The following is a 57,671-nucleotide window of genomic DNA, read 5'->3' as shown; positions in this document are numbered from 1 at the left end:
GAGTTCAAATTAGACCAAGTAAAAGACGTTCTAATTTCTAAACTTGTAAAACGTAACGTTCCAATTAAAAACTTGGACTATGGAAAAGTTGAAACTGCATCTGGTAATACTGTTCGCCAACGTGCAACTCTGCAACAAGGTATCGATAAAGATAACGCGAAAAAAATTAACAACATCATTAAAGAAATGAAATTAAAAGTAAAAACGCAAGTACAAGATGACCAAGTACGCGTAACAGCGAAAAGCCGTGATGACTTACAAGCAGTAATCGCAGCCGTTCGCAGCGTCGACTTACCAATCGACGTACAGTTCATTAACTACCGCTAAGAAAAAAAGATCCTCTATCTATACAGAGGATCTTTTCTTTTTAACCGCAATTAAAAAAGCAATAAATAATACATTCACACCAACTATTAAGGAGATAAATAACCAGTTCACACCTGTTTCTTCGCTAACTTTATACACATTCGACTCTTCACGCTTTAAAACAAGATAAAACTTTCCGTTTTCTTCTCTTATAATTTCGTCTTCTAACAATCCTCTTAACTCTTGTTTTTCACCAATTGCACTTACAGGTAAGGAAACCTTTTGCGTTTTTTTCGTATTATTAATCGCTACTAGTGTTACTTCATCTTTATACTTTCTTTTTAGTATACTCATTCCATCTTTATCATATAGAAGTTCAAACGTACCACGTCGTAAAGATGGTCTCGTTTGTCTAAGTTCACCTAGCTTCGTTATGTGCTGCATAAACTTTTCATCAGATTTGAAATCCATTAATCGTCTATTATCTGGAGCATCTCCCCCATCTAATGCGATTTCAGTTCCGTAATAAAAATTCGGTATCCCCGGGGATGTTAATAAGTAAGTGATCGCTAGTTTTAAACGAGACGGCGGGTAATACATATTTTCTTTTGCAATACGTGCAAATCGCTTTGTTTCTTGATTATCTAAAAACGTAGCGAATTCCTCTTCTTTTCCACTCACATCATATAAAGGTTTCACAGACATATCTGCTTTTGAAAATGACTCTACTATTTTTTTATAGTACTCATTATCTTCCTTTGTCATAATGTGAAAATCTTTCTTTACCTTCTGCAAATCCTTTTGTACTTCATCCCAAAAAGCACGCGGCTTTTTTTCACTATGTATCACATAACTTCCGTCTAAATCGACTTCTTTTATCCACCATTTCATCGAGTCAATTAATTGTTGTTCATTTTCTTCATACGGAAATTGAAAGACAACTTTCATTCCTTTTTTGTGAGCCTCATTTACAAGTTCTTTCACATCATTTTCTGTTCCGAAATGTTCATTTACTTTTTGAAAGTTTCGAACGCTTAATCCATCATACTTTTCACTTTCAAAAAGCGGCGAAAGCATAACAGTAGTAAATCCCATTTCTTTTATGTAGTCCAATCTTTTTATAATCCCACGTATATCTCCGCCCTGATACCCTTCTAAATTACCAACGTCTAACTGTTTGTCATTTTTCGATTCTCCGTTATTAAAGCGATCAATCATAATGGAATATATAACTTCATCTCGCCATTCCCTTTTTTCTTCCGCAAAAGTATGTACTGGTACAAACAAAATAACAGCTAAACAAAAACAAATGAATAGTTCCTTAGTCCATATTTTTTTCACACGCATCCCCCAAACTTCCAATTGTAAGAATATTATACCAATTTTTAGAGCAAATCGCATACGTTGATTTTATCCCTTCAAAATACATCATGTCAGGTTTTCTAACATTAACTAAAAAGTTTTCTGAATTTTTAGTTGATTTTTCTTTTTATTTCGAATATGATATGAAACATAACATATAGATGTTATTTTTTCTAACATCATAGGAGGAGAGAGAATGAATACGGGGGATACAGTTTTTATTTTTGTAACGACAGTAATGGTCATGTTGATGACACCAGGATTGGCACTTTTTTATGGGGGTATGGTTCGCAGTAAAAACGTACTCAGCACGACAATGCACAGTTATAGCGCAATGGCTATCGTTTCGATTCAATGGATTGTTATCGGTTATTCTTTATCATTCGGACCAGATTGGCACGGACTTATCGGCAATCTCGATTGGTTCGCTCTAAACGGAGTTACCTACGCACCAAACCCAGACTACTCATCTACTATTCCTCACAATTTATTTATGATGTTCCAACTCATGTTCGCTATTTTAACTCCGGCTTTAATTTCAGGTGCATTCGCCGAAAGAATGCGATTTTCTGCCTTTCTTATTTTTATCCTGCTTTGGACAACAATCGTTTACAATCCTGTCGCTCATTGGGTGTGGGGCGTTGGCGGATGGCTGAGAGAACTTGGTGCGCTAGACTTTGCTGGCGGTAACGTCGTTCACATCACATCTGGAGTTGCTGGTCTCGTATTAGCTATTTTCCTAGGAAAACGAAAAAACATAAGCGGTACCTCTCCTCATCATTTACCATTTACAATGTTAGGCGCAGGCTTACTCTGGTTCGGCTGGTTCGGTTTTAACGTCGGTAGTGCATTATCTTTAAATGACGTAGCTTTAACTGCATTTATTAATACAAATATAGCCGCCGCTGCCGCCGCTTTAACTTGGATGCTTTCTGAATGGTTCTTCCAATCGAAGCCGACTGCGATGGGAGCTGCTTGCGGGGTTGTTTCTGGTTTAGTCGCAATTACGCCAGCTTGCGGATTCGTTACACCTTTCTCCGCTCTTCTTATCGGAGCAATTGGCGGTATATTATGTTTCGGTGCTGTCTTCTTCTTAAAAAACAAATTCGGGTACGACGATACACTCGATGCATTTGGATGCCACGGCATCGGAGGAACTTGGGGCGGTATTGCAACTGGACTATTTGCAACTACTACTGTAAACGGTGATGGCGCTAACGGATTATTTTACGGAAACGCATCTCTCCTTTTCAAACAACTTGTAGCAATCGGCGCAACATATGCATTCACAATCATAATGACGTACGCCATCATTAAAGCGATTAACTTCTTCCTCCCTGTTCGCGTCGATGAGCACGAAGAACAAATGGGGCTTGATATTTCGATGCACGGGGAGAAAGCTTATGAGTATACAGAGAGATCTGTGAACTAAAACTTACAAACATACGAAAAAGGTGTACTCCGTTCTAACACGGGGTACACCTTTTTCGTATATTCATAACAACACAAATATTCCAAACTATCGGTATATAAATATCTTTATCTATCTATTCATATAAGTATCTTATCTTTTCAATAGCGAATTTAAAACAAGTTGCACAGCAACAGCGTCATCTAAATAACCGATAGGAAAGATGTAATCTGGAATCACATCGACTGATAATATAAAGTAGATCAACGCACTTCCCATTAAGGCAAGTTCTGCAACTGTCCCCTTCTTCTTCGTAAATCTCTCATACAATTCTTTTAAATCATTAATAAATGGACCAATACTACTTACCTTTTGAATTTTTTCAAGAAACCCCTTTTCAATCGTTTCTTTTCCTTCTTCTGTTTGCGAATATTGCTCGTAATTAGCCAATTGTTGCTCTACATTCGCGATACTAAACTTTTGATCATATAACTGTGAAGATTCAAGTAAATGTTCAATGCTATTAATGGATACTTGAATATCAGATTGTTCTTCCTGCTTTGTTTCAATAGAATAACCTGCCGCCACAAACAAATCTGCGATCGGAACACCGAGGCAATCTGCAAACTTTTGCAAATGCTTTGGATTTGCTTTTCGCTTACCATTTATAATCATTGAAATAGTAGCAGTATCAATTCCAGTAAGCGCGCTCAGTTTTCGCATCGATAAAGATTTTCCCTTCAGTAATTCTTTTAATAACAACCCAAGATTACTTCTTTCAGTTCCTTCAGACATATTCCATTCCCCTCTATTCATGAGAATAATCATAGTTGTCACATGCAAGATAACTACAACTTCTATACAATTATATTAACAAATTTTTTTGCCAAGTTACAAGGTGGGGATTCGTAATATATGTTTACATTTTGTAAACATATATTACGAATCATAAAATAAAGCCATCTTAAAAAATCGAAATTTTTTAAGACGGCTTTTTCTGCGTAGTTTAATAGAGCAACTTATTGCAACCACTTTCTCAATAAAAAAAATATGCTACTACAAACAATATAAGAACTAATAAAAGTGAAAAATGCAACTAGAAATGAATGGTGCAAGGAAAAAGTTAGCACTGTTAATAACGAAGACAAAAAGAATATATCTAATAAAATAAAATACCCTGAACTTAAAACACTTTCTACTAATTGTAATTCAGCCTCAAGTTCAGAGTACTTCAACCTTTTATAAAGTAATCTCACTTCGTTCACCTTCTATTCATCTGATGTTAAAAATATCATTCCTTTCTCTTTCTATAAAGTGAAACTTTAATCAGTGGAGGTTTTGATCATCCCCGCTGATTATGAACCCGCAAATAGCTGGATAACTCAATCAAAAAACGCAGCAAACGCAATAATTAATAGTAAAGTTCCGCTAATCAATGTTCCAAATTGCCCTAAAGTAAATTTCCCAATACGAACGTGAGCTATCTTTCTCCCTAATGCAACTCCGCCCCAAACTGTTATGAAACTACCAATTGCCGCAGCAACACATATCGCTATCGGATTCAAACCGAATAAACCAGCACCTAATCCGTTCGTTAATGCATTAGCAGACAGACCAATGCCAAGAAAGATGGATTCTACAAATCCGATTCCTCCAGATTCACCTATATTTTTCGTTAAACCATTTATTTCTGTAGATGCTACCTTACGAGGAATTGCTAATAATACAATTCGAAGACCAATGACAACTAATAAGAAAGAACCAATGACTACTGGCATAATCCCAGGCAAAATTTTCGAAAGCCATAACCCAAAATAAATCCCGGCCACACTAAACAAAAAGCAAATAACCGAAATGATAAGATTGGAAAAATGACTAATTCGTATGTTGCGAATGCCGTAAGAAATTCCCACTCCTAAGTTATCAATGCTTGATGAAAATGTCAGTGCTAATACCATCATCCATGCTGTCATTTAATTCATTCACTCCTCCGCGCGAAATATATTTCTGAATATTAAGATAATTAACGCGACATGCATAGTATGGAATATGAATAAGGGAGATACAAACTCCCTATATTCCTTCCACTTAATCCCCCTCCTCCCTTAAAAGCGAGGAAGAGTGAACCATTTCATTATATTCATACGATTTGCTTTTCCTTTTTCACGAACAGAGTGAAAAATTTCACCTGTGAAAGATCCCATTTTCGTAGCAACCTCTTTTTGCATCGCTTTATTTTCTGATGCCGCTTTTACACTTAAATCTAACGCCTGCTCAAAATGCTCTAATGCTTTTTCCAAATGATAATCTACATCTTTTTCTAAAGCTTTATGCATCATGCTTAATCTCCTCCTCTTCATCTTGCGCTTGTTCAGCTGCCGCTTCTATAATTTCTTGTTCATCAGTAGTGTCATCTTCCACATAAGAAAGTTCTTTTTCAAATTGCTTTTGCATCCTATCCATTTTCGCTTCCACAATAATATCTTCTACTTCTTCTTTAATTGTTTCAAAAGTAGACTTCACACCTCTTGCTCCTGATTCAACAAGCGGACGAAGTGTATTTCTTACGACAGGTAATAAAGCGGCACTCGCTAACGCTAAAGTAGATCCAATAACAACTTTTCGTATCATTTTCATTGCTCCTTTACACTGTTTTTAATAATGCAGATTCAGAAACTATCGGCTTTACTAGATTATTATTCTTATATGAAACTAAATTAATAATAGGCTTCGAAATTTTAGATACTGTACCCGCTACGAGAAGAACAGGTATCCATTGCGTCAGTGTTAACGGAACGGTATGGAATATACGAGCTAACGGCGGTACATATATAGCTGATAACAATACGAGCCAAGACGTTCCTAACGCTGCAATAAAGAAACGGTCTTTTGACCAATCGCGAATTGTTTCTTCTGATCCCTCTTGTCTCCAGGAGAAAGTTTGAATGAGCTGTCCGGCAACTAAAGCCGCAAACGCTGATGTTTGCGCTACTGGAAGAGGTACTCCAGCCGCTAAACTAATACCAAATACAGCGAGCGAACCTACCCCAAGCAATACTCCTCTTGTCACAACTTTTTTATACAATTCTTTATCAACAATATCTTGGCGTTTCGTTTGCTTCGTTTTGTTTCCAGGGTTTACAGCTAAAATCATCGCTGGTAAAGCATCGGTAATAAGATTCATTAATAAAATTTGAATTGGTACTAACGGAATCGGCATTCCTGCAATAACAGCCGCACTCGTCACTAATACTTCCGCCAAATTGCCCGTTAATAAACAACCAACTGCTTTGCGAATGTTTCCGATGATCGTTCTACCTTCTTTTACCCCTTCAACGATTGAACCGAAATGATCCTTTTTCAAAATTAAATCAGCAACTTCTTTCGTTACTTCTGTTCCGGTTTGCCCCATCGCAATACCAACATTCGCCTTTTTTATAGCCGGTGTATCATTTACACCATCTCCAGTCATAGCGACGATTTGACCGTCAGCTTGGAATGCAGTTACAATTCGTAATTTGTGAGCCGGGGTCACACGAGCAAAAACAGATGTATTTTTTACAACTTCTTTTAATTCCTCATCTGTCATGTTATCAATTTCTAATCCCGTTAAAACACGATCTTCACGATTCCAAATCCCAGTTTGTTTCGCAATAGAAATCGCTGTAGTCGGATGATCTCCCGTAATCATTACTGGCTTCACACCTAACTCAATCGCTTCATGAATACTCTCTTCCACTTCAGGTTTTGGCGGATCAACCATACCGACTAACCCAACAAAAATAAGATCATCATTTTCGTTAGCACTGTACGCAAAACCTAATACTCGTAATGCCTGTTCCGCAAATTTTTCATTTTGTTGTAAAACGACTTCTTTTTCCTTATCACATAACGGATATATTTGACCGTTATCTTGATACCATTTACAACGAGGAAGAATTGCCTCTACAGAACCTTTCGAGAACTTATACAACTCTTCGTCGTTACTCTCTTTACAAACAACACTCATAATTTTCGTCTCAGAATCAAACGGTTCTTCATGATGGCGTTCAAATGACGCCATATCTTCATGCAGCACACCCGCTTTAGAAGCTAAACTTAATAAAGCCCCTTCAGTCGGATCACCTTTCACAACCCATAGGTCATCTTCCTGCTCTAATTTACTATTGTTACAAAGGACACCAATTTGAAGAATGCGAGCTAAATCAGGATTTTCTAGCGGCATACTTTCCGTTTCATGATAAATAGCATCTTCTACATCCATATCTACAGAAGCAGCAACTTTAGATGAAGTTACATCCGCAATTGTCCCTACTGGTTCATACCCATTACCCGTTACACTCCATAAACGATTTGGCGTAGCAATTACTTTAACAGTCATTTCATTTTTCGTAAGAGTTCCCGTTTTATCAGAACAAATAACCGTTGTTCTACCAAGCGTTTCTAAACTTGAAAGCTTCCGAACGAGCGCATTTTGCTTTTGCATACGGAATATACCCGCACTTAAAGCAATCGTAATCATAATTGGCAAGCCTTCTGGAACAGCAGAAGCAGTAAGAGCAACCGACGTTGTAATCATTTGCGCAATTGGCAGTCCCCTAATTAGACCCGCTACAAGCACAAGACCACCAGCTACAAATGCCCCTTTAATAAATGTTTTACTAATAGATGTCACCTTTTGCTGTAATGGCGTAGGCTCTGTTTCCTCCCCTTTCATTAAGGAGATCATATAGCCCATCTCTGTACGCATACCTGTTTCCACTACGATTGCCACCACTTTACCGCGTGTTACGGACGTCCCCATAAAGAGCATATTGTTTCGCTCTGCTAACGAACATTCTTCTAGCATAGTGTCAGCTTTCTTTTCAACTGGAAGTGATTCTCCCGTTAACATCGCTTCATTAATTTCTAAGTTCCAAGAGTTAACAACGCGAAGATCAGCAGGTACACGGTCTCCCGCTTTAAGGCAGACGATATCCCCAGGAACGAGTTCACTACTTGATATTTCTATTTCCGCTTCTTCCCTTATTACTTTACAAATAGGAGCGCGGAATTGATTTAAAGCCTCAACTACCTTTTCCGCCTTCCGTTCTTGAAGCGTCCCAATTATTGCATTTACAACGAGAATTGTCCCCATTGCTAATCCATCAAACCACCCACCAGATATAACAGATAATCCGGCTGCTCCAAGTAAAATAAGCGATGTAAATTCTTTAAATTGGCCCATAAATGATGCAATCCAAGGAACTGACGGTTTCGGTTCAATTTGATTCATTCCGTATTCTTCTTTTCGCATATTCACTTGTGCATCACTTAATCCATATTGTTTCTCAACTTGTAATCTATTCATCACTTTTTCTTGATTAAATGTATACCACGGAATTTGATCTTGTTTAGCAGGAATCACTTTTTGCTGAGAAGAAACCATTTTCGACAATTCTCCATAAGAAAATATCTTCTCGCTCATTCTTTTCGCCCTAGATAAGAACGTTAACGATAAAGCATTTGCAAATAAGGCGATTACAGGTGCTGTGAATATAGACCAAACTGCTAACATCTCTCCCACCACATTCCACACTTTCGCTGCGCGGAAATGCTCATTCACCAACATATTGATTCGGTTTGCATACGCTGTAGATTGAGAGATATTTTTTATTTCTTCAAATGATATAGACGAAAAATCGGTATTTTGATCAGTTGCAAATAATACCTCTTCTCCATTTGAACGAAGCAATTCCACCCGTTTGGTAGCATCACCCTGCTGCCAGCTATCATCCACACCGTATTGAGAAAGAATGTTACGATTTACATGTAAACTATTTTGCAAAACACCTATACTCCACTTATTTTTACGTAACCCATTGACTACTTCTTTGAGTTCAGGAATAATGGTAACCTTCGATCCAACTAATAGACCGCAGCATTTTTTATTTTTAGCGACGAACTGAACTTGAAAACCTTCTTTTTCAAGTCTCTTCGCTTCCAGCTCATACGCACTTATATCTACACCATTTCGCTCGGCAAAATCTTTACTTCCGAAAAAGGAAGTTATCCCTTGAATTTCACCTTTTATCCCTTCATTCTCTACTTGAACTTCAAACGCCTTTCTTAACGTTCTTCCAGTTTTCGCCGCCTGTTGCACGACTTCTTCTTTCCAAACATGCTCACTTTTTTCAATAAGAGAAGCGGCTGTGCACCAAACTTGCCCGTCATTTTCATCTTGTGAAATACAACTCATTCCCTCTGCTGAGACCTGGAATATACGAGATGTATCATCCAATACTATCGTTTTTGTCCGAGATAATTGCGATAACGACCCACCACTCGGAATGACATATCCTCTTTCTCTTGCAACCAGATCACCTTGTCGCCACGCATATTCTGCCGATGAGACAGCTGGTTTGGGATTAGCAGCTAATAAAACTGCCATTCCGCGCAAAGGATTTCTAGTGAAAGCCCAAGTTGCTCCACCAAAAATCATTCCCCATTTTGATTGTTTTTCACTATAGGCTTTAATCTCCGGGGAAAGGAGATTTTCTTTATACGCCTCATTTTCTTCGTTTATGTTTGCTTGACTACGCTTCCAGTTTAAGTAGTTTAATAGACTAAGACCGGCAAGCACGACAATATTCTCCCGTGCGAGCGCAAGTGCAAGTGTTCCTACACCAAGCACAAGATCAGAATTCACCTTTTTGCTAGCAACCATTTTTTTGAATCCTCGCTTCAAGAACGGATAACCCGTCACAACAGATAAAGCTCCGGATACATAAAAAAGACCAGGACTTCTAGCTAAGGCAGATCTCCCCATAAATAATTGTTTTATGCCGAAAGCACCTAACCCAACAACTGAAAGTGCTAACGGTAACGGCACACCTTCATCCTTTTTGCTATGAACCGTGTCATTATTACGAGAAACTACACTAGATGAATAATCTATTAATTCCTTCTTTTCTTCACTGCTATTTGTACTAGTTTTCTTTCGCTTGGTCACTTGTTCTTCTATAAGTTGAATTATTTTGCAAATGTTATGTAGAGAGGTCTTGTTGATATCGTAAGTAATAAGGGCTCTTCCTGTAGAAATTGAGGGACTTACTTGATAAATACCTTCCGCTTGACTAAATCGGTCTAATATCAAGTTCGCCATGTTCTTGTTGTATTTTAGCTTGTAAATTTCAATTCGAATCCTTCCAGGTAACGATCGTATAAATCTCGTTTTTAATGATTTACTTTGCATCATCATCCTCCTTATCGTCTTGAAGGAAGTAAAAAGGGTTATTGCTCATGTGGTACTTAAGGACTGACGGGCAAATTTTCATAATCTATATTTTGCTCAGAATGATACGCATTTACACGAGAAACCCATTTTTCCTGGAATTTAGAAATTGTATTTGGAACAGCTTCTACCGCTCCTAAAATTGGTGATACTGTTCTCACAGCCACTTTACGTGCCGCTTCTTTCACTTTCGGTAAAGCTTCTTCCATTTCTGAACCAGCACTTTGAATTTGTTCTTTCGCACCAAGAAAAGCTGATACTGTCTTTACTGCTAGTTTTCGTAATCCTTTCCTTGCTTTTGGTGATGCCAATATAACCGCTGCTACCCCAATCGCTATACCAATTGGAGATTTCATAAATCGAAACATATTCATTTCTCCTCACTTAAAGTTATTTCGAATCTTTAAAACGAACAATTCATATACAATTAAGTAACCTTGTAAACCATTTCATCACATCCCTTATTTTGTAAAAAGTATATAAAGAGTATATATTTTTGTTTGTGTTATTTCAACAATTTATTAGTTTTTTGTAAATTTTATGTTAATTCTGAAGATTATTTTGTAAATACTTCTATTTCTACGTAATGGGATAAGTAATATATTCCATAAACTTTTCTTACTCAATTGTTGAGATTTTGTTGAGAATTCATTTTGTATTTTTACAAATTATAAACAAGGACATGCACTTTTACGAAACAACTTTTATATACTATAAAAAACACTATAAGGAGTGATTTTCATGAGCTTATCCTACTGGAAATACGCTATCCTCAATCACATCACTGTAAATTTCCGCACCTTCTTATTCAATATTACTGTCGCTATTTTAGGTGAAATCGCACTCTTTCTTGTCCTAAGTTTTATTCCAAAAAGACTTCATAAATTTTTCGCATAAAAAAGCCTGAGTTCCTATTGATGTAGAACTCAGGCCACTTAGTTTTACTAAGTAAAAGGAAATTATTACACTTATCGTTTTTGCTATATAGCGAAATTTATACATATAATTTATTCGCATTTACGCTCATGTATACCCCATCTAGTATTATAGAAAATATATCAACGATTTTTTAAATATACCGATCGTTTCCTTCTATTATATCGACTTTTCGACACAACATATCGATTTATCTGCAAAATTCTACGTAACTCAAACGAGAAATACCTCTGCACAACTTATGAATCACCGTACTTACTTTTGTTCAAGCTTAATATAATAAGAAACGCAATCGCTATTACAGCTAAAAAGCGAACTGGATTAAACGGTGTCCCTACCGTTTCATTAAACCGATGATAAATAAAAGGTATCATCTCAAGTACCATTAACCCCATCGCAATTTGAAACGTCTCAGCCATCGCTTTATTTTTTATAAACGCGGCGCGCTCATCACCCTGTTTCCCGATTGTTATAAACATTTTTACAATAGCAAATACTACGAATAAAAATAGCAACATTCATAAAATACACCTCTTATATGTAAAATTTTTTCGACAAAAGTATAACATCTTTTACACAAAAAAAGACGACCGAAAATTCTTCCAGTCGTCTTTTCCTATTTACTTCGGAACATTCCCTACATACTGCGTAATATCAACATTTAACGCCCCAGCTAAACGCATGCCGTACTCTTGATCTGCACGGAAGAAGTTACAAACAGCTAATAATTTCGTGCGCTCATTTACGTCTTTTAAGTCGTTTGTTAAGTTTGCAATTAAGTTGTCTTGTTCTTCTTTAGAGAATGAACGGTAACGCTCACCTGCTTGTTTAAAGTCATTTGGTTTCTCAATTTTTTCACGAGATACGTAGCCTTCTACTTTCATAGTTGAATCGCGGTAAGCCCGATCTTCAACCGGATTTTCTGTATGACGGCTCGGTTCGTAGTTTACTGTAGATGGGTTTTGATTTACTTGCATTGCACCATCACGTTGTTGGTTATGAACAGCTGCGTATGGGCAGTTTACAGGAATTTGTAAGTAGTTTGCACCAAGGCGATAACGCTGTGTATCTGGGTAAGAGAATAAACGCCCTTGTAATAATTTATCTTCAGATGGTTCGATGCCATTTACAGTTGCACTTGGAGAGAACGCCACTTGCTCTACTTCTGCGAAGAAGTTTTTCGGGTTACGATTTAACGTCATCGTCCCTACTTCAATTAATGGGAAACGATCTTCTGGCCATACTTTCGTTGGATCTAGTGGATCGAAGTCTAAAGAGTCCGTTTCATCTAGTTGCATTACTTGTACGTGTAAATCCCACTTTGGATAATTTCCTTTTTCGATTGCATCGAATAAATCACGAGTTGCATGGTTGAAGTCTTTTCCTTGTACTTGCTCGACTTCTTTTGCACTTAAGTTACGCACACCTTGCTGTGGCTTCCAATGATATTTAATGTAAACAATTTTACCTTCTGCATTAATCCATTTAAATGAATGTACGCCGAAACCTTCCATTTCACGGTAGTTTGCTGGTGTACCATAATCAGAAAATACCCATGTCATCATATGTGTAGATTCTGGAGTTAACGTCATGAAATCCCAGTAACGATCTGGCGTTTGGACATTTGTATCAGGTGCTGGTTTTAAAGAATGCACCATGTCTGGGAATTTAATTGCGTCACGAATGAAGAAAACTGGTAAATGGTTACCTACGATATCGTAGTTTCCTTCTTCTGTATAGAATTTAACAGCGAACCCACGCGGATCACGAGCTGTCTCTGGAGAACCTTGACCATGAATAACCGTTGAGAAACGAACGAATACAGGTGTTTCAGTTCCTTCATTTTGTAAAAACGCTGCTTTCGTATATTGCTTCATGCTGTTTTTCGTTACGAATACACCGTGAGCACCTGCACCACGTGCATGCACAACACGCTCCGGAATACGTTCACGATCAAAGTGAGCAAGTTTTTCTACTAAATGATAGTCTTCTAACAATACCGGTCCACGGCGACCAGCTGTACGAGAGTTTTGGTTATCTCCAACTGGAGCACCTTGGTTTGTTGTTAAGCGATTATTTGGATTCATCAGGGGGATCCTCCTCTTTCTTTCATAGTAATTATTATTTATTTAAAATCATTATAAACTAATTATTATTCAAAATTAAATCCTTGTCAACTATTTCCTTCATTTTTTTGGAAACAATTTCAGCTAAACAATCCATAAATACAGATTGTGAATTGGGCATATTTAGTCTAAAATATGCGGCATTTAATTCATCAGTTACAACTTTATCTTCATAATCGTTGTCATATAAAACTTCTAAATGAATCAATGTGTTTTTAACCTAAGCAACAAACAAATTCATACTCTGTAAACATTTTATTCATTGAATCTGTTAATTTATGCGCCTGCTCTTTCGTTATTTTCGCAAGCGGTGAAATTCCTTCAATTGCTTTATACCGTCCGGTTAAATTTTGAAGCGCTTCTTCAGACGGCTTACGCCCGTGATGAATGTGAGTGTACATCATCTAATGACTCCGGCGTTCCATACGCCATCACAAGCAAACCTATTTTCTTCGTCATCTATATAGCACCTCAATTTTGGAAATGAGAATCTTTTTCAAGAACATTTGTTTCCAATTATAACAAGCAATAATAAGTACGTCAAAATAATAATTCTAAATAAGTATTGTTTCTAATATGTTTTCGAATTTTATATGACAATTCATTTAATAAAAAAGCGACTTACATATGTTTTGTAAGTCGCCCTTTCTCCTATTCTTTAATATTTACCCCATACTCTTTAAACCAAACGTGAATTTGCGCTAAATGAGCTAAAAGCTGAGGCCCAGTCATTAATTGACCGAACCAAGGCGATTGAAATGCACTGCCGCCTGACTTAATCAATCCGCTCAATTGCTCTTTATCAAATAACTCGTGCAAAATTGAGCCTTTATCCGTTAATAAATCTTGGAGCCATACTGTTACTGCTTTCGTATAGTGCGGATTATGCGTTTTCGGATACGGACTTTTCTTTCTATATAATATATCATTTGGAAGTAATCCTTCTAACGCCTTACGCAATAGACCTTTTTCGCGGTTTTTATACATTTTCATTTCCCAAGGAATATTCCACGCATATTCGACAAGTCGGTGGTCTGCAAACGGAACGCGTACTTCTAAGCTTGCCCCCATACTCATACGGTCTTTTCTGTCTAATAATGTTGTCATAAACCATACCATGTTCAAGTAAAATAGTTGTCGTCTCTTCGCTTCAATTGGGCTTTCTCCCTCTAAAATAGGAACTTCTTGAATGGATTCTTCATAACGCTGCTGTACATATTGTTGTAAATTTAATTTATTTCTCCATTCTTTCTTTAGCAGTTGTTCACGTGCTTCTGTAGATCGCATCCACGGAAATGCACTTGATTGTAAATCATCTTCTCTATAAAACCACGGATAACCTCCGAATATTTCATCTGCACATTCTCCAGATAAACCGACGACAAAATCTTGTTTTATTTCACGGCAAAACCATAATAATGAAGAATCAATATCTGCCATACCAGGCAAATCGCGAACGAGTACCGCTTCTGTTAAATACTGTGCTAGTTGTTCATTTGAAATGACGCAGCGATGATGAATTGTTTGAAACGTCTCCGTCATTAAATGAATAAATGGAGCATCTGAATTGGGCTGAAACGCATTCGCTTTAAAGTATTTTTCGTTATCTTCATAGTCAACAGAATACGTGTGTAATTGCCCTTTTCCTGATCTTTCATACTCTTTTGCAGCTATTGCTGTGATAGCACTTGAATCTACACCTCCTGATAAAAAAGTGCATAGTGGTACGTCAGAAACTAATTGTCTCGTAATCGCATCTTGTAATAAAAAACGAGTTTTCTCTACTGTTTCTTCAAATGAATCTTCATGTTTTTCACTTTTTACATTCCAATATCTCCATATACATAAACCGTCTTTTGAGAACGTCATTGCATGACCCGGACGCAGTTCTTGAATACCAGCATATATACCGTGACCAGGTGTTCTAGATGGTCCGAGGCCAAATATTTCTGACAACCCTTCTAACGTTACTTCCGCCTTCACATCTGGATGCGCTAGTATCGCTTTTAACTCTGAACCAAATAATAATCGTCCGCTATCATATTTATAAAAAAGCGGTTTTACACCTAATCGATCTCTGGCAATAAAGACTCTTTCATTTTTCTCATCCCATACTGCAAACGCATATATACCGTTTAAATGATCGACACATTCTTCTTTCCATTCAATATAAGATGCCAATAGTACTTCTGTATCGGAATGCCCTTTAAATGTATAACCTCTTCTTAATAACTCTTTGCGAATATCTTCTGTATTGTAGAGCTCTCCGTTATAGCAAATCGCATAACTCGTTTCGTCTTTTAAACAAGTCATGGGTTGTTTACCACCTTCAGGATCTACAACGATTAACCGTTTATGCCCAAATGCGACGTTCCCTTTAATCCAAACTTTATTATCATCTGGACCGCGTTTCGCTAGCGTTTCCGCCATCTTCGTCACGATGTCCCTTTCCCCTTCTAATGAGCGTTTATAATCCACCCATCCTGTAATCCCGCACATAAGAATCATCCTTCCTAATCTAATATCTGTTTCTGAACGTGCAGTAATCCCCACCCTATGAGTGCGGATACATAAAAACAACAAACTTGACGATAACTAACTATCCATATATGGAATAGCAGTTTCACAGTGTAAAGCGTGTTTTATTGTATGCCCATCTATCTTTAGGTGTGTCTAGTTATAAAGAACGTACGAACTGTCCATAACAAGAATAACTATTTCTATAAAAGGAGAAATGAACTATGATACAACGCAAACATATTTTGTATAACCAACCGCGCGCTCATACAGTCGGTAATGTAGAATATATAAACAAAGAATGGGTATTCTTTGATGATGAAAATGATGAGGCTTTTCTATTAGAAGATATTGCTGAAGATGGTTTTGAAATTTTATATAACAACAATTGGCTACCAGCTCGTTTTTATGAACAAGACATATTACAAATTGCAAATGAACAACATTCTCTCCAAAACGGGGAAATGATACGAATTCGAAAAAAATTACTTCTTAGCTATAATGAATGGCTTGAGGAATTACCTGACTCTGTCTTTACATTATTAACCGAATCATTGCAATCACTTAATTACTCTTTATATGATTGCATGTATTGTCATAATTATTTATCCTTCTTGCCAAAAGAGGAAGCATGCGAAGGAGTAAATATTCTTTTATTCGATAACGACGAAATGATTTGTACATTGCAGCATCATTTTGTACGCCACTCTTCCTCTAATAAAAATATTTTGCGATTTACGAAAGTAAACGGAGAAGAGTTGCATATTGATGCGACATAAAATAAAAACCACCTTATCTCCCAAATATTTGAGATCATAAGGTGGTTTTATTTTTATTTGAATACGTACCAGCCAAGCGGTAATTTTAGTCCTAAGTATAATACCGCTACTAGCGCGACAATAAATAAGCCCCAAACCGCCCCTGTTGGTTTGTTTTTGCTCATTTTCACAAGAACCATTTCCATTCCAGCGATTACTAATATACCAGCTAGCATTTTCATGCCGTACCACATGTGCATGCTACCTGTTGCCGTCTTCACAATACTCATGTACAACATGAAACCTGTCACAATAATGATGATATACATAAGGCGAAGCCCCATATGTACACCTTTACCTTTTCTTCCTGCTGAATAAAGTGAATACGCAACGAAGAATAAAATTAATCCTAACGCCCATGCTGTAATATGCATATGTACCATCGTATCCCTGCCTCCTCTTTTTCACACTTTTTCACTCTATATGATAACATGTTCATATATTTTCAGGAAATGTTTCGCTTTTTTATATTTAAATGCTATAATATTTAGAGTATTTACAAACTTCTTGTAATAACAAAAGGGGGAACAATCATGATTCAAACTAAGGATATTATCGAACTTACAGACACATACGGGGCAAATAACTACCATCCACTTCCAATCGTTATTTCTAAAGCAGAAGGCGTTTGGGTAGAAGATCCTGAAGGAAACCGCTATATGGACTTATTAAGTGCATATTCTGCAGTAAACCAAGGTCATCGTCATCCAAAAATCATTAACGCTTTAATTGACCAAGCTAATCGAGTGACGTTAACTTCTCGTGCTTTCCATAGCGATCAATTAGGTCCTTGGTACGAAAAAGTTGCGAAACTAACAAATAAAAATATGGTACTTCCTATGAATACAGGTGCAGAGGCTGTTGAAACTGCAATTAAAACAGCTCGTCGCTGGGCTTATGATGTGAAAAAGGTAGAAGCAAACCGTGCAGAAATCATCGTTTGTGAAGATAACTTCCACGGACGTACAATGGGTGCTGTTTCTATGTCATCAAACGAAGAGTACAAGCGCGGCTTCGGTCCAATGCTTCCTGGCATTATTGTAATTCCTTATGGTGATTTAGAAGCGTTAAAAGCTGCGATTACACCAAATACAGCTGCATTCATTTTAGAGCCAATCCAAGGTGAAGCAGGAATTAACATTCCACCAGCTGGTTTCTTACAAGAAGCTTTTGAAGTATGTAAAAAAGAAAACGTTTTATTCGTAGCAGATGAAATCCAAACAGGCTTAGGCCGTACGGGTAAAGTATTTGCTTGCGACTGGGACAATGTAACTCCTGACATGTACATACTTGGTAAAGCACTTGGCGGCGGCGTATTCCCAATCTCTTGTGTTGCAGCAAACAGCGACATTTTAGGTGTATTCGAGCCAGGTTCTCACGGTTCTACATTCGGTGGTAACCCACTTGCATGTGCTGTTTCTATTGCAGCTCTTGAAGTATTAGAAGAAGAAAAATTAACAGAGCGTTCTCTTCAATTAGGAGAAAAACTAGTTGGGCAATTAAAAGAAATTGATAATCCAATGATTACTGACATTCGCGGTAAAGGTTTATTCATCGGTATCGAATTAAACGAGCCAGCTCGTCCTTACTGTGAACAACTAAAAGCAGCTGGTCTATTATGTAAAGAAACACACGAAAACGTAATTCGTATTGCACCACCTCTAGTAATCTCTGAAGAAGATTTAGAGTGGGCGTTCCAAAAAATTAAAGCTGTACTATCTTAATCATAGTGAGGTTGTCCTAAATATAGGACAACCTCTTTCTTTTTTTAGTAGTTTATCGTAAAATAAAATTGAATATTCTGTTTTTCGTTAAAAAGGGGGTAACTGTATGCTATTGAAATACGGTAAACACATTAACAATTTAGCTACAATTTTTATTTCTATGACATTCATCGGCTTCATATTATCTACAACTTTACTCAGTCATTATTCAACTCCTAATACATTCACACTACTCAAAACATCATTTTGGGCTGCTGTTTTCCTTACAATTATCGGTTTTGGCCGTGAGAGAAGCGCACTTGCAGTTATGCTAATTGGAATTTGTACTTTAGCATTAATCGGATTGTATATTTTCGCCATCATAGATTACTCCGTTAATCCACGCCCATAGAAAAGAGCTATCTTTTCACAAGATAGCTCTTTTTTCATTTCACTATATTTCTTAACGTACCAATTCCCTCTACTGTAATAACAACTTCATCACCAGCATGTAAAAACTTCGGTGGTGTAAAACCTTTACCAACACCAGCTGGTGTCCCTGTTGCAATGATATCTCCTGGCTCTAATGTCATGCCTTTACTTATAGTTGAAATAATCTCTTCTACTGAAAAAATCATTTCTCTCGTATTTGAAGTTTGCCTTACTTCTCCATTTACCACTGTTTCAATGTGTAATGCATTCGGCGTTCTAACCATCGATTTATGAATTAAATACGGTCCCATCGGACAAAATGTATCGAAACTTTTCCCTAGGAAAAATTGTTTATGTTTTCTTTGAATATCCCGAGCAGTTACATCATTTATAACTGTATATCCAAAAACATGATCAAGAGCTTTTTCTATTTTTATTTGTTTCCCTCGCTTACCGATAACGATTGCTAGTTCACCTTCGTAATCAAGTTCATTCGTCGCGTGAGGGTGACCATTAATTTGCTCATCAATTCCAATCACTGTTGTTGGCGCCTTTGTAAAAATCATTATATTTTCAGGGATAGACTCTACTCCGCCCATTTCTACCGCATGCTCACGATAGTTCTTTCCAACACAAAGAATATTTTTTCTCGGCCTTGGAATCGGTGCTAATATTTTCACCTCTGCTAACGGATAATACGCCGATCCCGCATTTTCCTTCGCCCAATTTACAATATCGTACACTTTCTCAAGACATTCGCTTCCTCTTTCAATACACTCTAACATGGTAATTGGGATAGTAACCTTTTCCCCTTTTTGTCTTTGCGCTTCTCTTAAATGTAATACCTTTTCTTCCTCTTCATCCACAATACCTACAAATACTTTTTCTTCTTTCTTCGCCGTTACAAAACGCAACATTTCCACTCTCCATCCTAAAACTCATACCCTATAATTGTATTCGCATCCTTAAGAAAAAAACCTTCTTACACACGCTAATTTTTACAATATTCAACCATTCTTACATTTGTTCCTCATCCGTTATTTGACATAAAATGTAGAAATTATACTTTTTTTAGCGAAGATGTTTCTTTTTTATGGGATTTTTGTATAATATGTACTACATATATACATAAAATTTATTGAGAGATGGAGCCGATTTCAATGTTTGAGCAAGCTATCGAAAAAAAACGCGAAAAAATGATCTATTTTGCTGAACGCTACGGAATGACTTCTCAAAAAACAGTAGATTGTAGCCAGGAATTGGACAGGCTCTTAAATGTTGTTTGGCCTATACATACAGATTGCACACATACTCAAATGTTCGAAACACATACGCAATAACGTATGTGTTTCTTTTATTTCGAAAAAATACACATTTTATTGAAAATGCCCATACAATAGTAGAAAAGAAAATTTTAAAAACGAAAGGTGTTTTGTATGCCAGCTATGGTCGGACATATTCGTATCGTTAACATTGGATCAAGTGGTATTTTTCATATTGGAGATGTATTTGCGATTAGGCCTATTAGTTATTCACGCGCTTTTGCCGGAGCCGGTTCATTTAATGTTGGGGATAACGTCTCTGTCTACAATTATCAAAGCTCAACGACCGTCAATGATTCAGATGTAATTGATCAAGCAATAATTGGTTCGAACTAAAGGGGGCGATTGCATTGAATTTTTATGTGAACCAAAGTATCATCATTAACAGCATTAAAATCGATAGCATTACGACCTCTTCCGTTTTTCAAATTGGAACTGCAGGTAGTATTAAGGCTCTTTCTAAATTCTCAAATTCTGGCGGATTTACAGAACCGCTTCGCCCTTTACATGCGAAAGGACAAATTATTTCCATCAAACCATCAACTAGTTCTTCTTAAGGTATCCTTGTCATAAATATATAGCAGGAATATATTTCCCCTCCCTATTGAAAAGGAGGTTTCACAAATGAATCAAGATATATATACTTACCTACACCAACTTCAACAAGCTCTCCACATACAGCAGCAAACTATTCTAAACCTTGAAGAGCAAGTTCGCCTACTACAAGAAGAGCTTAATGAGTTAAAAAGTCGTCCCTCCTCTTCTATAGGAAAAGTGGAATATAAATTCGATCAATTAAAAGTAGAAAATTTAAACGGCACTTTAAATATTGGCTTGAATCCATTTTCAACAAAAGGGCAACAAATTGAAGATTTTCAAGTGGATACAGAAACATTAAAAGTAAATCCTGAAACAGAAACAAATCCAGACTTTTATCAAGGTATCCTCCAAGAAATGCATCGCTATTTAGATGAAGAAGCGTATAGTCGAATTCTCCATTTTGAACAAGAAGAGAGAACGCCGCTTGATGAGATGTATCGACAAATGATGGTGGATGACATAAAAAAACAGATGGAACATAGACTTCCATATTATTTATCACAAGTTCAATCGTATGAGGGTATTTCCACAGATCCCGATTATTTACGAGACATCATTATTCAAGCGATGAAACAAGATATTGACAAGGCGTTCCTTTCCTTTATTCAACACATACCGGGCAATTTCCGAAAGGAGTGAGTATGTATGAATTTAAATGTTGTAAACCGCGAGTTAAAAGTAGGCCAGATTAAAATGAACGGGGTTTCTTCTTCCGCATTATTTTTAATTGGAGATGCAAACCTTCTCATCCTTTCTTCTATTCTTGATACGCCATTCGAATCTGTTACAGAGGGACCATTTGTACCATTAGTAACAGATGTCCCTCCGACTCCAGGTTGAGGAGAGGAAAAATTATGCTCCGTCATACTTCAATTGTACAAAATGTTTCTATCATTTCTATGGGGGTTTCAGCCGTCTTCCAGGCCGGGGATTCTAATCAAATAGAATTAAAAAATAGAGCACTTATCGTTCATCGAGAAATCCCTTGTTATATAAAAGGTGAAGGTCGTTTTGATGCGTTTGAAATCTTTACAGATGAGTACATTACAATTCCAAAGCGAACAACAGATGTAAAAATGAATATTGTAAATGAGTGCCCTTTTATTGAAGTAAATGATGTTCACTTGCGAACCCTTTTAAATTCCGCGTGCTTCCAAATCGGCAATGTTGACTATGTTTTTAATAATTCTCGTACGCTACAAATCCGCCAATTTATTACTGATGAACCTTCCTCTAAATAATTCATATAGTAATTAAAAAGCTTAGTAAAGTAGGTGGATGGTATGCCTTCGGTTGTAGGAAATCTCGTCGTTCAAAACAGTAACGGCTCTTTCAACTTAGGAGATTTTTATAATGTGTCTCCGAAAGAAAATACGAAAGCTTATAACGGATCCGGGGCTTCCAATGTCGGATTTGTCGTCAATACTTTTAACGGCGTTAGCGCAACAAATACATTTGATTCTGATGTGGCAGATCAAGATCAGATTGGAACAGCGTAAAAAAGAAACAGCCTTAGCTCTATTTTGTGTAGAGCTAGGGCTGTTTCTTTTAATTTTAACATCTTACATATTTACGTTTGAATCCGAGTCTTCCTCTATCAAGTTCTTTATGAATACTTTCGTAAGCATTTAGAAAACTGCTTTTTTTGTTGTCCCGTTTTAGCTCCACTATGCCTACTTCCTTTGCAGTTTCAACTGCCTTTTCATGTAGCGGCACATATGAAATCCCCACAGTGTTTAGAAAATTATTCATAGCGGATTTCGTTCGTTCTGGCGCATCGTGAATTGTATTTTTCACAACTTCTAGCATACTGGTAATCTTACTTCCGGAAAATTCATGGTCTTTTCGATTCCCTAAAAGCCAGCAGTAGCAACTCCAGCCCGCGGACATTCTTAGTTCGTTACCACTTGCAATCCATTTATCAGCAACGTCTTGTGCAAAATCTGATTCTGATAAAGTTACTGCCACCACATAATCGGACAGCATATAAAAGTACGCCCCATCCATCCAACGATCAAAATCCGATTCATTCATAATTTTTGGGTCTGCAATAATGCCTGCAAAGTACATTGCATCGTAGTTACCTGTGGCATACAGCTCTTCAGCTAAACTTTGATTTATTTTTATTTTCTTTGCGATTGGTTTCATAGCACCTGTAGCTACGCCAAAAAGTGGATCCTTTGCACCATTGGATATGTATATTTTTTTAGTTCGTTCCTTGCCGAGAGTTTCAAGCTCTTGCATTACTGTTTCAAAATCCATAGTGTTGCACTTCCTTCCTTAATATTATAATCAATTCGATTATATAAACTAATCATTAGTTTAAGATGCTACTCCTCACTAATGATTAGTTTTTCTTTATTGAAATGATAATCCCTTATCTTCTAAAGCCGCTCTCAATTTAGGTAAAGATGCTGGTCCTATACCGTGCAGTTTCAAAATTTCTTTTTCACTATACTTTGAAAGTTCTGCTTCAGTCTTTATTCCATGGTGCTCTAACGCTCGCCTTGCTGGTGCTGAAAGAAGAGAAAGAAAGCCTTCTTTTGGCTTTCTCTCTTTCTCACAGGTTGGGCAAGTTGGACAATCGCTACTTTGTAGTACTCGTGTCCTTGATCACAAGTTCTTAACGTCGCCATAGTCCATAACCCCTTTCTAAGCTCTATTCGTCAATATTTACAACATGATTTCCATCAAAGAAATATAAACATTTCTCTTTCACAGGATGTTTTAAGCTTTTCTCGAGTGCTTTTGCATATAGTGAAAGCTGTACTTTGTATCGGTCTTCTAAAATTGGTTTCGCTTGATCAAATCCGCCTGGGAACTTTCCTTCAATCGTATCTGTTTTAAAGTCGATTAAAGTAATTCCGTCTTCCTCTTCGATCATGCAGTCGATAACCCCTTGGACAAGTATTGATTCGCCTTTCTTCCCTTGCCAATCTTGATACGCTTCTTCTGCTGAAAGCATCATCGTAAATGGTACTTCGCGCTCAACACTTTTTGCTGCTAATACCCTTTTACCTAAGTCACTGTCAAAGAATGAAATTACCTTTTCAATCGCTATTTCTTCAGCTTGTTCAAATGTTAATAGCTCTTTATTTACCATTCTTGCAATTTGTTCTTGAAGAACTTCAATCGTAATTGGTTTCTTCAAATCTACATGCTGCATAACGGCATGGACTGCTGTCCCTCGCTCTGCGTATGTTAGCCCTTTTTTCTCCATAAAGCGCGGACGTGTTTTAATTGGTGCACGAAGTTTTTTAATAAAGGCGTTATCGCTACCTTCTTCAGATTGATAATTCCTCTTTATTTCTGTAACAGACTGTTTCGCACGGTGAGATGTCGCGTCCGCATACCCGTATTCCCACATCAATCTGTCGTACACTTCTTCTTTCCGTTCACTTTCTAACGGAACAGCTTTTTTATCACGAAGCGCTTCTAATAACTCTTGTTTCTCTTCTTGAACTGGTTCTGGTGCAAGTAAATCTTTTCCTTCAACAACTTCTACTTTCCAGCTAGCACTATATTCATAAATTTCGCCTGGAATATTTCCTTGTCCTAATTCAAGAAGCATTTCACTATCACGATGTCTATATAATGAAGGTGCAATCCAGTCTAAATAACAAGACGCTCCGGCACGTATATGGTCTGGTAATAACCATTCACTATGCTCCCTTGCATCGAGCCATTTTTCCATTTCTTTATTGGCATCTTTAACCGTTCCAATTAAAATTAACTTCTCTTTCGCACGCGTTAACGCTACGTATAACACGCGCATTTCTTCCGCGATTAATTCCATTTTCATTTTACGCTTAATTGCTAGTTGCGATAATGTCGTATATTTAATTCGTTTACGAGGATCGATAAATTGTGAACCGAAACCGAAGTCTTTATGCAGTAAGAAACGTTTCATTAAATCTTGTGTATTAAAACGACGACCTAGTCCCGCTACAAATACGACTGGGAACTCTAGCCCTTTACTTTTATGAATCGTCATAATACGAACGACATCTTCTTGTTCACCTAAAGCTCTCGCCGTTCCCATATCATCACCGCGTTCTAAAATACGCTCAATAAAGCGCAAGAAGCGGAATAATCCTCTAAACGATGTTGCTTCATATTGTCTTGCGCGATCATATAGTACACGCAGGTTTGCTTGCCTTTGCTTTCCGGCTGGTAAACCGCCGACAAAGTCGTAATAGCCTGTCTCACCGTACACTTTCCAAATTAAATCAGAAAGAGATTGTTGACGCGCAAATTCACGCCACCCTTGCAGTAAGTTATAAAACCACTCTAATTTATCATGCAGTTCTTGTTCTTCTTCAAGCGGCGCTCCCTTTAAGAATGAGCTCATCACTTCATAAAACGAGCCTTTCTTTCCATGAGCACGAAGCGTCGCAAGTTCTTCGTCATTTAGTCCAACGATCGGTGAACGAAGTACAGCTGCAAGCGGAATATCTTGCATCGGGTTATCAATGACGCGGAATACGTTCATCATAATATTTACTTCTGTCGCTTCAAAGTAACCAGTCGCAAGGTCAGCATATACCGGAATTCCTTGTAGTTTTAACTCTTCCATAATTTGCGGCGCCCATGGCATGGAGCGAAGTAAAATAACGAAATCACGATATTGCACTGGGCGCATACTATCGGTTTTACGATCATACACTTCATAGCCTGAATCGACCATTGCTTTAATACGCTGCGCCATAAGACGAGCTTCAAGCTGCGCTTTTTCTACTTCGGCACCTTCTTCACCGTCTTGCACTTCTTCCTCAGTTTGCTGAATACATAATAGCTCTGCCGCTACATCTTCACCTTCTGGATAGCTAGCACCTAGCTTTAATTCAGCGTCAGCATCATAATCGATTTCGCCGACTTCTTCGCCCATAATTTGTTTGAAAATAAAGTTCGTACCTGCTAGCACTTCATGACGGCTACGGAAGTTTTTCGCTAAGTCAATCTTCATTCCGCCGCCCGATCCTTCTTGTGTGAAACGTTTATATTTTCCTAAGAATAAACCAGGCTCTGCTAGTCGGAAACGATAGATTGACTGTTTTACGTCACCAACCATGAACAAGTTTCCTTCACTCTCGGAATCTTTCGTTACAAATTTAATAATTGATTCCTGTACGAAATTCGTATCTTGATATTCATCGACTAGTACTTCAGCAAATTTATTACGATATTGAAGTGCTACTGCTGACGGCTTCATTTCACCGTCTTCACTTTGCTCGCTTAAAATTTGCAAACAGAAATGCTCTAAATCTGTGAAATCGACCATTCCTTTATCTCGCTTAATCGCTTGGAAACGCTCTGTAAATACTTTTACAAGCTTCACGAGTTTTTCTAATACAGGATGCATATCTTGAAAATCTCGTAAGAAACTTTCGGGTCTGCGGCTAAATAGCTCTTCTTGTAATTTCTTCACTTCATCTTTCGCTTTATTACGAAGAGAATCTACTTGTTTTACAACATCTTCGTTGTAATCACTTTTTTTAATACGCTTTAACGTTTGCCACGATACATTTTGCATCGCTTCATAAACGCTTGTCCACGATCCACGCGCTGCTGAGGATAACGTTCCAAGTAAAGCTAAATCCGCTTGTAAAGTTTCAACGCGAGGCGCTGGACCATCAGGAAGCATTGCGAGTTCAGTCGCCTTACGAATATGCTTTTCCGCTGTTTCAAGCTGAAACTTCACATCCTCTAATAAGTAAGAAGCGTACACTAAATCTTCAATCGTCTTTCCTTCAACGTCGTATGCTTCTACTAATTTATCAAGCCACTTCTCCGGGTTTGGATGCGCTCTTGATTCTGTATGAAGCGCTAAAATCATTCGTTGTAAGTCATCGTCACTACGGTCACTCGTATAACGATCAACTAGTTCAAAGAAAATACTATTATCTTCGATTCCATATTCTTCTTCTAATATGTCATCTAGCACTTCTTCTTTTAATAACTCATTTTCTGTTTGGTTCGCAATACGAAAACGAGGATCGACATCAAGCATGTAATAATATCCTCTAATAACTTGTAAACAAAATGAATGAATTGTAGAAATGGAAGCTTTATTTAATAAGCTAAGCTGCTTTCTTATATGCTGTGAACCTGGCCCATCAATTAATACTTTTTCTAACGCTTCCCCAATTCGATTTTTCATTTCTTGCGCTGCTGCATTCGTAAATGTTACAACGAGCAGGCGGTCGACATCGACTGGATTTTCCTCACTTATAATCTTTTTAATAATACGTTCAACTAATACCGCTGTTTTCCCTGATCCAGCTGCCGCTGCGACTAAAATATCACGTCCGTTCGCTACAACCGCTTTCCACTGGTCATCTGTCCATTGACTACCTTCTGGTTTCTGAGGCCAATTTTCTATCATTCTCCGCCAACCTCCTCTCTAATTTTCTCCATCGCTTCGCTATCTTTCATATCTTTTAACGTACGGAATTGGTTATCTTCAAGTGATTCATCAAATTGACAAACAGATTTGAAGTTACAGAACGTACATGCCGCTTTATTCCCCTTTTTGTAAGGAGCAATATCGATAACACCTTCTGTAATGTCTTTTCCGATATTTTCAAACGAGTGGTGTACATATTTTTGAAGTACGTTAAACTCTTGTTCACTTGCAATGCTAGAACGCGCACTAAAACTACCATCTTTTTTCAGACCAGCAGAAATAATATCAGAGCTTCCTGTTGAAAGTTTATTATCCATTAAACGCACAACGTCAGCATCTCCTAGTACGAGACCTTTCATTTTAAATTTCTTTAAAATTTCTTTCTCAATTTCTTCTTCAGATGCATCGCCTTTCATCTCAACAATCGGGTTATGAATATGGAAATACAATACACCCGCCGGTGATGCAGTACTGCCCTTTTTCATCCACGTATGTGCATTTGAAGTAACAACATCTAAATACGTTAACATTTGAAGTGCGAGTCCGTAATACACTTCTGTTAAATCTAACGCTTTCGAACTTGATTTATAATCAATAATACGAAGGAACGTACCACTCTCATCTTCCGCCTTATCAACACGGTCAATACGGCCAACTACTTCCATCTTCACACCATTTGGCAACGCAAATTCCATTGGTGGAAGAGATCCAGTCCCGCCCATACCGAACGGTACTTCTAAATCAACTGGTACAAATCCACTCGACTTCGCATGTTCACGAAGAATAAGTGACGTACGGAAAATGATTTGTTGTAGTTTTTGCTTTAAATAGAAATGACGGTTCGAACTTAATAAAATTTGTCTTTGTAATAACGGTGCAATTTCTTCTATTACTAAAGCAGAAAGGTGTTCACACTCTTTTATTGATAAATCCGCCCAAGTCCGATTTTCACGTAATAACTTGTCTGCAATTCTCTTCAGCGCCGCATGGAATAACTCACCGATATCTGGCGCATCAAGTTTGAAAATATCACGCTCTCTTAGCGATAAACCGTGCTGAGCAAAATGAGCGTACGCACAGCGATTAAATAGCTCCATACGAGAAACGCTTCCCTTAATTGTATCTCCATATAAATCCCTACTTACATCTGTACTTAGTTTCTGTGCACGATTTCGGTAGAATAAACTTGATAACACACGGCTACTTTTTTGCTTCCATTCATCTGAAGTAACGTAGAAGTTATATACGTCCCACCAAAAGTCTAAATTGCCTTCAAATCCGTAACGCTTCCACGTTTGCAATTGCTGCATGACATAAGACAACGTTACTTCTGGCGTTGCTACATATGAGATTTGTTCCGAACGCGATAAGTCATTTACATCATTCGTAATAAACGATTCTTTCACATCAGGGAACATTCTTTTTATTTTTTTAATAAAACTAGAAGCAAGTAACGTCTTTCCTTCTTCATCCGCAAGCGGACAGGAAATGTATAACTTCTCAGATGCTCTCGTCACCATTTGATACATAACGAACTGTTCTTCTAATAAAGTTTGTCTCGTCGTTGGTGCTAATTCGATACCTGCAGCGGTGAGAACATTTCTTTCCTCATCAGAAAGCATACCTTCATCCATAGGCGCTGCTGGAATCACTCCTTCATTTACTCCAATAATGAACGTCGCTTTAATATCTGATAATCTAGAATGATCAATATTAGCAACTAACACTTGATCTAGTGACGGCGGAATGTTCGCAAATTGAAGTGCCTCAAGACCTGTCGACATAACCTCCGTAAACATTGAAAGGGACATCTTCTCTTCGCCAAGCATCTCAACGAACGTATCAAGAAGATTCATCACTTCTTCCCATACTTGCTCATGGTCTGTCGCAAATAAGAAATCTCCATTTTCTTCTGCACGAACACGTAATTCTTCTAGTTTTTTCGGAACGTCAAGCTCCTCTAAAAATAAATATACCGCTTCGCACATTTGCATAACTGTTCCAGCACGCTTCAGTCTTTTTTGCATACGAATAACTGGCGTTCTTACAACGTCGCGAAGTCGATTTATTTTCTCTTCCATTTCACGCTCACTGTCTGTTATCATTTCGCTCGCATCATCAAGAGAACGATAACGACGATACATCCACGGATCTTCAGAAGTCCATCTCTTCCCTTGTACACCGTACGCTAAACAGTAGTTTTCAAACTCATCCATCTCTTCGCGCATCGCTTCTTTTCTTACATCTAATGGATATAAAAGCTCTGTTTTCACGCAGCGAAATACTGCATCATAACGCCAATTCCCGCTAATAATCTCGAGTGCAGAACGAATACATTCTACTAGCGGATGATGTGACATTGGGCGTTTTTCATCGATGAAATGCGGGATATTATAATCCGTAAATAACGTTCGCATTACGTCGTAATAACTTTCTCCGTTACGAAGAAGGACTGCGATATCTCGGTAACGATAGTCTTCATCCGCCACAAGTCTTCTAATTTCACGAGCTACCCCTTCTACTTCAGCTCGTAAATTAGCTGCTGTACTAATTGTCACACTCGCTTCACCGTGATACTTTTCATTCGGACGCGCTTCATAATGCGTTTCTAAATGAGCTAATGCTGGAGAATGAAAACGCGGTTGTTCCATAAGTGGAATTGTTTTTTCAATTTCTATTTTCTCTTCACGCGCTACTTGTTTTATTTTTTCATACGTTAACGTCGTTTCATAAAATAAATCTAGTTCATTCACTGGCTGCGCTAACGTTTTTTCATCTATCGTTAATGTTATTGTTACTCTTGTTCCTAATTTCATTAGCCCTCTAACGATTTCTAGCTCTTGAGGAGAAAATGAATGGAATCCATCTATATAAATTTCCGCGCCTTTTACATACTCAGAGTCTGAAAGCTTCTCAATTAATAATTGTAAGTAGTCTTCTGAATCTAAATACTTTCCGATTAAAGCACGTTCAAAATCATCATATAATAACTGTAAATCATACACTTTATTCGCTAGTAGCTTTTGCTCTGCACTACTGCTATGTGTGTCTAATTGTTGCCACATTTCATATACGTTAGACGGCGTCACATTGTAACGTTTAAACTCAGCAATCATACTACCAAGATGTTCAAAGAAACCGTTTTGCTCCGCTGCTTTTTGAAACACAGATAGTCCATCTTTACGAGACTCTACAATTTTACGAAGCAACATATGTACACCAGCTTCATCAATATGAAGACGACTCGCTCCGCCAACTTCTTGCAGCACCTTCCACGCTAATCGCGAAAAACTAAAAACTTGTGCCCGAATAGAACCTCTTACATCTTCACTCCCAATTAACGCCTGCTGCGTTTGGAATGTCATCTGTTCTGGCACAAGATATAATATTGTTTTCCCTCTTGGGCGCTGTTTTAACTCTTCTTGCACTTCGTGTAAACAAAGTGTACTTTTTCCACTTCCAGCTCTACCAATCACAAATCGAAGTGACATGTAACCCCACCTTTCACTTACATAACGAACGTTAGTTTGCTATCACAATTGTATTATAGGACGATAAAAAAGACAAACATACTCGTTTGTCTTTTCCTTATACTTCATTTTATTATATCAGCCTTTTGAAAAATTCGTTTGTACCTCTTGAATCGGCCAATATCGTAAATCAACTTTACCGACAACTGTATCAGCTTTCACAAAGCCGAAGTGCCTACTATCCCAACTACCAAGGCGGTTGTCACCAACTACAAAAATAGAACCGGGTGGTACAAACTTTTCTTTCGTTAATTCTTCTAATTTAAAATCACCTGTTAATTGCCGTCCATTCGTCTCTTTCTTATACGTCTCTAAATAAGGTTCCTCCACGAATTGTCCGTTTATATATAATTTATCATGCTTATATTCGATATGATCCCCAGGTAAACCGATAATTCGCTTTACATAGTCCTCTTTTTTATTCGCATGAAAAACGACGACATCAAATCGATTCAAGTCCCCTACTTGATAACTCACCTTATTCACAACGAGCATATTTCCATCTTGCAATGTCGGCATCATTGACTTCCCCTCTACAACGTACGTTGAAAAGAAAAACGTTCGAAAAAATACAGCTAATAGTACACCAATTAAAATTGTTCTTATCCACTCTAGCCCTTCTTTTTTCAAAGTTTTCTTCATTCGCTTCTCCCCTCGCCCTTTAATAATTAAGCTTGCATTTATAAAGTGAAACTTAATCGGTAGGGGTTTTGTTCATCCCCCACCGATTATTAGCCCGCACCAATCGGGCATTTACGGGCAGTTTGATCTCCCACCTAACTTCTTTGCTTCAGTCGAATTTTTTGGTGGGAGTTTTATTGCCCCCAAATAGCGGGACAAAGAAGAATTTTCCTACTGTAGTTCTAACTTTACTTCAATTTTTTTACCGACATACCATAAACTAAAAATAACAACGCCCACAATAACCGATTTCACCGGCTTATGAATAAATGACACTAAATCATGACCGATATACGTTAAAATAAAGATCATAACAAGCTTTCCGAATGCTAATGCTAGTCCAAACTGTTTTACGCTAATGCGAGATAAACCAGCTACAACGTTTATAAGCGCAGATGGTGTGAACGGAAAACAAAATATAACAAAGATTGGCGCGAACCCTTTTCTTTCAATCCATCCCATCGCTTTTCGCACTCTCTCATGCTTATTTACAAAAGAAAAGAAACGACTTCTTCCAAAGCTACGAATAATGAAAAATACAAGCATTGCACCAATTACTGACCCAATCCATGAATAAAGAAAACCGAACCAAAAACCAAATGCAACAGCATTCGCCAACACAAACACAATGAGTGGCAATGCCGGAATAAGCGCCTCTATCATCGGTAAGCCAATACCGAGAAGCGGTCCGAACGCACGATAACTTTCAACAATATGATCCATATTTTCTGGTGAAAAATACTCTTTGATTGTTTGAAAATCCATTCTACACTTTACCCCTTTACTCTAATTACTACCTCTACTGTATCATCGCTTAAATGAAAGAGGAAATGGTAGATACGACATATGGAGATGTATTTATTAAAGTTTCCATATCATTCGCTAGAATTCCTTCATTATTATGCTATGATAATCTTTCAATATTCGACAAGGTTTGTTGTATGTTTGGTTGTTTGAGGAACAATATTTTTTGATGATTTTTTCGGTAAATGAAATTACACCGGTGATTTTCTGAATACATCGATCACAATTTGATTTTTATCGACTTTCCGACAAAAACAGACAAATAAAAAGGATGAGTCTCCCCATCTTTTCCCTCTCACACTTCGCCTTCCTTCACAAAATACACTTTCTCATATGCTGGTGTTAATTTAGATTCTTCATTTTTATCAATCTCTTTAAAGCAAGGATTTCCTTGTTTTTTCTTACGATCTTCATACTCTGTCCGTAATTTCGCTGTACGATTTTGCTGATTTTCAAAGCTACTTTTTGACATTTCTAGTTTCACAGCGAAACCATTTATAAATCTAATAATAAGATTTCCATCTTTTAATTCTTTATTATCTTCAATATGAAAATGAGATAACCACGCACACTCTTTTCGAGAATAAGAATACGTAGGGAAAAAATAAAGTTGATCTGTCGGACTAATTGCGATAGGAGCTTTATGTGTAATACGAGTTAACTCCTTCGTTCCTTCTTTTCTTCCAAAGAAACTAGAACCATGTTTCCGGCAACTTCTCTCTATAATATCAAGAGGCTTTTGAAATACGAAAAAAGAATCTTCCATTTCAACAATTCGCGTAACAACTTTCTTTTCTCCTAGAACAACAGGAAGTAAGGCCATTGTATTTTTGCTTACAACATAGTTTTCGACATAACGTTCTACTTTACTTTCCATAGTCTACTGTCTGCTACTACAAATATAGGCAAATGTATATCCTTAGAGTATGTAGTTTTTGCACGCTAAGAATACTTTTATCTATACTCGCTCTTTTGTTAGTAACAGATTTTTCACCTCTCTTTTTTTAATTTTCGATTGCTATTTAATTTCCCTTCTTCATTTCCCTTTTATAGTAGCACCTACGAAAAGGAAATGGTTTACATTCTGCGATTCTTTACAAATACTTATAATAAATCAAATATAATACAAATCTGTTAATGATAATATATGGATACCAAAAGAATAATCTGTATAAAAAGAGGATTCTATATACGAAAAAAGAATTTATATCATTTGTAATATGTTTAACACATTCCCCTTTTCATATAATTACAGCAATTAATTTTGCTATAATTAAAATATAAATCAAATATACGGAGGTCTCTCATGGAAGAAAATCAAGATCATCCAACAATTCAAATGAAAAATAGTAACATTGTTATCGTAAAAAATTCAGCGAGTATTATATTCGGTTTATTTTTTATTTTACTGTTCTTCGCGAAGCCTTTTCGTAAATCTAAATGTCCAGAATGCAAGAAACGTGAAAAGAAAAAAGCTGTGAAAGAACACTAAAAGGCCTTCCTTTACGGGAAAGCCTTTTTACATACTGATTACCATTTCCTTCATTCTTCTTCATCCTCAAAAAAACCTACTATTTTTTCTTCCAAGATTCTCTGTATCTCTTTCAACCTGTACTATGATTATATATGGTTCTTGATCTAAATAACGAGAATGAGACTTCCTCAAATCAATTACCGTCACTTTATCATTTTCATAAGTTTTCGAGTACGCCTTTATTTCTTCAATCGCACTTTTTAGGCTGTCTTTATTACTAATATAAATATCGTATATCTCAACAACAAAAAAAAGGATGGCATAAGCCATCCTTTTTTCTATAATAAACTATAAAATTATAGTTTGATTACGTTTTTAGCTTGAGGTCCACGGTTGCCATCTTCGATTTCGAAGCTAACTTTTTGGCCTTCTTCTAAAGATTTGAAACCATCAGTTTCGATTGCAGAGAAATGTACGAATACATCGTTTTCGCCTGGAACTTCGATGAAACCGAAGCCTTTTTCGTTGTTAAACCATTTTACTTGTCCTGTAACTGTCATAATTATTTCCTCCTAAGAAAATACATTTTATTATTTAGTCTTCATGTATAAAAAAAGAATCCACACATTATCAAATTCGAAACATAAACTAGTTCTCACATACTTTTCCCCGTTTGTTTTCGGCACTTGATAATATATGGATTGCTTAATTTAATTATTCAACTGGTATTATCATAGCATACTTAAAATAGAATGTACAATCCTTTTTAAAAATAAAGTTTCTAAATTTTAGTATTTTTTATAAAATATAACCACACCTATTCTAATAAGGAGGCGTGTATGACAGAAATAATCCCTAAAAAAACATTAAAGAGAATTGAAAAAGATATTGAAAATAACAACCTTGGAAAAGCAAGAGATAGATTACACGGATTAATCGCTACTTATCCGAATGAATTAGAAATTAGGAAAAAACTCGGTGACATTTACTTTACATTACAATACCCAGAAATGGCTGGACGGTATTGGTATCTTGAAAAAGAGAAAACAGATGTTATGCACGCGGCATGTCTACAATTTGAAAAATCGATGGGAAACGACTCTTATCATATTGTACGTGCTTTAAAATTCAAAGGAGATCGTAACATTATTACAGGACTACACACCGAACGTCCCTTACAGCCATTGCAGAAAAAAGTGATAGAGAAACTAATTGATGATTATGAAGAAACATGGAAAGACAAACTATTTACATGGGGCTGTCTATCATTATTCGCATTCCTTCTTTTCACTGCTATTATTGGTATATTCACTATATTGGATTGGATATTTTAAATAGAAGTGAACGTCCCACAATACGACGACAAATAAAATCACATCCACTTTCCGACAAAGTTTAACAATGTCAGCGACGTAATAATAAATAAGAAAAGTGCCCCCAAATTTTTTTGGGGGGCACCTACTTATACCTTTATTTCGTAAACTGTTCTTCTTCTGTGGATCCTTTTAGAGCAGTCGTTGATGAAGTACCGCCTGTAATCACTTGTGCTACTTCATCAAAGTATCCTGTTCCTACTTCGCGTTGATGGCGCGTTGCTGAGTAACCGTATTTCTCTGCTGCGAACTCTGCTTGTTGTAATTCAGAGTACGCTGCCATGCCGCGCTCTTTATAACCACGCGCTAATTCAAACATGCCGTAATTTAACGAATGGAATCCAGCAAGCGTTACGAACTGGAATTTATAACCGTACGATGCAATTTCTTTTTGGAAGCTTGCAATCGTTTTTTCATCTAATTTTTGTTTCCAGTTAAAAGAAGGGGAACAGTTGTAAGCAAGTAGCTTCCCTGGATATTTCTTATGAATTGCGTCCGCAAAGCGTTTTGCATCTTCTAAATTTGGCTCCGACGTTTCACACCAAACGAGATCTGCATACGGCGCATACGCTAAACCACGTGCAATTGCTTGATCAAGACCTGCTTTCGTATGATAAAACCCTTCTGGCGTTCTTTCACCTGTAATAAACTCTTGATCAACTGGATCGATATCGCTCGTAATTAAATCTGCTGCATCTGCATCTGTTCTTGCAACGATAATTGTTGGTACACCCATTACATCCGCAGCAAGACGTGCCGAAATTAAATTACGCACCGCTGTTTGCGTCGGTAATAATACTTTTCCGCCTAAATGCCCGCATTTTTTCTCTGAAGATAATTGGTCTTCAAAGTGCACGCCAGATGCACCCGCTTCAATCATCCCTTTCATTAATTCAAATACGTTTAACTGTCCACCAAACCCAGCTTCAGCATCCGCCACAATTGGGACGAAATAATCTGTATCACCGCTACCTTCCATATGCTGAATTTGATCAGCACGTTGAAGTGTTTGGTTAATTCGTTTTACAACAGCTGGCACACTGTTCGCCGGGTATAAGCTTTGGTCAGGATACATATGTCCAGAAAGATTCGCATCTGCCGCTACTTGCCAACCGCTTAAATAAATTGCTTTTAATCCAGCCTTCACTTGTTGCATCGCTTGGTTTCCTGTTAATGCCCCAAGTGCATTAATATAATCTTCTGTATGAAGTGATTTCCAAAGCTTCTCTGCACCGCAGCGCGCTAACGTATGTTCAATATCAATCGATCCGCGCAGACGAATTACATCTTCAGCTGTATATGGACGTGTGATCCCTTTCCAGCGCGTATCTAATTCCCAGCTTTCCTGCAATTTATCAATTCTTTCTTTTTTCATATGTTCCATCCCCTTTTCTTGTTTCTTATAAAATTTCATAACCCGGTAATGTTAAAAACGGCATGAACTCGTTATTACGAACAAGGTTTGTAAACAGTTTTGTAGCCTCTTCAAATCTCCCCTTATTAAATGCTTCCTTACCAATCTCTCTTTCTATTTTTGCTAGTTCTTCTTCTTTCAATTCTTCCATCAATTTAAAAGTGATATTACGGCCATCACTTAGCTTTCCACCCTCATGACGAATCCACTGCCATACTTGTGCTCTTGATATTTCCGCTGTTGCCGCATCTTCCATTAAGTTATAAATTGGAGCTGCTCCTCTCCCGCTTAACCAAGATGCAATATATTGAATACCGACGTTAATATTCGTGCGAAGACCACCTTCTGTAATCGTTCCCATCGGTACTTCTAATAAATCCTTTTCTGTTACACGTATTTCTTCACGCTTTCTAAAAATTTGATTTGACGTTTTCATTATGTGATTAAATACTTCCATTGCAACCGGTACAAGTCCCGGGTGGGCAACCCAAGTCCCATCATGACCGTCTAAAGCTTCGCGCTCTTTATCAGCACGCACTTTCTCGAAAGCTGCCTCATTTGCTTCTGGATCATTTTTAATTGGGATTTGCGCCGCCATCCCTCCGATTGCTGGCGCGTTACGACGATGACACGTTTGAATAACTTTCAAAGAATACGCGCGCATAAACGGCGCTGTCATCGTGACTTGCGCTCTATCCGGAAGTAAAAATTCATTATGATTACGGAAGCTCTTTAAGAAACTAAATATATAATCCCATCGTCCGCAGTTTAAACCAGCAGAATGATCTCTTAGTTCATACAAAATTTCATCCATTTCAAATGAAGCGTGAATCGTTTCTATTAACACAGTCGCTTTAATCGTTCCATTCGGAATACCGATATACTTTTGAGCGAATATGAAAACGTCATTCCATAATCTTGCCTCTAAGTAACTTTCCATTTTCGGTAAGTAAAAGTATGGGCCACTTCCTTTTGCTAAAAGCGTCTTCGCATTATGGAAAAAGTACAATCCAAAATCCACCAAACTGCCAGACATGTTCTTGCCGTCAACTTGCATATGCTTTTCTTCTAAATGCCACCCTCTCGGACGCACAATTAATACAGCTGTTTTACTATTTAAACGATATTCTTTTCCGTTTTCATTTTTATGTGAGATCGTTCTCACAGCAGCATCTCGTAAGTTAATTTGACCTTCGACAGCATTTCTCCAAGTTGGTGCATTCGAATCTTCAAAGTCTGCCATAAAAAGATGTGCTCCTGAATTTAAAGCGTTAATGACCATCTTTCTATCCACCGGACCAGTAATCTCCACGCGGCGATCCTCTAAATCTTTCGGAAGCTGGGCGATTGTCCAATCCCCTTCACGTATATGCTTTGTCTCTTCTAAAAACGTAGGAAACTCCCCCGCATCAATTCTTTTTTGTTTCTCCACACGCTTTTGTAAAAGTTCCGTGCGGCGTTCATTAAAATTTTCATGCAGTTCCTTTAAAAAACTAAGCGCCTCAGGTGTCAATATTTCGTTGTACGCTGGTAACATTTCTCCGGCCAGTGTAACCCGTGAAGTTTGCGTCGACATATTAGCATCCCCTTTTTAAACTGTCTTATAACAGATTTGATTTTATGTTTTATATTATATAACAAATCTTCAGAAAAGGAAGTTTTTTTTGAAAATTTAATGTTTTTTTACAAAACTGTGTTTATCCATTATGATTTCAAGCAAAAAAAGAGTCAGTGTTATATAACACTGACTCTTTTTTATTATTTATTCAAAAATTGTTTTAAATAAGAACTGCGCATATTGTTCACGTGTTACTTTCATGTTTGGAGCAAAGTTTCCAGTTCCATCTCCTACAGAAATACCATTTGAACCTACTGCATTAATCGCATTGTATGCCCAATGTCCTTTCGGTACATCTTTAAATCCTTGTGTTCCTTTTACTTCTAATTCATATGCTACTGTAAGCACTTGAGCCATTTCTGCACGTGTTAGTGTATCTTTCGGTCTAAAGTTTCCAGTTCCATCACCGTTAAAGATACCTACCTCTGTTAATACTAAAATTTCTTCTAAGAACATTGTTGATTTTTCATTAATATCTTTGTATGGATTCTCAAGGATATCGCCTTCCTCGAATACTTCACTGAAATCGATAGTACGATAAATTAAAGCAGCTACTTGTTCACGAGTTATGTTATGTCCAAAACCGAACACGCCATTTCCATAACCAAGCATAATTTCTTCTTGTGCTAAAGTTTGAATTGCTTCGTAAGACCAATGTCCTGCTGGTACATCTTTAAAGATAGCCTGACTTGCTTGTTGTGGCTTAGGCTTAGCAGCTACTTCAGCATTCGCTGTAGCGCCTTCAGCACTAAATGCAATTCCACCCATAATTGTTAAAGCTGTTGCTACTTTTAATATCTTTTTCTTCACTGTATTCTCTCCCTAAAAAAAACATATTTTTTTCTAATATAAAGAATTTATGGAAAAGTAACAATACACTTACCCATATAATGTTTGTCTAATTTGTGAACTGTATTTCACATACTTATCTTTATACTTAATTAACAATAAAGTTACTAAATCGTACTTTTTTTCAATAAAAAGTAACTATAATTAACCTGTTTTTTCCATAAATACTAACCATGGAACTATGAACAGCAGAATAAATATACAGATAAACAATTTAAAATAAGAAAAAAGCGCGTAATTCCCGCGCTTTTTTTAAAGAAATATGATATATTAATATAATTTTATTTTTCTTGTACTATTTTTTAAAAAACTTCCGTTTCATGTTATTCATCTTTCAAATGAAAATTAATAATAGCTTTATATAAAAATGTTGCATATTGCTCACGTGTTACAACTTTATTCGGTTCAAACTTTCCATTTCCTGTCCCTACTATGACATTATTTGATTGCAGAGCACTAATTGAATTTTTTGCCCAGTAATTATTCGGTACATCTTTAAATGTATGCTGTTGCTTCACTTCAAATGAAAATGCCTGTGTAAGAACTTGCGCTACTTCTGCACGTGTAATTGTTTCCCTAGGTCTAAAGTTCCCCTTCTCATCACCTTTAAAAATACCGCGCTCTGTTAATGCTAAAATTTCATCTGGAAACATTGTTGATCTTTCAGAAATATCCTTATAAGGATTTTTTAATGGGCCTTCATGTTTTATATTAAGTGCGCGATACAGTACTGCCGCCACTTGTTCACGTGTTACGTTATCACCTACACCAAACTTTCCATTTCCATAACCTAGCATAATTTTATTATATGCCGCATCTAGAATATAATCATATGCCCAATGGTTTACTGGGACATCGTCAAATACAATCATTTCAGGATATTCTTCTGCTTTTATGTTAGGAACATTTGCACTTACCAATAATCCACCCATAATAGTCGCTGCCGCCATTATACGGAACATTTTTTTCTTCATAGTCCTCGCTCCTTCATTTCCACTTTATTAAAAGTGGAACATAATAGACTAAATTCTTTCCCCATATTACATATGCTGTATTTGCAAGCCCTATGTAATATATTGCATTTTTAACATCTATTATTTTGAAGATTACTAGGAGAGCCAATTCGCTCTCAATTCCAATTGGTATTCTGAATTGCATGCAAATCATTTGAAGAAATATTCTTATCTTTGCGCTCTAGTTTCTCTGTTTGATTTTCAAAAAGGATAAACAAAAGCTTTTGCAAAGATGTTATATATACAATATTCTACTATCTACTAATCAAGTCCTTCACTTATAAAAATTTCACTTTATAGACAAAAAAAGCGCAAATATCATATTTGCGCTTTTTTCGATCTTCATAGATTAATCGTTTGCTTAGAATCTTTGAATTGTATTATTTAAGAACTTCGCATACTGTTCACGGGTTACAAGTTTTTCTGGTTCAAATAAACCATTACCCGTTCCAACTATAGCTTTATTTGCTGAAACAATATCACCGCTAACAAATATCCACCCTATTAAACTTAATGATGTAGCTACCTTTAATAACTTTTTCATCCTTCTCATCCGCATCTTCCTTTATTTTCCTACTCTTATATTGTATAAAAAATAAGGGGATTCTCAATACGATAGGAGGTAATTTTTCACACTTCATAATACGTATTTTCTTTTACCACCACTTTTTCATCCTTCGTTTTTCGAAAAGTAAATGCCATTCCTACAAATATAAGAATAATCCCTACAATTTGCATACTAGTCGGTCTAAAACCGGTAAAAATCGTATCTAACAAAATTGCAACAGCAGGATCTAAAAACACTAATACAGAAATAAGTCTCGTCGGTAAATCCCTTAAACTGTCAAAAAACAAGTAATATACAAACCCAGTATGTATAAGTCCTGTCGCAGTAATCATCATCCAGTTCATCTCTGTTAATCCTTGAAAATGTCCGAAATCTACGAATGGCAGCAATAAAAATATGCCTAAAAACGTTTGTAAAAAGGTCATCGCATATGCGCTCGTATGCTGAATCCCCTTTCCTAGTAACGTGGTAAAAGCATAAAATAAAGCCGCAAGAAGTGCCCATACCATTCCAGATGACATTAATTTCTCAAGTGACATACTACCGTCCACTCCAGCTACTAACACTGTGCCGATAAAACAAATAACAATGGACATAACAGCAAATACTGTAAGTCTCTCTTTAAATACGATACTACCGATCATTAATACGATAATTGGCGCGAGATGATACACTGAAATCGCAATTGTAATCGACATGAGTTCAAACGCTTTAAATAAAAACACCCAGTTAAAAACGAGAAATACGCCACACGCTAATATTTGCACAATTTCTTTTTTATTCCATTTCTCATTTTTATATTGTCCTGTTGCAAACCAACATAGCGTTAAAAATAAAGTCGCACAAATACAACGAATAAATACTAATTCAAAAGATGGTAAACCCGTTTGGACAGAAAAAAATCCAATCGATCCGAAAATAGACATCGAAAGGATCATTTTTATAGTCGGCATTGATTTTGAATGAAACAATTTTCTCCTCCCCCTACAATCATCTTTTTATAAACTAAAAATTCTAAAAACATTACATATCATTATATATCACAATTGAAAAACTGTAAAAAAATAGAATGTAAAAAGTAGAATTCACACCAAATCTTCATAATAAAAAAATCATCCTTTATTTCTTATAAAGGATGATTTTTTTGCTATTTATTCAGAGGAATTTCACTATATATAAACTTAAATATACTATTTTTGAAGAGTAAATTGTGAAACAATCTGCTTTAATCCTCCTGCTACGCTATGCAGATGCTCAATTGAAACTGAGATTTCTTGAACTGATTTTTCTTGCTGTTGAATAGACTCTTTTACCCTATCAGTTCGATCAGATGACCTTTGAGAAATTTGCGCCATGTCTTCTGTAGAAGCAGAAATCTCCTCACTACTCGCTGCAATTTCATCTGTAGACATAGATACCGTTTGAATTTGCTCAGATACTTGCTGCACTTTTTCTGTAATTGTTCCAAATACTTTTTCTGTATGCATTACTACTTGAGTACCTGCCTGCACCTCATTATCTACTTTCCCCATCATATGTACCGTATGGTTCGTTGTTCCCATAACTTGAATAATAAGTTTCTCAATTTGTTTTGCAGAATCACTAGATTGTTCTGCTAATTTTCTTACTTCATCTGCCACAATTGCAAATCCTCTACCACTTTCTCCAGCACGTGCAGCCTCAATTGCGGCATTTAATGCTAATAAGTTAATCTGAGAGGTAATACCTTGCATAACATCAATGATTTTAACAATCTCTTCTGATTGTTCCTTCATAGTCTCAACTTGTTTGACACCGCTATGTACTGAATTTTGGATTGTATCCATCTGTTGAATCATTTGTTTCATTAATTTGTTACCACTCTCTGCATCTAATGCTGATTGAGCAGACAATTCATTCACAGAGGATGATGTATTCACTATACTCTGCATTCCTTGTGTCAACTCTTCCATCGCACCCGCAGTTTGCTCCATTGCTTGCATTTGACTCTCTGCACCATTTGCAACTTCTTCAATATCTATAGTGATTTTCTTCGCTGCACCACTAGATACTTCCGATGCAGATACTACTCCGTCTGCATGTTGGAATAAAAGCTGAATATTATTATCTACTTCTTGCATATTTGCTCTTAGCCCTGCAATCATCTCGTTAAAATCACTTACTAATAAGCCCAATTCATCTTTAGCATTATAATCACCATATACAGTTAGATCCCCTTCTTTTGCTCTTTCCATCATACGACTAACCGTTTGTAAAGGAGCAACTATAAGCTTGCTAATAATATAACTTACTATACATATAACGATTGTAGTAACTACTGCAAGAATGATAAAAGTAATAACGGACTGATCTATCATTTTTTGAGAATCTTTAAATACTTGATCAGCTAAGTTTGAAACATATGCTTCTAGATCTACCGCATAACTAGCTAACTCTACTCCCTTTGGTTTTAATTCCTTATGAAATTCGTTTACCAGCTGGGGTTCGTTTGTCACCTTCGCTTTTTCAAACAACTTTTTATATGTATCCATATAACTTGGCAAAGATTTCTTCATCTTCTGAAACAGTTCATCCTCTTGCTTACTTAAATTAACGCCATCATCATATTCTTTTAATAAAGAATCATATTTCTTTAGATCCTTTTCAACATTACCAATAATCCCCTCTTTATTTGTCCCCTCATTTTGTGACACTGTAATTAATTCTAGTAAGTTATATTCTAGTGAATTTTGTGTACGAAGCATCCCTTCTAATAAAATTGCTGAATTTTGATAATCATCTACGACAATTTCCGTATCATACTTAATCTGATTAATTGAATTAACTGCTACACAACTCATAATTACCATGCCCAAAACTGCTAATGAGATAAGCGAGAGTAATTTATGTTTCACTTTTAAATTTTGTAAAAAATACATATTTCACCTTTATTCCTTTATATATAGATTTTTAGAATTTTATAGCTTATTATTTACAAAATCACAATAAAAAGCAATGATAAATATTCCCATTCTCAAACTTATATTTTTATAGAAAGAAAGAAGTAGCATAATCGCTACTTCTTTCTTTCTTTTTTCTGTTTTTCATATTGTTCAAACGTATGAATTCTTTCGAAAATTGGTGGATGTGTATATAAGAAAAACTTCACTAACGCAGGCGGATTCACTTGGCTTAAACTTGTTTTTGATAAATATTGAAAAGTTTTCACACCTGATTTTCCATCTTTCGTCATGTCTAGAGCGTATTGATCTGCCGCCCGTTCCTCTATACGAGAAACGTAGTTTGTTGCTGGTTGTGCTGCAAAAGATAATAAAGAGGAAATTAAGAAAAATAAAGGTAAAATTGAGAAACATGCTAATTTTGGAATTTGCAGTGTATCTCCCCATTTTCGAATACACATATTTATAATACGACTAATTAAATACATACCTATAAACGATAGCAACACATAGCTCGCAACGCCCCAATATATATGTTTCATTACGTAATGTCCCATTTCATGAGCCATTATAAATAAAATCTCTTTATCTTTTAATTGCTTAAGCGTCGTATCCCACATTACAATGCGAGAGTTAAGGCCAATTCCCGTTACGTACGCATTTAACGAATTCGTTTTTTCCGACATATTTACTTCATATACGTGCTTAGCTGGAATATCAGCTTTATCTGCCATTGTCAAAATTTTCGTTTCTAATTCTTTATTTTTTAGCGTCGAGAAATCATTGTAAAGTGGATCAATAATAACAGGTTGCACGAACGTTAAAAAGATTGTAAATGGTACAGAGAGCGCCCATCCTGCTAACCACCATCTCTTCGGGAATTTACGGATAAGCCATAAAAGAACTGTAACAATGAGTAACATAGTCGCATAATTCACCCAAAAATCGATAACATGATCTTTTATCCAGCTTTGTGTACTTTGCGTGGAAATGCCATAATCAACGGACACTTTACGCCCGATCCACTGCATCGGTAATGCAAGAACTGTTGTTAGTAGTGATAAATAAAAGAAATAAATCGCAACTTGTAAGACATTTATTTTGGTCGTTTCCTTCGACCATTTCTCAAACTTTTTTGAAATACCGAGCACGAGTACAAATAATAAAATAATCCATTCAAGAGGCGTCGCTAAAAAGAACAGTAAATTTTTCACACGCGAATAATCTTGACTTAGCGTAAGCTCCCTCGCATTCATAAAAGTTTCTGGATCTGCACTCGTTCCTTTATACATGTCCGGAATGAGTTCATGATTCCATCCAAATAAATACCAATATATAAGTAATGCAAACCCAACGTACAAAAAAAGCGACCACCCAATAACTTTCCTCACGCTATTCCCTCCTCTATGCTGCCTGTCTATTATTATTGTAAGTTCGTACTTTCAAAATTAGAACAAGCTAATCGTGATAATTGTTCTAGCTCGTTCAATTTACATAAAAAAACTCTTCCATTACAAGAAGAGTTTCACCTATTTTCTTCGGCTCATAATCTAGTATAAGAAATGTACTTTCAAACAAGCTCCTTTTACATATCCTATATATTCATAACCCTTAAAATCCGCCTTAAGGAAGTACATCTATTAACAAACTAAAATCTTGCAAAGAAAATGAACTATATTTCATAATACCTTGCACAGCTAAAAGTAAAATAAGACCGGTCACACACATATAATTAACGCTTTCTTCACTCTTTTTTTCAGCAACTACTCCGCCCGTTATGCATAGAACCCCTAATAAATGGAGCGCTAAATACATAAAGAAATACGCTTCCTCCCAGCGAAGAATAACATTGACTGTCGTTATCAGCACTATACTAAGCACAATCAAATAAAAAAACTTATTTGATGATATTGTTTCATTCATATAATTTTATACATCCCTTTCAAATTTCGAATTAATGATGTTTCAAAGCTATAAAGTAAATGATTGTTTTCATGCCATAAAACAAAAGGAAAGCCACCATTACTTTCTCGAATACTTTATGAACCCACATATACTTCTCTTCATTTTTTTTGAAGATGCGCTTCATCATTTCTTCTACAATTAGACCAAATATTAGTAAAACCCCTAACACAATAAGAAGAGAAATAATATTTTCTTTTAAATGAGTACTAGAAAATAAGTAATACTCTGGAAACGCAATTGTATCTACTACAGGTTGTAACCAATGACAAACGCTTTTATCACACATATCTGTAAGAGACGTAGACTCTATAATGTCTTTCAATATTTTTTCAAACGTTTTCTTCATCTTACTTACCGCCCACTACATCTGAAAAACTCTTTTCCTGCTCTACATATATAGCCGGCATTTCTTTATTCCAATATTTGCGGTTAACAAATAAAAAGATGAGTACTAAGTTTAATCCCGTTATAAAAATAATAAGTCCTGGAAAGAACGTCGTATAGTGCGAAAAATCGGCAAAACTCATTATCTTTTCTCTACTTACTAAAAAAGAAGAACTAAGCACAAGGGCATTGTTTAACATATGAATAGCAATTGGCATGAGCAAGCTTTTCGTACGAATATATACGATTGATAGTACGACGCTAAACACAACTGCACCAAGGAAATCAACATGTAAGCAAGCAAATAAAAGTGCTACAACGACCATTGCTATACTAGTACCCCATTTCGCTGCAAAACGCTGTAGTAAAAATCCTCGAAAAACAAATTCTCCGACAATAGGCGCGATAAATACAACCCTAATAAATTGAAATACATATCCCCCGGTACTATCTATAATCGGTTCATGCAAGGCATTCATAATAAAATCTGGTGTAATCCATGCAAAGCTGTACATATATAAAATAAGATAGCCGTAACTAAACATACAAAGCATAATCGCGATGTACAAAACTTGCACTAGGTTAAATGTTTCGTTTCTATTAATAAATAATGAAAATGAAACACGATGCTTTCTATATCCGTAAAAAATCCATATTATTGGAAGGATATAAAATATAAGCATATTTATAAAAGATGAATTTTGTATATGAAATGTACTTTCTAGCAATTCATTACTACTTCGTACTATTAAAATTAATAGTGCAAATACAATTAAAAAATATCTAGCTCGCATCGTTTGAAACGGATTCACATTCATCTCCTCCCCATGTTACTTTTATCATATCATTTGAATCTTAATTTTTTGTGAAAGAAAACCTTAAAATTTCCTTAAAAATTCCATAAGTTACAAAAAGATGATATGATATTCGAGGAAATTAGGAGGGATTCATATGTATCACGCAAATATTCTACTCATTGATGATGAAACAGCAATTTTACAATTACTAACTACCATTCTTGAAAAAGAAGGTTTTTCTCATATTACAACTGCAACATCAGCTGAATTAGCTTTATCTCTCACCGAAAAAAACAATTACGATTTAATTATTTTAGATGTCATGCTTCCTGGACAATCTGGTTTTGATATTTGTCCGATTATTCGCCAACAAACAGATTGTCCGATTTTCTTCCTATCAGCGAAGGCATCTGATTTAGATAAAATATCTGGATTTTCATACGGTGCAGATGATTATATTACGAAGCCATTTAATCCATTAGAAGTCGTAGCTCGTATGAAAGCACAACTTCGAAGACATATGAAACAAACAGTACTACACGAACAAAACGCACACTCCATTTCATTTGGGAGATTTGAAATTGATCAACATTCTGCGGAACTAACAGTAGATGGAAACGTTGTCGAATGTTCCGCTCAACTCTTTCAACTACTACTATTCTTTTGTGAGAATCCGAACTACGTATTTTCGAAGGAAGAATTATATGAAAAAGTTTGGGGAGCACCTGCCTATAATGGAGATGATAATACTGTTATGGTTCACATTCGAAAACTACGTGAAAAAATTGAACAAGATCCAAGTAAACCAGAATACATAAAAACGGTTCGTGGACTTGGCTATAAGTTCATTACAAAGTAGGTTAAAGATATGAATTTTAATAAACGACTTATAATCCAGTTTATTTTACAACACGTTTTTGTCTTAGTTACGTTACTTATCGCAGTAATTGCTTCTTTTTCTTATTTAATTTTTCTTCTTAATAGTACTTTATATGAACCTAATATTTCTGATTATGATACCTTTACAATCTCCGAATATATTTCTTCTGAAGACAATAACATTACTTTAAAATCTGAGGTAAAAGATTTAATAACAGAAAAGAGTGATTGGCTTCAAATTGTAGATGAAGATGGAAAGGTCCTTTACAACTTTAATACGCCTAACGATGTTCCGACCTCTTACACAAAGACATCCTTACTTACGTATTTACAGAATAGTAACAACAATATTTATAAATTTAACTATTGGGAAATTAAATTAGAAAAGAAACCAGTGATCGTTATTTACGGTGCCAAACTAAAAAGTAATGCATTACTAAAAACGATACAACAAGGACACCCTTCTTTATCATTAAGTGAATTTGCATTAACTGAACAAGAAAAACAATTACTTTCTAAAGAAAAAGCAACACTGCAAATATTTAATAACAATGGCGAAGAAGTTTTTTCCTATCCAACTGGGAAGAAAAAAACATTTTCGGCTATAAAAACGGCTATTAATGAAAAAGAACCGTGGAATTATAAAGAAAATATATCTAGTTTTTACGATTCAAATAGCGGTCATCTCGTCGTTGTATCCGCCCCAAACGCTCATTATTATCCAGATGATGAATTAGATGATATATTTACCAAGAAACTTCTAATCGGATGCAGCTTAATCCTCCTTATTGTGTTTGTTTATTTAGTCATTCTTTCAATTTGGTATGGAAATAAGTTTGGAAAGCCTTTATTACACACGATGCGCTGGCTTAAAAACATAGCCGGAGGAAAATATGAAGAACCTGTTAGTAAAAAAGGCAAACCTGTTCGGTTTCGGCGCTCCGGTAAAGAAAAATGGTCGTTCCGTATATTCAAAGACGTTACAAACTCACTAGAGCACCTTTCTATTACTTTGAAAAAGAACGATGCAATGAGAAAAGTACTGCAACAAACACGTGAAGAGTGGATTACGGGCCTGACGCATGATCTAAAAACACCGCTTAGCTCTATATACGGCTATGCATTATTACTAGAATCGAAGCAATATAATTGGACGGATCAAGACATTCAACAATTTGGCCATGTAATGAAAGAAAAATCTCAATATATGACTACATTAATTGACGACTTAAGCTTAACATATCAATTAAAAAATGATACTCTTCCTGCGCAACACGTAAATGTTGAAATTAATCAGTTCGTCCGAAAAGTACTATTACAATTTATTAATAACCCGACACTACAAAATCAAAACATTGAATTTGTGCCAAGTTCAAGCAAAATCCAATATTTTATTGAAGAAAAATGGTTCCAACGTATTATCGAAAACCTACTCGCAAACGCTGTAAAACATAATAATGAAACGACAAACGTAATCGTAAAACTTTCGCAAAATGCAAATTCATTTACACTATCTATTTCAGATAATGGAAAAGGTATGGATGATAAAACGAAAGAACTTCTATTCGAGCGATATTACAGAGGAACGAATACAGAAGAAAGCAACATCGGAACTGGACTTGGTCTCGCCATTACAAAACAGCTCGTTCATGCCCATAATGGAACGATTTTCATTGATAGTGAACTTGGAAAAGGAACGACGATTATACTTGTGTTTCCGTTTAGTTCGTAGAAAAGGCGCTATATGGCGCCTTTTTTCTTTTCTGGGGGAGTTCCACGGTAAATGAAATTATATCGGCGGTTTTTTAAATATATCGGCGCAACTCAAAATATATCAGCGATTTTTCAAATATATCGACCGTAACTCGAAATATATCAGCGATTTTCAAGATATATCGATTTGTCGACAAAAATCGTCAAATGTAGCAATCTATATTATAAGAGGATCTGTGTTTCATACTCCTTACAAAAAACAATTCAATATTCCCCCCCGTATTACGGATAAAAAAGCGAACCTCTCTGGCTCGCTTTTCCTCCTATTATTTCTTCTTCACTGGTATCCAAAGCTCAACTTGAGCGAACTCACTTTTATCTGCATGGCAACGCTCATCGTATTGTTCAAACTCTGTAACTCCGCAATGTTCATATCCTGAATGCGGAAACCATTCTGAGAATACTGCATTCCACGTTTGGTGAATAGACGATACCATTTCTTCATGAGGAACTTTTGGCGTTGTAAATACTGCATACGTTGCGGATGGGAATGTACGCTTTGCAACTGCATTTGGTACATTTTCAAAGTCTGTAACTTCCATTCCGATAATATAAGTGAAGTCCCCTGTTTCTAAATTAAAATCAGTACATAATCCTAGCTCTACCCATTGGCTCGTATCTTTACGATTCGGAATCGTCGTTCCAAGATCTTTTTGTAAATATTCTTGCCAAAATAATGGGATATCTTGATGGTTTTTTCCTTCTTTACTTGTCGTCTTCAGCTCATAACCCGCCATTAAAAATTCTGGTTTATTTACAATACGATATTCCATTTGTATGCCCCCTAAATATGGATTTAATTTTCTTTGTTTTACATTCACTCTATAATACATTGGTGTTTCAATTTCTTGTTTTCGATATTCACTTGGTGTCATTTGAAATAATTTTTTAAAGGCTCTCGTGAACGTTTCGTGAGATTGAAAGCCATGCTCAAATGCGATATCAATAACTTTTTCATCCGTATGAGAAAGTTGATAAGCTGCCCGGGCTAACCTCCTCTTTCGAACATACTCCATTACTGTATCGCCTACTAACGCCTGGAATACACGATGAAAATGCGACTCAGAAAAACCTGCAACACGTGCTAAATTACGCAGCGTTTGTTTTTCCATTACATCTTCCTCAATATAATCAATTGACCTTTGAATTTGTGTTTCATAGCTTTCCATCTCTGTTCACCCGCCTTATATGTATTATGATAAAAGAGAATCCTATCCAATTCTTGACGTTTTTTACTATAATTTCGTAAAAATTGTAACTTTTTTATATGTATTTCGTTGTTATGTATGAAGGGAGGGAAATGTAGTGAAACGTAAACAATCATTAGAAGAAATTTACTCAGAGCATATGCAAGATTTATTTCGCTATCTTCTCTCCCTAACCGGAGATTCTCATAGTGCTGAAGATCTCATGCAAGAAACATTTTACCGGATGCTCGTCCATATTGACTATTATAAAGGAGAAGAAATTAGGCCGTGGTTATTTACAATCGCCTACAACGCCTTTATCGATTGGTACCGAAAAGAAAAGAAGTATAAAACAACGCAAATTGAAGAATTCCATTTACCAAACGTGCCAAGTACAGAGCACTCTTATTTCGTAAAACATGAGATTACGAGTTGGTTACAAAGTATATCCTCTCTTCCGCTCGAAAGACGAAATGTGTTACTACTACGAGATTACTACGGATTCTCTTATAAGGAAATAGCAGAAATGACTGGTCTCTCGTTAGCAAAAGTAAAAATTGAGTTACACCGAGGAAGAAAAGAAACGAAAAGCATAAAGGAGTGATACAGATGGGTTGTGCAGAGTTTAAAAAACTGTGGACGAAATACGAAAAAGGAACGCTCACACATGACGAACAAGAACAGTTAGAAAGTCATATAGAAACTTGTGCAGAATGTGAAGCTCATTTAGATGAATTGCTTGCGAAGAGTGAACCCGTAAAGAAAAAATTACCGCCAAAAGATCTTAAAGTTCCTTTTTGGAGAATTAAGTGGAAACATCGGTTACAAACGTTTGGTTTTATATTATCCATTTGCATCGTTATATATATAATCGGCGGGGTATTATCAGCCTTTTATTTTCAAGCTAATAATGATAAAAGGCTAGAAGAAATTAGAGAAGTTCCTTCGCTTGCACTTGAAGCAACTATCCCAAATAGCCGTGTTATGGGGGGCGGAACAAGTGTAGAAGCTTTTTTCCGTACGAACAGCAGCTTCGATTTAGTAAGAACCGTCGGTAAAAAAGAAATGCCACTCGGTACAGTAGAAACAAAAAGCTTCTTATCATCTGTAGATGTCACGAAACAAACTTGGATGAATCCGTTCTATCAACCAAAGCTCTTCTTTGTTCATCCCAAAACAAAGCAGGGTGATTATTTAAAGGATTCCTCAAAAAAAGTATGGGATACACTTGCAAAAGTACATGATGGAACCGTTGCAGAAGTAGCAATTTCTTTTGATAAAACTTACACTTTAAAAGAATTAGAACCGCTTTTATATAGCATATTCGAAGCACAAGAACTCCCTCCAACTCCTGTATGGTACGCTTTAGATACGGGACAAGAAAAAACAAATGTAGAAGATTACATCCTACATGGCGGGGAAGCTATAGGATTTCCAGAACATGTAAGATTTCTAGGTAGTAACGCAGACAAGTACAAAACGCCAGAAGATCAAGTAATCGAAATGATGCGCGTCCTTTCTATCCATAAAAAAACGGTAAGTAAAATAGCAGCACTTCCTGAGAAAGAACTAAACTTAGATAAACGTTATAAATATGTAAAAGATAACGGCGTAAAAGTATACGGCATTGTCATTACTGGGCCGTCGAAAGAATTATTAAAATTACAAAACTCCCCGCACGTACGTTATGCGACTCTTGGAGATATTGAGGTTTGGAATTGGTTTGATTAGTGAAAATGAAAAAGTTGTGTAGAAAATAGCTGCTATTTTCTACACAACCTTTTTAATAATTTAAAACCTATATTTCACTAACAGAATCCGTGAATAAAGCGTGGAATACGTTAACTTCCCCCATACGTAAACATTCCGTTTCTATATCAGGAATTGTAGTTCTAGCAACCTCTCGTTCTACTCTTACAAATCCTTTTGTATTCATTAGTTTTTCAAATTTACAAATGGTATCCATTTCTATATCAATGATTTCAAAAGCCCACTCTCTTAACTCTTCATCATATGTTGTTTTTAATACGTAGTAATAATAATATTTATCAAGTAAGCTAACAAAAACCCCTAAATCAAGGCGCTCGCCTCTTGATTTTCTTATCCAATCAATATCATCATTTAACATCGGTTCTTTTCCGTTTAGTAACACATTATATTCTAGACAATTATATAGGTTTAAATCTGTATAGTCTGACACGTGATAATCACAAAATGTTGACTCGATTAAAGACAAAATTTCCTTTTGAGAGCTTTCGTTTTTTATAAAACTCTCTTTTAAGGCTACAAACTTTTTATGCTCTTTGGACTCCTCGTACAATCCTTCTTCTTTCACGATATTTTTCGGAAAAAATTTGTAAACTGTTTCTTTTAATTCATTCATCATTTCAGGTTTTGCCGTTTTAACCATTCTGTAAATCCTCCTATGTTAAAAAGAATTCTCACCGCAATAAAGAATCACACCCTAAATATGTTATTAATTAACAAATAAATTATATTAAAATAAGCAATATGATTCAATTCTGTTTTTTTAAAATTTTTCTGTTATAATGGCTGATTCCGAACATTTTCTTTATCATAATATGAAAATTACAACAAAAAACGACAAAAAACTTTAAATTACCTTAAAAAATATAACAATCCCTATATAAAGAACGAAAGATCCTAAAGCGATTATTGAAAAATATATTATTTTTGTCACATTAAAAATTAGTGCTTTTTTCACAAATTATTTTTGGTGGAAAACTTTATAAAATTTATTTTTCACTATAAAAGGTATTTCTCTGGTAAAATATTATAGTCTCGTAAAAATGTAACACATTTCCATACGAACAACCCTTTAAAGCGAAAAGGTGTCATCATAATTGATGACACCTTTTCCTATTACAAATAAACTAATTAGAAATCACTTTCACATACATCCCTCTTATCGCCTTTTCATAAGCGATATCGCTCATCTGTCTTATTTTTTCCGATATAACAGACGATCGAACAACTTCACCTTCACGAAGTAATGGAGGATCAATAAGACGCACTTTATTTTTCTGATGTAGATCATACTCATCTCTATCTTCTTTTACTTCTATACTTGGATGAACTTTTCTTAATAAAGCATCTACTTCATGATCTTTACATAGCTGTAATTTCGTAATAAGCTCATGATCTTCAAGAAGAAAATCATCTGGATGGATTATCTTTTTATGAAGAGCTAATTTTAACGTTTTAGCTAACATATCGTTTCCATAAATATTCATTGGTTTCATAAAGAAATCAATTACTTCTTTGTAATACGTCTTCGTAAACCACTCTGCCATTTCGATACTTTGAAGAACCATTTTCCCATCTACTTCGATTAAGTCCTCTAAAAAACTATGAACTTCTTCTAAAGAAATATATCCATATGTAAACATATCCCGTAATGTGTAATCCACTCGGTCTGCACATAATTCTGGCGCAGATCTTTCAAGTAATGTCCACTTCGAATCATCTAACAAAATATCTTCATAGTTATAACCATGTTTTGAAAGAATCGCCGGAATTTCCGAGTTTTTCACGACAGCACTAAATATTTCTTCATGATAACTTTCATTTTCGTTATCAAAAACATAATCAATCACATGAGAAAAAGCAGTATGCGATACGTCATGCAGTAAACCAGCAATCTGTTCTTCTACTGAACCACCAAGCTTTTTAATTAACAACATAGCACCAACTGAATGATCAAAACGTGTTACATTCCATTTCTCATTCATTAAGTAACTTGCCCCGGCTTGATGAACCCCTTTCAGCCTTTGCACAGGTTTACTTAAAATTAATTCTTCTAACACTTTATCTACTTTAAACTCACCGTATATGACATCTGATATGATCACTTAAAATCCCCCTTTTCGAGCAGAGTCTTCTTATAGTATCTCTTTTTCCAAGTAGAGTAAATACGGACATTCCACCCTTATATATCTATAATTAAAAATATATTGATTTTACGTTTATTTTTAATTATATTATAAATGTCTGTTATTTGTTTTAATTCATTTATTATACTTTTATTGAGCGCTCCTTATATGGAGCCTTTTTTTATTGAAAAATGTGGGGACTTTCATTTCTATCAAGCTAAGATATTAAAGTATCCCAAAAAGAAAATTTTATCTCTTCATAGTTGTCCATGGGAATTCAGTTCGTTTTTTTATTTCGCGAAACAATGTACTTCTTAACTTGATGGCGATGTGGCGAGTTCCTTTTCTTCCTCCACTCCGATTATACCTATTGAATTTTCTTCTCTCTTATCTCATGCCAGCCACACTCTCTCCAAATAATTTTTAAATAAAAACATGGATAAACTAATAAATATAAATTAGGAATCCACCAAGAAATATCGAAATCTAAACGGATTGTCCAAAATGCTAGAGCTTGTAATCCTGAACAAAAAGTTAAAATTAATGATACGAACGCAAAATGGCTCCAAATAGGATTTTGTTTAAAGTGCAAATACAAACTTAAGAATCCCGTCAACGAGATTAATAAATCTAAAGGTAGGAAAGACCAATTCCATGCCACTAAAATAGGATTTTGATAATCTTTAAACAAATATTCTTGTGGAATCATATGAAAAATTGTTATGAACCAATACATAACGAACCCAATATCAGTAATAAGGAAAAAATATTTTAAACGGTTCAATGTACATGCTCCTCCACCACTTCTTTTTTCTTCTCTTCATGTGCTGCACTATTAAAATTTAAGATTACAACTCCAATTAAAATAAAAAGAATCGCTAGTATCTTAATTACATTGATACTTTCTCCAAAATAAACAAAACCAATTATTGTAATCGTTACAATTCCCATACCTGACCAAACTGCATATGCAACGGACATCTCCATCCCCTTTAATGTAAATGACAGAAATGAAAAACTTACTACATAAAATACAAAAATAAGAATACTTGGGACAAGTTTCGTTAATCCATCAGATAGTTTCATCGCAGTTGTACCAGCTACTTCAAATAAAATTGCGAAGCATAAATAAATCCACTGCATTATTCTCCCACCTTCTATTTCGAATTGGAAATTCCATACAACAACATGTCCATAATTGATTCAAGCATACTTCCTAATGTATATTCACTCTTTTCAATAAACATAGGATCATATATGCGATTCAGTGCTCCTAAATATACTTCAATAAAAAACGGAACTTGAATTTGTCTAATACTCCCTTCCCTCATTCCCTCCTCTATTAACCGTATTACAGTAGACCAACCTTCACGTAAAAATTGATCTAATTTCAACCATTGATTATAATGGTTCTTTTTTAGTTCTACTAATAAACGTGCATCCATGAATTTAAATTGTTGTGGAGTGCAAATTAAAATGCTTCTTATTTTTTCAACTGTTTGTAACGTATCATCTTCAGCGATATTTTTTTCCTTTTCTTGAATACTTTCTATAACATTGAGAATAACTTCATCTACTATCTCATCTTTTGAAGAGTAGTGCTCATAGATTGTCCTCTTACTCACAGCTAATTGTTTTGCTAAGTCACTAATTGTAAATGTAAATCCCTTCGTTTGAATTTGATAAATTGTTTCTGTTAATATTCTTTGTTTCATAATCCGCCCCCTAAACCCTTGGTACCCATTCAGTTTTATTGGTACCATTTTATTTTACAATATTTAACACTACCTACACAACTAGTATTTCACAAACTCTCTTTTATTTAACGAATTAAAATCGCGTCTGTTAGTTCTCCTAGTTCAGCTATTTAATATCTCAATCGTTGTTTCAGCAAACCAAAAACTGGTAAAATATAAGATTACTGAGGACGATAAAGGTGCATTTATAGTATCTTGATCACATAAATTTAAGAAATTAGATGCGGAAAGTAAAAAACTACATGCACAGTTACAATTTGTTTATGCAGAGGTTTATGAAAAATAAGGGGCCATACCTGACTGTTCAACAATCGGGTTAATTTGCAGGGTAATACTGATACATGAAGCTCTAGATAAAGTTAAACGCAACTCTATAGTTTTTAGGAATTACGTCGCATACTGTTAGAAATTTGATAACATAAGTATATTATTGAATTTCATCAAAAAATATTACCTAAATAATGATAGGTACAATGCAGCGAACGAAGCCACTTGGAAACTAATTTATAATTATAGTATGAAAGGTCGGATAACTATGAGTAGTTATTTTCCAAAAGCGGGGAAGTTAATTGGTGGGATAATTATGCTTATTATTTTTCTTTCATCTCTTTGGCTTATATGGACTGGAGAAACAAACATTCGTTATAGTGGAGATCATAAGGGCACGATGCCTTTTTGGAACAAGTGGATCCCTGTTATTGTCGGTATACTCTTTGTCCGTTTCTTACCATTTCATCATAAAAACTATAATCCCCTTCAACAGTCTGAACCAAGGCGCATCATGATTCAAGCTATTGTCTTATTCTTGAGTGGATCCCTCTTCACGATTAGTCTTCTCACCACGAACTTTGAAGAGATGGCATTACAATTGTGGTTTATGATATTTAAAATTATTTTATTATTATTCACCCCATTAATGCTTCTTTTGTTTTATAAAAGTAACCCTAAAAAAGAGCGACCAAGATCTGTAAAATCAATAGAGAATAATAGATGGTATCGTTTTACACCACTTATTGTCATTATAATCTGGGGTTACTTCAACTTCTTTTCTACATTCTCTACACCATTTGTTTCAGCGAGAATGGAACCCACGGTTTTAATCTTAATTTTACTCGTAGGGTTTCTTATAAATAGTGTACTTGAAGAGCTTTTTTATAGGGTTTGGTTGCAAACACGTTTGGAATTATTACTAGGTATTTGGCCGGCTATTCTTCTTACTTCATTGTTATGGGCGAGCTGGCATATCGCATTACACGGCTCTGGTCATTGGGATGTTGATACAGCTACGGTCATTGCAAACCATGGTATCGTAGGTCTATTCTTAGGATGTTTGTGGGCACGTTATCGCAAGGTATGGGCAATTATTATTGTCCATGGACTAATTAATGCACATCCACAACAACTAATTGAGATTATATTCAAGTAAAGGGCGCGATTGCGAAATAAAAACTAAAATGGGCTATACATGATATTATCCCCTTTAGGTAGACAGTGTAAAAAGACCATGTACATACATGGATGTTACACTATTACTTGGAGGGGATTTTTCATGACTAAAAAA

The 57,671-nt window shown here is 35.9% G+C and carries 56 protein-coding genes and 5 pseudogenes (1 of these 61 running past the window's edge); 19 read left to right on the top strand and 42 right to left on the bottom strand.

Annotated features, from left to right (window positions below; translation table 11 throughout):
• Positions 1-327, top strand: the 3' portion of a protein-coding gene (locus DET63_RS20200) for a YajQ family cyclic di-GMP-binding protein (RefSeq protein WP_002030284.1). 165 nt of this gene lie to the left of the window's left edge; the window shows 327 of its 492 coding nt (coding positions 166-492); its start codon lies beyond the left edge, outside the window; the stop codon is at positions 325-327.
• 18 nt (positions 328-345) lie between these two features.
• On the opposite strand, the gene DET63_RS20195 is transcribed toward DET63_RS20200, so the two are convergent.
• Positions 346-1,707, bottom strand: coding sequence for an alpha-amylase family glycosyl hydrolase (locus DET63_RS20195; protein ID WP_113937663.1), 1,362 nt, complete (start codon positions 1,705-1,707; stop codon positions 346-348).
• Positions 1,708-1,864: 157 nt separating this feature from the next.
• Between DET63_RS20195 and DET63_RS20190 the strand changes: the two genes are divergently transcribed.
• A complete protein-coding gene (locus DET63_RS20190) occupies positions 1,865-3,100 on the top strand; it encodes an ammonium transporter (RefSeq protein WP_113937662.1) in 1,236 nt (411 codons plus the stop codon).
• 132 nt (positions 3,101-3,232) lie between these two features.
• Here the strand turns inward: DET63_RS20190 and DET63_RS20185 are convergent, their stop codons facing one another.
• The 11 genes and pseudogenes from DET63_RS20185 to asnB form a co-directional block, all read right to left on the bottom strand.
• Positions 3,233-3,874 carry a helix-turn-helix domain-containing protein gene (locus DET63_RS20185; protein ID WP_113937661.1) on the bottom strand — a complete coding sequence of 214 codons (642 nt, stop codon included), beginning with the start codon at positions 3,872-3,874 and terminating at the stop codon, positions 3,233-3,235.
• Between the two features lie 224 nt (positions 3,875-4,098).
• Complete coding sequence (locus DET63_RS30975; protein WP_002134945.1) at positions 4,099-4,335, bottom strand: hypothetical protein; 237 nt, start codon at positions 4,333-4,335, stop codon at positions 4,099-4,101.
• 126 nt (positions 4,336-4,461) lie between these two features.
• Complete coding sequence (locus tag DET63_RS20175) at positions 4,462-5,052, bottom strand: MntP/YtaF family protein (RefSeq protein ID WP_113937660.1); 591 nt, start codon at positions 5,050-5,052, stop codon at positions 4,462-4,464.
• 132 nt (positions 5,053-5,184) lie between these two features.
• Positions 5,185-5,418 (bottom strand): hypothetical protein, encoded by a 234-nt coding sequence (locus DET63_RS20170; RefSeq protein WP_113937659.1) that lies wholly within the window; start codon positions 5,416-5,418, stop codon positions 5,185-5,187.
• Entirely contained in the window at positions 5,408-5,710 is a 303-nt protein-coding gene (locus DET63_RS20165) for a hypothetical protein (RefSeq protein WP_002087012.1), read from the bottom strand. The genes DET63_RS20170 and DET63_RS20165 overlap by 11 nt, the downstream gene beginning before the upstream one ends.
• A gap of 13 nt (positions 5,711-5,723) precedes the next feature.
• Positions 5,724-10,313, bottom strand: coding sequence for a cation-translocating P-type ATPase (locus tag DET63_RS20160; RefSeq protein ID WP_113937658.1), 4,590 nt, complete (start codon positions 10,311-10,313; stop codon positions 5,724-5,726).
• A 56-nt stretch (positions 10,314-10,369) separates the two neighbouring features.
• On the bottom strand, positions 10,370-10,720 hold the full coding sequence (locus DET63_RS20155) for a YtxH domain-containing protein (RefSeq protein WP_002087015.1): 351 nt from the start codon (positions 10,718-10,720) through the stop codon (positions 10,370-10,372).
• 807 nt (positions 10,721-11,527) lie between these two features.
• Positions 11,528-11,806: a hypothetical protein gene (locus tag DET63_RS20150; protein WP_113937657.1), complete on the bottom strand. Its 279-nt coding sequence runs from the start codon at positions 11,804-11,806 to the stop codon at positions 11,528-11,530.
• A 102-nt stretch (positions 11,807-11,908) separates the two neighbouring features.
• Positions 11,909-13,375, bottom strand: coding sequence for a catalase KatB (gene katB / locus DET63_RS20145; protein ID WP_113937656.1), 1,467 nt, complete (start codon positions 13,373-13,375; stop codon positions 11,909-11,911).
• A gap of 58 nt (positions 13,376-13,433) precedes the next feature.
• Positions 13,434-13,873, bottom strand: a pseudogene (locus DET63_RS20140) (ferrochelatase).
• 192 nt (positions 13,874-14,065) lie between these two features.
• Positions 14,066-15,913 (bottom strand): asparagine synthase (glutamine-hydrolyzing), encoded by a 1,848-nt coding sequence (gene asnB, locus DET63_RS20135; RefSeq protein ID WP_113937655.1) that lies wholly within the window; start codon positions 15,911-15,913, stop codon positions 14,066-14,068.
• A 242-nt stretch (positions 15,914-16,155) separates the two neighbouring features.
• On the opposite strand from asnB, the gene DET63_RS20130 reads away from it, so the two are divergent.
• Positions 16,156-16,710, top strand: a complete 555-nt coding sequence (locus tag DET63_RS20130) for a DUF2777 domain-containing protein (RefSeq protein ID WP_002140810.1) — start codon at positions 16,156-16,158, stop codon at positions 16,708-16,710.
• 53 nt (positions 16,711-16,763) lie between these two features.
• Here the strand turns inward: DET63_RS20130 and DET63_RS20125 are convergent, their stop codons facing one another.
• Complete coding sequence (locus tag DET63_RS20125; protein ID WP_002011256.1) at positions 16,764-17,132, bottom strand: YisL family protein; 369 nt, start codon at positions 17,130-17,132, stop codon at positions 16,764-16,766.
• A 150-nt stretch (positions 17,133-17,282) separates the two neighbouring features.
• Here DET63_RS20125 and rocD point away from each other — a divergent pair, with 150 nt between their 5' ends.
• Together rocD and DET63_RS20115 are read left to right on the top strand one after the other, a co-directional pair.
• A complete protein-coding gene (rocD, locus tag DET63_RS20120) occupies positions 17,283-18,473 on the top strand; it encodes an ornithine aminotransferase (RefSeq protein ID WP_000616665.1) in 1,191 nt (396 codons plus the stop codon).
• A gap of 106 nt (positions 18,474-18,579) precedes the next feature.
• Positions 18,580-18,864 (top strand): hypothetical protein, encoded by a 285-nt coding sequence (locus DET63_RS20115; protein WP_000925332.1) that lies wholly within the window; start codon positions 18,580-18,582, stop codon positions 18,862-18,864.
• Positions 18,865-18,898: 34 nt separating this feature from the next.
• Here DET63_RS20115 and DET63_RS20110 read toward each other — a convergent pair whose 3' ends face one another.
• Entirely contained in the window at positions 18,899-19,801 is a 903-nt protein-coding gene (locus tag DET63_RS20110) for a fumarylacetoacetate hydrolase family protein (RefSeq protein WP_002125896.1), read from the bottom strand.
• 243 nt (positions 19,802-20,044) lie between these two features.
• On the opposite strand from DET63_RS20110, the gene DET63_RS20105 reads away from it, so the two are divergent.
• From DET63_RS20105 to gerPF, 7 genes are all read left to right on the top strand, one after another.
• Positions 20,045-20,224 (top strand): aspartyl-phosphate phosphatase Spo0E family protein, encoded by a 180-nt coding sequence (locus DET63_RS20105; RefSeq protein ID WP_002087032.1) that lies wholly within the window; start codon positions 20,045-20,047, stop codon positions 20,222-20,224.
• Positions 20,225-20,320: 96 nt separating this feature from the next.
• Positions 20,321-20,542: a spore germination protein GerPA gene (gene gerPA, locus DET63_RS20100; protein WP_001111190.1), complete on the top strand. Its 222-nt coding sequence runs from the start codon at positions 20,321-20,323 to the stop codon at positions 20,540-20,542.
• A gap of 14 nt (positions 20,543-20,556) precedes the next feature.
• On the top strand, positions 20,557-20,763 hold the full coding sequence (gerPB, locus tag DET63_RS20095; RefSeq protein ID WP_001012505.1) for a spore germination protein GerPB: 207 nt from the start codon (positions 20,557-20,559) through the stop codon (positions 20,761-20,763).
• A 67-nt stretch (positions 20,764-20,830) separates the two neighbouring features.
• Positions 20,831-21,445 (top strand): spore germination protein GerPC, encoded by a 615-nt coding sequence (gene gerPC, locus DET63_RS20090; RefSeq protein ID WP_113937654.1) that lies wholly within the window; start codon positions 20,831-20,833, stop codon positions 21,443-21,445.
• 6 nt (positions 21,446-21,451) lie between these two features.
• Positions 21,452-21,646 carry a spore germination protein GerPD gene (gerPD, locus tag DET63_RS20085; protein ID WP_001052805.1) on the top strand — a complete coding sequence of 65 codons (195 nt, stop codon included), beginning with the start codon at positions 21,452-21,454 and terminating at the stop codon, positions 21,644-21,646.
• A 14-nt stretch (positions 21,647-21,660) separates the two neighbouring features.
• Positions 21,661-22,047 carry a spore germination protein GerPE gene (locus DET63_RS20080; RefSeq protein WP_113937653.1) on the top strand — a complete coding sequence of 129 codons (387 nt, stop codon included), beginning with the start codon at positions 21,661-21,663 and terminating at the stop codon, positions 22,045-22,047.
• A 42-nt stretch (positions 22,048-22,089) separates the two neighbouring features.
• Positions 22,090-22,305 carry a spore germination protein GerPF gene (gene gerPF, locus DET63_RS20075; RefSeq protein WP_001141566.1) on the top strand — a complete coding sequence of 72 codons (216 nt, stop codon included), beginning with the start codon at positions 22,090-22,092 and terminating at the stop codon, positions 22,303-22,305.
• A 55-nt stretch (positions 22,306-22,360) separates the two neighbouring features.
• On the opposite strand, the gene DET63_RS20070 is transcribed toward gerPF, so the two are convergent.
• The 8 genes and pseudogenes from DET63_RS20070 to DET63_RS20035 all read right to left on the bottom strand — a co-directional run.
• A complete protein-coding gene (locus tag DET63_RS20070; protein ID WP_113937652.1) occupies positions 22,361-23,068 on the bottom strand; it encodes a DNA alkylation repair protein in 708 nt (235 codons plus the stop codon).
• 96 nt (positions 23,069-23,164) lie between these two features.
• Positions 23,165-23,442: pseudogene (locus tag DET63_RS20065) on the bottom strand (RNA polymerase alpha subunit C-terminal domain-containing protein).
• A 23-nt stretch (positions 23,443-23,465) separates the two neighbouring features.
• Positions 23,466-27,191 (bottom strand): helicase-exonuclease AddAB subunit AddA, encoded by a 3,726-nt coding sequence (addA, locus tag DET63_RS20060; protein WP_113937651.1) that lies wholly within the window; start codon positions 27,189-27,191, stop codon positions 23,466-23,468.
• Positions 27,188-30,703 (bottom strand): helicase-exonuclease AddAB subunit AddB, encoded by a 3,516-nt coding sequence (gene addB / locus DET63_RS20055; RefSeq protein ID WP_113937650.1) that lies wholly within the window; start codon positions 30,701-30,703, stop codon positions 27,188-27,190. The genes addA and addB overlap by 4 nt, the downstream gene beginning before the upstream one ends.
• A gap of 117 nt (positions 30,704-30,820) precedes the next feature.
• A complete protein-coding gene (gene lepB / locus DET63_RS20050) occupies positions 30,821-31,384 on the bottom strand; it encodes a signal peptidase I (RefSeq protein WP_113937649.1) in 564 nt (187 codons plus the stop codon).
• A 210-nt stretch (positions 31,385-31,594) separates the two neighbouring features.
• Positions 31,595-32,188, bottom strand: coding sequence for a TVP38/TMEM64 family protein (locus tag DET63_RS20045; protein WP_113937648.1), 594 nt, complete (start codon positions 32,186-32,188; stop codon positions 31,595-31,597).
• 334 nt (positions 32,189-32,522) lie between these two features.
• On the bottom strand, positions 32,523-33,104 hold the full coding sequence (locus tag DET63_RS20040; protein WP_002011279.1) for a competence protein ComK: 582 nt from the start codon (positions 33,102-33,104) through the stop codon (positions 32,523-32,525).
• A 49-nt stretch (positions 33,105-33,153) separates the two neighbouring features.
• Positions 33,154-33,231, bottom strand: a pseudogene (locus DET63_RS20035) (RNA-guided endonuclease TnpB family protein); the annotation flags it as partial.
• A 302-nt stretch (positions 33,232-33,533) separates the two neighbouring features.
• Here DET63_RS20035 and DET63_RS20030 point away from each other — a divergent pair.
• Positions 33,534-33,719, top strand: coding sequence for a hypothetical protein (locus DET63_RS20030; RefSeq protein WP_113937647.1), 186 nt, complete (start codon positions 33,534-33,536; stop codon positions 33,717-33,719).
• A gap of 50 nt (positions 33,720-33,769) precedes the next feature.
• Here the strand turns inward: DET63_RS20030 and DET63_RS30970 are convergent.
• Positions 33,770-34,031 (bottom strand): annotated as a pseudogene (locus DET63_RS30970) (hypothetical protein).
• 26 nt (positions 34,032-34,057) lie between these two features.
• A complete protein-coding gene (gene cspA / locus DET63_RS20020; protein ID WP_002011282.1) occupies positions 34,058-34,261 on the bottom strand; it encodes an RNA chaperone/antiterminator CspA in 204 nt (67 codons plus the stop codon).
• 279 nt (positions 34,262-34,540) lie between these two features.
• On the opposite strand from cspA, the gene DET63_RS20015 reads away from it, so the two are divergent.
• Entirely contained in the window at positions 34,541-35,035 is a 495-nt protein-coding gene (locus DET63_RS20015; RefSeq protein ID WP_113937645.1) for a DUF6584 family protein, read from the top strand.
• Between the two features lie 136 nt (positions 35,036-35,171).
• Here the strand turns inward: DET63_RS20015 and aceA are convergent, their stop codons facing one another.
• The 12 genes and pseudogenes from aceA to DET63_RS19955 form a co-directional block, all read right to left on the bottom strand.
• Complete coding sequence (aceA, locus tag DET63_RS20010; protein WP_113937644.1) at positions 35,172-36,449, bottom strand: isocitrate lyase; 1,278 nt, start codon at positions 36,447-36,449, stop codon at positions 35,172-35,174.
• 25 nt (positions 36,450-36,474) lie between these two features.
• On the bottom strand, positions 36,475-38,064 hold the full coding sequence (gene aceB / locus DET63_RS20005; protein WP_113937643.1) for a malate synthase A: 1,590 nt from the start codon (positions 38,062-38,064) through the stop codon (positions 36,475-36,477).
• Positions 38,065-38,250: 186 nt separating this feature from the next.
• Positions 38,251-38,916: an S-layer homology domain-containing protein gene (locus DET63_RS20000; protein WP_113937642.1), complete on the bottom strand. Its 666-nt coding sequence runs from the start codon at positions 38,914-38,916 to the stop codon at positions 38,251-38,253.
• Positions 38,917-39,278: 362 nt separating this feature from the next.
• Entirely contained in the window at positions 39,279-39,929 is a 651-nt protein-coding gene (locus tag DET63_RS19995; protein ID WP_113937641.1) for an S-layer homology domain-containing protein, read from the bottom strand.
• 400 nt (positions 39,930-40,329) lie between these two features.
• Positions 40,330-40,521, bottom strand: a complete 192-nt coding sequence (locus tag DET63_RS31065) for an S-layer homology domain-containing protein (RefSeq protein ID WP_395922792.1) — start codon at positions 40,519-40,521, stop codon at positions 40,330-40,332.
• A gap of 77 nt (positions 40,522-40,598) precedes the next feature.
• Positions 40,599-41,507 carry a DMT family transporter gene (locus DET63_RS19980; protein ID WP_113937640.1) on the bottom strand — a complete coding sequence of 303 codons (909 nt, stop codon included), beginning with the start codon at positions 41,505-41,507 and terminating at the stop codon, positions 40,599-40,601.
• 219 nt (positions 41,508-41,726) lie between these two features.
• The gene (locus tag DET63_RS31130; RefSeq protein WP_415750039.1) at positions 41,727-42,518 is read right to left on the bottom strand and encodes a methyl-accepting chemotaxis protein; all 792 of its coding nucleotides are present in this window, start codon (positions 42,516-42,518) and stop codon (positions 41,727-41,729) included.
• A 156-nt stretch (positions 42,519-42,674) separates the two neighbouring features.
• Positions 42,675-43,454 (bottom strand): annotated as a pseudogene (locus tag DET63_RS31125) (MCP four helix bundle domain-containing protein); the annotation flags it as partial.
• Positions 43,455-43,591: 137 nt separating this feature from the next.
• Positions 43,592-44,866 (bottom strand): M48 family metallopeptidase, encoded by a 1,275-nt coding sequence (locus DET63_RS19970; protein WP_113937638.1) that lies wholly within the window; start codon positions 44,864-44,866, stop codon positions 43,592-43,594.
• Positions 44,867-45,098: 232 nt separating this feature from the next.
• Positions 45,099-45,398, bottom strand: coding sequence for a hypothetical protein (locus tag DET63_RS19965; RefSeq protein WP_113937637.1), 300 nt, complete (start codon positions 45,396-45,398; stop codon positions 45,099-45,101).
• 31 nt (positions 45,399-45,429) lie between these two features.
• Complete coding sequence (locus DET63_RS19960; protein WP_113937636.1) at positions 45,430-45,786, bottom strand: hypothetical protein; 357 nt, start codon at positions 45,784-45,786, stop codon at positions 45,430-45,432.
• Position 45,787: 1 nt separating this feature from the next.
• On the bottom strand, positions 45,788-46,636 hold the full coding sequence (locus tag DET63_RS19955; protein WP_113937635.1) for a CPBP family intramembrane glutamic endopeptidase: 849 nt from the start codon (positions 46,634-46,636) through the stop codon (positions 45,788-45,790).
• Positions 46,637-46,775: 139 nt separating this feature from the next.
• Here DET63_RS19955 and DET63_RS19950 point away from each other — a divergent pair, with 139 nt between their 5' ends.
• Together DET63_RS19950 and DET63_RS19945 are read left to right on the top strand one after the other, a co-directional pair.
• Positions 46,776-47,480 (top strand): response regulator transcription factor, encoded by a 705-nt coding sequence (locus tag DET63_RS19950; RefSeq protein ID WP_113937634.1) that lies wholly within the window; start codon positions 46,776-46,778, stop codon positions 47,478-47,480.
• Positions 47,481-47,489: 9 nt separating this feature from the next.
• Positions 47,490-49,232, top strand: a complete 1,743-nt coding sequence (locus DET63_RS19945) for an ATP-binding response regulator (protein WP_113937633.1) — start codon at positions 47,490-47,492, stop codon at positions 49,230-49,232.
• 307 nt (positions 49,233-49,539) lie between these two features.
• Here the strand turns inward: DET63_RS19945 and DET63_RS19940 are convergent, their stop codons facing one another.
• Positions 49,540-50,442, bottom strand: a complete 903-nt coding sequence (locus tag DET63_RS19940; protein ID WP_113937632.1) for an AraC family transcriptional regulator — start codon at positions 50,440-50,442, stop codon at positions 49,540-49,542.
• 136 nt (positions 50,443-50,578) lie between these two features.
• Between DET63_RS19940 and DET63_RS19930 the strand changes: the two genes are divergently transcribed.
• Positions 50,579-51,064: an RNA polymerase sigma factor gene (locus DET63_RS19930; RefSeq protein ID WP_002168921.1), complete on the top strand. Its 486-nt coding sequence runs from the start codon at positions 50,579-50,581 to the stop codon at positions 51,062-51,064.
• 5 nt (positions 51,065-51,069) lie between these two features.
• Positions 51,070-52,191 (top strand): anti-sigma factor, encoded by a 1,122-nt coding sequence (locus DET63_RS19925; RefSeq protein ID WP_113937631.1) that lies wholly within the window; start codon positions 51,070-51,072, stop codon positions 52,189-52,191.
• Positions 52,192-52,258: 67 nt separating this feature from the next.
• On the opposite strand, the gene DET63_RS19920 is transcribed toward DET63_RS19925, so the two are convergent.
• The 5 genes from DET63_RS19920 to DET63_RS19900 form a co-directional block, all read right to left on the bottom strand.
• Complete coding sequence (locus DET63_RS19920; protein WP_113937630.1) at positions 52,259-52,870, bottom strand: hypothetical protein; 612 nt, start codon at positions 52,868-52,870, stop codon at positions 52,259-52,261.
• A gap of 484 nt (positions 52,871-53,354) precedes the next feature.
• Positions 53,355-54,332, bottom strand: a complete 978-nt coding sequence (locus DET63_RS19915) for an HD domain-containing protein (RefSeq protein WP_113937629.1) — start codon at positions 54,330-54,332, stop codon at positions 53,355-53,357.
• A 388-nt stretch (positions 54,333-54,720) separates the two neighbouring features.
• Complete coding sequence (locus DET63_RS19910; protein ID WP_016093106.1) at positions 54,721-55,137, bottom strand: YvaD family protein; 417 nt, start codon at positions 55,135-55,137, stop codon at positions 54,721-54,723.
• Entirely contained in the window at positions 55,134-55,496 is a 363-nt protein-coding gene (locus DET63_RS19905; RefSeq protein WP_016093107.1) for a DMT family transporter, read from the bottom strand. Before DET63_RS19905 ends, DET63_RS19910 begins: the two co-directional genes overlap by 4 nt.
• A 14-nt stretch (positions 55,497-55,510) precedes the next feature.
• A complete protein-coding gene (locus DET63_RS19900) occupies positions 55,511-56,068 on the bottom strand; it encodes a TetR/AcrR family transcriptional regulator (protein WP_002087086.1) in 558 nt (185 codons plus the stop codon).
• Positions 56,069-56,645: 577 nt separating this feature from the next.
• Between DET63_RS19900 and DET63_RS19895 the strand changes: the two genes are divergently transcribed.
• Positions 56,646-57,536 (top strand): CPBP family intramembrane glutamic endopeptidase, encoded by an 891-nt coding sequence (locus tag DET63_RS19895; protein WP_113937628.1) that lies wholly within the window; start codon positions 56,646-56,648, stop codon positions 57,534-57,536.
• Positions 57,537-57,671: the final 135 nt, after the last annotated feature.

The organism is Bacillus sp. DB-2 (assembly GCF_003315125.1).
GTDB classification, from domain to species: Bacteria; Bacillota; Bacilli; order Bacillales; family Bacillaceae_G; genus Bacillus_A; species Bacillus_A mycoides.
Note: the sequence above shows the minus strand (reverse complement) of the source record. Positions and strands in the feature narration are given on the sequence as shown.

Bases quoted from the DNA above. Each gene is read 5' to 3' on its own strand.
- DET63_RS20195 (WP_113937663.1), bottom strand. From the start codon at position 1,707: ATGCGATTTGCTCTAAAAATTGGTATAATATTCTTACAATTGGAAGTT.
- DET63_RS20190 (WP_113937662.1), top strand. From the start codon at position 1,865: ATGAATACGGGGGATACAGTTTTTATTTTTGTAACGACAGTAATGGTC.
- DET63_RS20185 (WP_113937661.1), bottom strand. From the start codon at position 3,874: ATGTCTGAAGGAACTGAAAGAAGTAATCTTGGGTTGTTATTAAAAGAA.
- DET63_RS20175 (WP_113937660.1), bottom strand. From the start codon at position 5,052: ATGACAGCATGGATGATGGTATTAGCACTGACATTTTCATCAAGCATT.
- DET63_RS20170 (WP_113937659.1), bottom strand. From the start codon at position 5,418: ATGATGCATAAAGCTTTAGAAAAAGATGTAGATTATCATTTGGAAAAA.
- DET63_RS20165 (WP_002087012.1), bottom strand. From the start codon at position 5,710: ATGATACGAAAAGTTGTTATTGGATCTACTTTAGCGTTAGCGAGTGCC.
- DET63_RS20160 (WP_113937658.1), bottom strand. From the start codon at position 10,313: ATGCAAAGTAAATCATTAAAAACGAGATTTATACGATCGTTACCTGGA.
- DET63_RS20155 (WP_002087015.1), bottom strand. From the start codon at position 10,720: ATGTTTCGATTTATGAAATCTCCAATTGGTATAGCGATTGGGGTAGCA.
- DET63_RS20150 (WP_113937657.1), bottom strand. From the start codon at position 11,806: ATGTTGCTATTTTTATTCGTAGTATTTGCTATTGTAAAAATGTTTATA.
- katB (WP_113937656.1), bottom strand. From the start codon at position 13,375: ATGAATCCAAATAATCGCTTAACAACAAACCAAGGTGCTCCAGTTGGA.
- asnB (WP_113937655.1), bottom strand. From the start codon at position 15,913: ATGTGCGGGATTACAGGATGGGTGGATTATAAACGCTCATTAGAAGGG.
- DET63_RS20130 (WP_002140810.1), top strand. From the start codon at position 16,156: ATGATACAACGCAAACATATTTTGTATAACCAACCGCGCGCTCATACA.
- DET63_RS20125 (WP_002011256.1), bottom strand. From the start codon at position 17,132: ATGGTACATATGCATATTACAGCATGGGCGTTAGGATTAATTTTATTC.
- rocD (WP_000616665.1), top strand. From the start codon at position 17,283: ATGATTCAAACTAAGGATATTATCGAACTTACAGACACATACGGGGCA.
- DET63_RS20115 (WP_000925332.1), top strand. From the start codon at position 18,580: ATGCTATTGAAATACGGTAAACACATTAACAATTTAGCTACAATTTTT.
- DET63_RS20110 (WP_002125896.1), bottom strand. From the start codon at position 19,801: ATGTTGCGTTTTGTAACGGCGAAGAAAGAAGAAAAAGTATTTGTAGGT.
- DET63_RS20105 (WP_002087032.1), top strand. From the start codon at position 20,045: ATGTTTGAGCAAGCTATCGAAAAAAAACGCGAAAAAATGATCTATTTT.
- gerPA (WP_001111190.1), top strand. From the start codon at position 20,321: ATGCCAGCTATGGTCGGACATATTCGTATCGTTAACATTGGATCAAGT.
- gerPC (WP_113937654.1), top strand. From the start codon at position 20,831: ATGAATCAAGATATATATACTTACCTACACCAACTTCAACAAGCTCTC.
- gerPD (WP_001052805.1), top strand. From the start codon at position 21,452: ATGAATTTAAATGTTGTAAACCGCGAGTTAAAAGTAGGCCAGATTAAA.
- DET63_RS20080 (WP_113937653.1), top strand. From the start codon at position 21,661: ATGCTCCGTCATACTTCAATTGTACAAAATGTTTCTATCATTTCTATG.
- gerPF (WP_001141566.1), top strand. From the start codon at position 22,090: ATGCCTTCGGTTGTAGGAAATCTCGTCGTTCAAAACAGTAACGGCTCT.
- DET63_RS20070 (WP_113937652.1), bottom strand. From the start codon at position 23,068: ATGGATTTTGAAACAGTAATGCAAGAGCTTGAAACTCTCGGCAAGGAA.
- addA (WP_113937651.1), bottom strand. From the start codon at position 27,191: ATGATAGAAAATTGGCCTCAGAAACCAGAAGGTAGTCAATGGACAGAT.
- addB (WP_113937650.1), bottom strand. From the start codon at position 30,703: ATGTCACTTCGATTTGTGATTGGTAGAGCTGGAAGTGGAAAAAGTACA.
- lepB (WP_113937649.1), bottom strand. From the start codon at position 31,384: ATGAAGAAAACTTTGAAAAAAGAAGGGCTAGAGTGGATAAGAACAATT.
- DET63_RS20045 (WP_113937648.1), bottom strand. From the start codon at position 32,188: ATGGATTTTCAAACAATCAAAGAGTATTTTTCACCAGAAAATATGGAT.
- DET63_RS20040 (WP_002011279.1), bottom strand. From the start codon at position 33,104: ATGGAAAGTAAAGTAGAACGTTATGTCGAAAACTATGTTGTAAGCAAA.
- DET63_RS20030 (WP_113937647.1), top strand. From the start codon at position 33,534: ATGGAAGAAAATCAAGATCATCCAACAATTCAAATGAAAAATAGTAAC.
- cspA (WP_002011282.1), bottom strand. From the start codon at position 34,261: ATGACAGTTACAGGACAAGTAAAATGGTTTAACAACGAAAAAGGCTTC.
- DET63_RS20015 (WP_113937645.1), top strand. From the start codon at position 34,541: ATGACAGAAATAATCCCTAAAAAAACATTAAAGAGAATTGAAAAAGAT.
- aceA (WP_113937644.1), bottom strand. From the start codon at position 36,449: ATGAAAAAAGAAAGAATTGATAAATTGCAGGAAAGCTGGGAATTAGAT.
- aceB (WP_113937643.1), bottom strand. From the start codon at position 38,064: ATGTCGACGCAAACTTCACGGGTTACACTGGCCGGAGAAATGTTACCA.
- DET63_RS19995 (WP_113937641.1), bottom strand. From the start codon at position 39,929: ATGAAGAAAAAAATGTTCCGTATAATGGCGGCAGCGACTATTATGGGT.
- DET63_RS31065 (WP_395922792.1), bottom strand. From the start codon at position 40,521: ATGAGAAGGATGAAAAAGTTATTAAAGGTAGCTACATCATTAAGTTTA.
- DET63_RS31130 (WP_415750039.1), bottom strand. From the start codon at position 42,518: ATGCAAGCAATGGAGCAAACTGCGGGTGCGATGGAAGAGTTGACACAA.
- DET63_RS19965 (WP_113937637.1), bottom strand. From the start codon at position 45,398: ATGAATGAAACAATATCATCAAATAAGTTTTTTTATTTGATTGTGCTT.
- DET63_RS19960 (WP_113937636.1), bottom strand. From the start codon at position 45,786: ATGAAGAAAACGTTTGAAAAAATATTGAAAGACATTATAGAGTCTACG.
- DET63_RS19950 (WP_113937634.1), top strand. From the start codon at position 46,776: ATGTATCACGCAAATATTCTACTCATTGATGATGAAACAGCAATTTTA.
- DET63_RS19945 (WP_113937633.1), top strand. From the start codon at position 47,490: ATGAATTTTAATAAACGACTTATAATCCAGTTTATTTTACAACACGTT.
- DET63_RS19940 (WP_113937632.1), bottom strand. From the start codon at position 50,442: ATGGAAAGCTATGAAACACAAATTCAAAGGTCAATTGATTATATTGAG.
- DET63_RS19925 (WP_113937631.1), top strand. From the start codon at position 51,070: ATGGGTTGTGCAGAGTTTAAAAAACTGTGGACGAAATACGAAAAAGGA.
- DET63_RS19920 (WP_113937630.1), bottom strand. From the start codon at position 52,870: ATGGTTAAAACGGCAAAACCTGAAATGATGAATGAATTAAAAGAAACA.
- DET63_RS19905 (WP_016093107.1), bottom strand. From the start codon at position 55,496: ATGCAGTGGATTTATTTATGCTTCGCAATTTTATTTGAAGTAGCTGGT.
- DET63_RS19900 (WP_002087086.1), bottom strand. From the start codon at position 56,068: ATGAAACAAAGAATATTAACAGAAACAATTTATCAAATTCAAACGAAG.
- DET63_RS19895 (WP_113937628.1), top strand. From the start codon at position 56,646: ATGAGTAGTTATTTTCCAAAAGCGGGGAAGTTAATTGGTGGGATAATT.